57 protein-coding genes and 1 pseudogene (2 of these 58 running past the window's edge) are annotated in these 57,384 nt (G+C 50.7%); 15 read left to right on the plus strand and 43 right to left on the minus strand.

The window, feature by feature from the left end:
- The 14 genes from ACGG9R_RS08695 to ACGG9R_RS08760 all read right to left on the minus strand — a co-directional run.
- A protein-coding gene (locus tag ACGG9R_RS08695; protein WP_390154027.1) for an ssDNA-binding protein crosses the window boundary here: on the minus strand, positions 1-516 show its 5' portion. The gene continues 132 nt to the left of window position 1, outside the view; only the first 516 of its 648 coding nucleotides appear in the window; it begins with the start codon at positions 514-516; its stop codon lies off the left edge, out of view.
- Between the two features lie 12 nt (positions 517-528).
- Entirely contained in the window at positions 529-921 is a 393-nt protein-coding gene (locus ACGG9R_RS08700; RefSeq protein ID WP_390154030.1) for a hypothetical protein, read from the minus strand.
- Between the two features lie 2 nt (positions 922-923).
- Positions 924-1,526, minus strand: coding sequence for a hypothetical protein (locus tag ACGG9R_RS08705; RefSeq protein ID WP_390154033.1), 603 nt, complete (start codon positions 1,524-1,526; stop codon positions 924-926).
- Between the two features lie 23 nt (positions 1,527-1,549).
- Entirely contained in the window at positions 1,550-1,822 is a 273-nt protein-coding gene (locus ACGG9R_RS08710; RefSeq protein WP_390154035.1) for a hypothetical protein, read from the minus strand.
- The gene (locus ACGG9R_RS08715) at positions 1,819-2,511 is read right to left on the minus strand and encodes a DUF3310 domain-containing protein (RefSeq protein ID WP_390154038.1); all 693 of its coding nucleotides are present in this window, start codon (positions 2,509-2,511) and stop codon (positions 1,819-1,821) included. The genes ACGG9R_RS08710 and ACGG9R_RS08715 overlap by 4 nt, the downstream gene beginning before the upstream one ends.
- A 16-nt stretch (positions 2,512-2,527) precedes the next feature.
- Positions 2,528-3,208, minus strand: a complete 681-nt coding sequence (locus ACGG9R_RS08720; RefSeq protein ID WP_390154041.1) for a hypothetical protein — start codon at positions 3,206-3,208, stop codon at positions 2,528-2,530.
- A gap of 604 nt (positions 3,209-3,812) precedes the next feature.
- Positions 3,813-3,983 (minus strand): hypothetical protein, encoded by a 171-nt coding sequence (locus ACGG9R_RS08725; protein WP_390154044.1) that lies wholly within the window; start codon positions 3,981-3,983, stop codon positions 3,813-3,815.
- A 26-nt stretch (positions 3,984-4,009) separates the two neighbouring features.
- Positions 4,010-4,195, minus strand: coding sequence for a type II toxin-antitoxin system RelB/DinJ family antitoxin (locus ACGG9R_RS08730; protein ID WP_390154045.1), 186 nt, complete (start codon positions 4,193-4,195; stop codon positions 4,010-4,012).
- Between the two features lie 76 nt (positions 4,196-4,271).
- On the minus strand, positions 4,272-6,836 hold the full coding sequence (locus ACGG9R_RS08735; RefSeq protein ID WP_390154048.1) for a DNA-directed RNA polymerase: 2,565 nt from the start codon (positions 6,834-6,836) through the stop codon (positions 4,272-4,274).
- Between the two features lie 92 nt (positions 6,837-6,928).
- Positions 6,929-7,492, minus strand: coding sequence for a hypothetical protein (locus ACGG9R_RS08740; RefSeq protein ID WP_390154050.1), 564 nt, complete (start codon positions 7,490-7,492; stop codon positions 6,929-6,931).
- Positions 7,493-7,514: 22 nt separating this feature from the next.
- Positions 7,515-8,111 (minus strand): hypothetical protein, encoded by a 597-nt coding sequence (locus tag ACGG9R_RS08745; protein WP_390154053.1) that lies wholly within the window; start codon positions 8,109-8,111, stop codon positions 7,515-7,517.
- 77 nt (positions 8,112-8,188) lie between these two features.
- Positions 8,189-8,530 (minus strand): hypothetical protein, encoded by a 342-nt coding sequence (locus ACGG9R_RS08750; protein ID WP_390154056.1) that lies wholly within the window; start codon positions 8,528-8,530, stop codon positions 8,189-8,191.
- Between the two features lies 1 nt (position 8,531).
- On the minus strand, positions 8,532-8,774 hold the full coding sequence (locus tag ACGG9R_RS08755) for a hypothetical protein (protein ID WP_390154058.1): 243 nt from the start codon (positions 8,772-8,774) through the stop codon (positions 8,532-8,534).
- A gap of 110 nt (positions 8,775-8,884) precedes the next feature.
- A complete protein-coding gene (locus tag ACGG9R_RS08760) occupies positions 8,885-9,250 on the minus strand; it encodes a hypothetical protein (RefSeq protein ID WP_390154060.1) in 366 nt (121 codons plus the stop codon).
- Between the two features lie 1,074 nt (positions 9,251-10,324).
- Here ACGG9R_RS08760 and ACGG9R_RS08765 point away from each other — a divergent pair.
- The 3 genes from ACGG9R_RS08765 (at position 10,325) to ACGG9R_RS08775 (ending at position 13,957) form a co-directional block, all read left to right on the plus strand.
- Positions 10,325-11,479: a tyrosine-type recombinase/integrase gene (locus ACGG9R_RS08765; protein ID WP_390154062.1), complete on the plus strand. Its 1,155-nt coding sequence runs from the start codon at positions 10,325-10,327 to the stop codon at positions 11,477-11,479.
- A gap of 500 nt (positions 11,480-11,979) precedes the next feature.
- Entirely contained in the window at positions 11,980-13,305 is a 1,326-nt protein-coding gene (locus tag ACGG9R_RS08770) for an MATE family efflux transporter (RefSeq protein WP_390154065.1), read from the plus strand.
- Positions 13,306-13,447: 142 nt separating this feature from the next.
- On the plus strand, positions 13,448-13,957 hold the full coding sequence (locus tag ACGG9R_RS08775) for a hypothetical protein (RefSeq protein WP_022105484.1): 510 nt from the start codon (positions 13,448-13,450) through the stop codon (positions 13,955-13,957).
- A gap of 168 nt (positions 13,958-14,125) precedes the next feature.
- On the opposite strand, the gene ACGG9R_RS08780 is transcribed toward ACGG9R_RS08775, so the two are convergent.
- From ACGG9R_RS08780 to sucC, 7 genes are all read right to left on the minus strand, one after another.
- Positions 14,126-14,548 (minus strand): GerW family sporulation protein, encoded by a 423-nt coding sequence (locus tag ACGG9R_RS08780; RefSeq protein WP_390154068.1) that lies wholly within the window; start codon positions 14,546-14,548, stop codon positions 14,126-14,128.
- Positions 14,541-15,212 (minus strand): hypothetical protein, encoded by a 672-nt coding sequence (locus tag ACGG9R_RS08785; RefSeq protein WP_390154071.1) that lies wholly within the window; start codon positions 15,210-15,212, stop codon positions 14,541-14,543. The genes ACGG9R_RS08780 and ACGG9R_RS08785 overlap by 8 nt, the downstream gene beginning before the upstream one ends.
- Positions 15,209-16,243: a helix-turn-helix transcriptional regulator gene (locus ACGG9R_RS08790; RefSeq protein WP_390154073.1), complete on the minus strand. Its 1,035-nt coding sequence runs from the start codon at positions 16,241-16,243 to the stop codon at positions 15,209-15,211. Before ACGG9R_RS08790 ends, ACGG9R_RS08785 begins: the two co-directional genes overlap by 4 nt.
- Before the next feature lie 65 nt (positions 16,244-16,308).
- Complete coding sequence (locus ACGG9R_RS08795) at positions 16,309-16,887, minus strand: phosphatase PAP2 family protein (protein ID WP_390154076.1); 579 nt, start codon at positions 16,885-16,887, stop codon at positions 16,309-16,311.
- Positions 16,888-16,995: 108 nt separating this feature from the next.
- Positions 16,996-17,277: an RNA helicase gene (locus tag ACGG9R_RS08800; RefSeq protein WP_390154079.1), complete on the minus strand. Its 282-nt coding sequence runs from the start codon at positions 17,275-17,277 to the stop codon at positions 16,996-16,998.
- Between the two features lie 272 nt (positions 17,278-17,549).
- A complete protein-coding gene (sucD, locus tag ACGG9R_RS08805; RefSeq protein ID WP_390154082.1) occupies positions 17,550-18,452 on the minus strand; it encodes a succinate--CoA ligase subunit alpha in 903 nt (300 codons plus the stop codon).
- 407 nt (positions 18,453-18,859) lie between these two features.
- On the minus strand, positions 18,860-20,056 hold the full coding sequence (gene sucC / locus ACGG9R_RS08810) for an ADP-forming succinate--CoA ligase subunit beta (RefSeq protein WP_022105493.1): 1,197 nt from the start codon (positions 20,054-20,056) through the stop codon (positions 18,860-18,862).
- A gap of 266 nt (positions 20,057-20,322) precedes the next feature.
- On the opposite strand from sucC, the gene ACGG9R_RS08815 reads away from it, so the two are divergent.
- The 3 genes and pseudogenes from ACGG9R_RS08815 (at position 20,323) to ACGG9R_RS08825 (ending at position 24,407) form a co-directional block, all read left to right on the plus strand.
- Positions 20,323-21,366 (plus strand): threonine aldolase family protein, encoded by a 1,044-nt coding sequence (locus ACGG9R_RS08815; RefSeq protein ID WP_390154085.1) that lies wholly within the window; start codon positions 20,323-20,325, stop codon positions 21,364-21,366.
- Positions 21,367-21,872: 506 nt separating this feature from the next.
- Complete coding sequence (locus tag ACGG9R_RS08820) at positions 21,873-22,433, plus strand: TetR/AcrR family transcriptional regulator (protein WP_022105495.1); 561 nt, start codon at positions 21,873-21,875, stop codon at positions 22,431-22,433.
- Between the two features lie 468 nt (positions 22,434-22,901).
- Positions 22,902-24,407 (plus strand): annotated as a pseudogene (locus tag ACGG9R_RS08825) (IMP dehydrogenase).
- 39 nt (positions 24,408-24,446) lie between these two features.
- On the opposite strand, the gene ACGG9R_RS08830 reads toward ACGG9R_RS08825, so the two are convergent.
- Together ACGG9R_RS08830 and ACGG9R_RS08835 are read right to left on the minus strand one after the other, a co-directional pair.
- Complete coding sequence (locus tag ACGG9R_RS08830) at positions 24,447-24,725, minus strand: type II toxin-antitoxin system YafQ family toxin (RefSeq protein WP_022105497.1); 279 nt, start codon at positions 24,723-24,725, stop codon at positions 24,447-24,449.
- 1 nt (position 24,726) lies between these two features.
- Positions 24,727-25,002: a type II toxin-antitoxin system RelB/DinJ family antitoxin gene (locus ACGG9R_RS08835; RefSeq protein ID WP_022105498.1), complete on the minus strand. Its 276-nt coding sequence runs from the start codon at positions 25,000-25,002 to the stop codon at positions 24,727-24,729.
- 226 nt (positions 25,003-25,228) lie between these two features.
- On the opposite strand from ACGG9R_RS08835, the gene ACGG9R_RS08840 reads away from it, so the two are divergent.
- Entirely contained in the window at positions 25,229-25,612 is a 384-nt protein-coding gene (locus tag ACGG9R_RS08840; protein ID WP_022105499.1) for a hypothetical protein, read from the plus strand.
- Positions 25,612-26,892, plus strand: coding sequence for a M18 family aminopeptidase (locus ACGG9R_RS08845; protein WP_390154090.1), 1,281 nt, complete (start codon positions 25,612-25,614; stop codon positions 26,890-26,892). Before ACGG9R_RS08840 ends, ACGG9R_RS08845 begins: the two co-directional genes overlap by 1 nt.
- A 536-nt stretch (positions 26,893-27,428) precedes the next feature.
- On the opposite strand, the gene ACGG9R_RS08850 is transcribed toward ACGG9R_RS08845, so the two are convergent.
- Entirely contained in the window at positions 27,429-29,573 is a 2,145-nt protein-coding gene (locus ACGG9R_RS08850; RefSeq protein ID WP_390154093.1) for a TonB-dependent receptor, read from the minus strand.
- Positions 29,574-29,881: 308 nt separating this feature from the next.
- Positions 29,882-30,499 carry a Maf family protein gene (locus ACGG9R_RS08855; protein ID WP_390154096.1) on the minus strand — a complete coding sequence of 206 codons (618 nt, stop codon included), beginning with the start codon at positions 30,497-30,499 and terminating at the stop codon, positions 29,882-29,884.
- Positions 30,500-31,052: 553 nt separating this feature from the next.
- Here ACGG9R_RS08855 and ACGG9R_RS08860 point away from each other — a divergent pair.
- Positions 31,053-31,298, plus strand: coding sequence for a hypothetical protein (locus tag ACGG9R_RS08860; RefSeq protein ID WP_390154099.1), 246 nt, complete (start codon positions 31,053-31,055; stop codon positions 31,296-31,298).
- Positions 31,299-32,065: 767 nt separating this feature from the next.
- Here ACGG9R_RS08860 and ACGG9R_RS08865 read toward each other — a convergent pair.
- The 10 genes from ACGG9R_RS08865 to ACGG9R_RS08910 form a co-directional block, all read right to left on the minus strand.
- Positions 32,066-33,781, minus strand: a complete 1,716-nt coding sequence (locus ACGG9R_RS08865) for a Na/Pi cotransporter family protein (RefSeq protein ID WP_390154102.1) — start codon at positions 33,779-33,781, stop codon at positions 32,066-32,068.
- A gap of 249 nt (positions 33,782-34,030) precedes the next feature.
- On the minus strand, positions 34,031-34,525 hold the full coding sequence (locus ACGG9R_RS08870; RefSeq protein ID WP_390154105.1) for a hypothetical protein: 495 nt from the start codon (positions 34,523-34,525) through the stop codon (positions 34,031-34,033).
- 320 nt (positions 34,526-34,845) lie between these two features.
- Positions 34,846-36,099: an FtsW/RodA/SpoVE family cell cycle protein gene (locus ACGG9R_RS08875; protein ID WP_390154108.1), complete on the minus strand. Its 1,254-nt coding sequence runs from the start codon at positions 36,097-36,099 to the stop codon at positions 34,846-34,848.
- Positions 36,072-36,722: a tRNA (guanosine(46)-N7)-methyltransferase TrmB gene (gene trmB, locus ACGG9R_RS08880; protein ID WP_390154111.1), complete on the minus strand. Its 651-nt coding sequence runs from the start codon at positions 36,720-36,722 to the stop codon at positions 36,072-36,074. The genes ACGG9R_RS08875 and trmB overlap by 28 nt, the downstream gene beginning before the upstream one ends.
- Before the next feature lie 286 nt (positions 36,723-37,008).
- On the minus strand, positions 37,009-39,039 hold the full coding sequence (locus ACGG9R_RS08885) for a sulfatase-like hydrolase/transferase (RefSeq protein ID WP_390154114.1): 2,031 nt from the start codon (positions 39,037-39,039) through the stop codon (positions 37,009-37,011).
- A gap of 74 nt (positions 39,040-39,113) precedes the next feature.
- Positions 39,114-39,251, minus strand: a complete 138-nt coding sequence (locus ACGG9R_RS08890) for a hypothetical protein (RefSeq protein WP_390154117.1) — start codon at positions 39,249-39,251, stop codon at positions 39,114-39,116.
- 136 nt (positions 39,252-39,387) lie between these two features.
- Positions 39,388-40,215, minus strand: coding sequence for a metal ABC transporter permease (locus tag ACGG9R_RS08895; protein WP_390154120.1), 828 nt, complete (start codon positions 40,213-40,215; stop codon positions 39,388-39,390).
- Positions 40,215-40,922: a metal ABC transporter ATP-binding protein gene (locus ACGG9R_RS08900; protein ID WP_390154123.1), complete on the minus strand. Its 708-nt coding sequence runs from the start codon at positions 40,920-40,922 to the stop codon at positions 40,215-40,217. Before ACGG9R_RS08900 ends, ACGG9R_RS08895 begins: the two co-directional genes overlap by 1 nt.
- Positions 40,923-41,897, minus strand: coding sequence for a metal ABC transporter substrate-binding protein (locus ACGG9R_RS08905; RefSeq protein ID WP_390154125.1), 975 nt, complete (start codon positions 41,895-41,897; stop codon positions 40,923-40,925).
- Between the two features lie 308 nt (positions 41,898-42,205).
- Positions 42,206-42,604: a Fur family transcriptional regulator gene (locus ACGG9R_RS08910; RefSeq protein ID WP_390154128.1), complete on the minus strand. Its 399-nt coding sequence runs from the start codon at positions 42,602-42,604 to the stop codon at positions 42,206-42,208.
- Positions 42,605-42,781: 177 nt separating this feature from the next.
- Between ACGG9R_RS08910 and ACGG9R_RS08915 the strand changes: the two genes are divergently transcribed.
- The gene (locus ACGG9R_RS08915; RefSeq protein WP_390154131.1) at positions 42,782-44,131 is read left to right on the plus strand and encodes an MATE family efflux transporter; all 1,350 of its coding nucleotides are present in this window, start codon (positions 42,782-42,784) and stop codon (positions 44,129-44,131) included.
- A gap of 278 nt (positions 44,132-44,409) precedes the next feature.
- Here the strand turns inward: ACGG9R_RS08915 and ACGG9R_RS08920 are convergent, their stop codons facing one another.
- Together ACGG9R_RS08920 and ACGG9R_RS08925 are read right to left on the minus strand one after the other, a co-directional pair.
- On the minus strand, positions 44,410-45,768 hold the full coding sequence (locus ACGG9R_RS08920; protein WP_022105878.1) for a PFL family protein: 1,359 nt from the start codon (positions 45,766-45,768) through the stop codon (positions 44,410-44,412).
- A gap of 11 nt (positions 45,769-45,779) precedes the next feature.
- On the minus strand, positions 45,780-46,052 hold the full coding sequence (locus ACGG9R_RS08925) for an ACT domain-containing protein (protein WP_022105879.1): 273 nt from the start codon (positions 46,050-46,052) through the stop codon (positions 45,780-45,782).
- Between the two features lie 284 nt (positions 46,053-46,336).
- Between ACGG9R_RS08925 and ACGG9R_RS08930 the strand changes: the two genes are divergently transcribed.
- The 3 genes from ACGG9R_RS08930 to ACGG9R_RS08940 all read left to right on the plus strand — a co-directional run bounded on the left by ACGG9R_RS08930 (position 46,337) and on the right by ACGG9R_RS08940 (position 49,169).
- Positions 46,337-47,095: an exodeoxyribonuclease III gene (locus ACGG9R_RS08930; RefSeq protein ID WP_390155137.1), complete on the plus strand. Its 759-nt coding sequence runs from the start codon at positions 46,337-46,339 to the stop codon at positions 47,093-47,095.
- Between the two features lie 245 nt (positions 47,096-47,340).
- Entirely contained in the window at positions 47,341-48,468 is a 1,128-nt protein-coding gene (locus tag ACGG9R_RS08935; protein ID WP_390154134.1) for an ATP-binding protein, read from the plus strand.
- A complete protein-coding gene (locus tag ACGG9R_RS08940) occupies positions 48,465-49,169 on the plus strand; it encodes a response regulator transcription factor (protein WP_022105882.1) in 705 nt (234 codons plus the stop codon). The genes ACGG9R_RS08935 and ACGG9R_RS08940 overlap by 4 nt, the downstream gene beginning before the upstream one ends.
- 214 nt (positions 49,170-49,383) lie before the next feature.
- On the opposite strand, the gene ACGG9R_RS08945 is transcribed toward ACGG9R_RS08940, so the two are convergent.
- Positions 49,384-50,190 carry an HAD family hydrolase gene (locus ACGG9R_RS08945; protein WP_390154138.1) on the minus strand — a complete coding sequence of 269 codons (807 nt, stop codon included), beginning with the start codon at positions 50,188-50,190 and terminating at the stop codon, positions 49,384-49,386.
- Between the two features lie 352 nt (positions 50,191-50,542).
- On the opposite strand from ACGG9R_RS08945, the gene ACGG9R_RS08950 reads away from it, so the two are divergent.
- Both ACGG9R_RS08950 and ACGG9R_RS08955 read left to right on the plus strand, forming a co-directional pair.
- Positions 50,543-51,427 (plus strand): DMT family transporter, encoded by an 885-nt coding sequence (locus tag ACGG9R_RS08950; protein WP_390154141.1) that lies wholly within the window; start codon positions 50,543-50,545, stop codon positions 51,425-51,427.
- Positions 51,428-51,629: 202 nt separating this feature from the next.
- The gene (locus tag ACGG9R_RS08955; protein WP_390154144.1) at positions 51,630-52,574 is read left to right on the plus strand and encodes an NAD(P)-dependent oxidoreductase; all 945 of its coding nucleotides are present in this window, start codon (positions 51,630-51,632) and stop codon (positions 52,572-52,574) included.
- Between the two features lie 189 nt (positions 52,575-52,763).
- Here ACGG9R_RS08955 and ACGG9R_RS08960 read toward each other — a convergent pair whose 3' ends face one another.
- The 5 genes from ACGG9R_RS08960 to trpB form a co-directional block, all read right to left on the minus strand.
- Positions 52,764-53,654, minus strand: a complete 891-nt coding sequence (locus tag ACGG9R_RS08960; protein WP_390154147.1) for an AEC family transporter — start codon at positions 53,652-53,654, stop codon at positions 52,764-52,766.
- 490 nt (positions 53,655-54,144) lie between these two features.
- Positions 54,145-55,149, minus strand: coding sequence for an RluA family pseudouridine synthase (locus ACGG9R_RS08965; protein ID WP_390154150.1), 1,005 nt, complete (start codon positions 55,147-55,149; stop codon positions 54,145-54,147).
- Positions 55,150-55,233: 84 nt separating this feature from the next.
- Entirely contained in the window at positions 55,234-55,743 is a 510-nt protein-coding gene (locus ACGG9R_RS08970) for a 3H domain-containing protein (RefSeq protein ID WP_390154153.1), read from the minus strand.
- A 90-nt stretch (positions 55,744-55,833) separates the two neighbouring features.
- Positions 55,834-56,607, minus strand: a complete 774-nt coding sequence (trpA, locus tag ACGG9R_RS08975; protein ID WP_390154155.1) for a tryptophan synthase subunit alpha — start codon at positions 56,605-56,607, stop codon at positions 55,834-55,836.
- 351 nt (positions 56,608-56,958) lie between these two features.
- Positions 56,959-57,384 carry the 3' portion of a tryptophan synthase subunit beta gene (gene trpB / locus ACGG9R_RS08980; protein ID WP_390154158.1) on the minus strand. 756 nt of this gene lie beyond the right edge of the window, so the window shows 426 of its 1,182 coding nt (coding positions 757-1,182); its start codon lies beyond the right edge, outside the window — the gene reads right to left on this strand; the stop codon is at positions 56,959-56,961.

The following is a 57,384-nucleotide window of genomic DNA, read 5'->3' on the forward strand; positions in this document are numbered from 1 at the left end:
AGACGCTGCATCCGTTCCGCCATATGGAATATATTTAAGAACCTGTACTCCACGAAGATAGCATGCAAGCCCATTGTTATTGTTACTCATCCAATACGGAGATAACGAAAAGGCAACACGGATGACAGAGCCATTGCCCAGATTGGATGCTTTGATAGGATGTCCCTTTGCATCTACAACTGGAATAGTTCTAGTCATTTCTTCCCCTGCTTTTGTCTTGTAAGTCTTCTTCGCCTTGAACTTAAACGTGATAGTCCCATCAGTCAGTTCATGGATACCAAGAGACGGTTCAGAACTCCATTTCTTTCCTGGTTTCAGTTCATAAGATTCTTTGGCTTTTTCAAATTCCTGTTCCAGATATGCTTTGAACTCTTTCGTTGTCTTTGCATCAAATGTAATCTGGATAGAATAACCAAGCTCCTGTCCTTCATAGGTTTCTACTTTACGCAGAAAAGCATAACGTGCTTCTCCTTTCGGGGTAACACCATTTACAAACTGTCTTTTTACGTTAGCCATAATTTTTTCTCCTTAGTCAAATTTGTTTACAACAGCATTATCGGAAATTTTAATAAGTACTCCCATAGCGACTGCTTCCCCTGCATAAATTCTACGAAGCTCAGGGGAAGTATTTGTACAGAAGACACCAAGCTGTGCTGCCCCTACCACGGATGTAGGAGAGACAATCAGCAACTTCTTCTCCATCAGTCTTGCCCCATTCAGCATAAGAGCGTACCCAGACGGAACTCTAACTCTGCCAAAATGGACGTAAGCATTTGCATCAATCGTCATTGTCTGTGTTGCTTTGAAGATAAATGCACCGTTTACAAGTTCTACAACAACTTCTTTACCTACTTCAAGATGGGGAATGCGTGGTACTCTAGGTTTCTTTGTTACGACTTTCTTTTCTTTTGTCTCTGTCATAATCAACAGCTCCTTTCTCCATAGCTTGCCCCAATTAAAAATGACTTAGCGTTAGGGCACTGTGACAGGATTTCTTTACAAAATGCTCTCCACTCAGGCAACTTGTGATTGTGTCTCTGTTTAAGGATCGTTTTAAGCTGTCTATAGTTAGTAGTAACCCGTGCAGTCAATTCAAGACCGACAGGGCAGGAATAAACCAACTGCAAAAAGGCTGATTCACTCGAATCCTCTCTAAACTGCTTCTGCAATTCTTCCAGTCTCTTGATAATCTGCGGATCAGTGTAGGGTGTAAACGCCGTATCAAGCTGCATCTTAGACAACCTGTGCATAGTGGACTGACTAGACACAATCTGTGCAAAGTGATAACGTTCAAACTCCGTCCACATCTTAATCGTGCAGGTCAAATCAAAAGACACGATAATTCCGCTAAGGAAATTATCGTGTCCTTCACTGCTTTCTCTGCTTGCTAATGAAACAGCGCGCTTCCAGTCCAAGTCATCAATGTAGCGATGCTGCGAATTAAAGTCCAATCTTTCTTTCATGGGATAACCACTAGCACGAATAGAATTGTGCATATCGTACACTTGTAAATTTGTGATTCTCATTCTATTTTTCTCCTCTTCACATATCACTCAATTTCTATAATAATTTGGGGCTTTACGTACAGCGAGGGAATATCGTTATTAAACACATATTCTTCACTACACTGTACGCACGCACATGGATAAATACTGCTTACATCCATGTTTTTTACCTGATCTTCAGTGAGCTTATGCCGGAATGCAAAGCGTACAATAGCGCCATATTTATAATCGATAACTCCGTGTCGCTGCTCTCCGAACCTCGCAAGAACGATTTTACATTCATCAGGAATGTAGTTAAGTAAATCAATCAGCTTCATTCGCTTTCACACTCCTCAAGTTCTTTCAACTTAGTAGCATACCATGCGATTTTACCTGCTGTCTCTGCCTTGTCACCTTTACGCCCATATCTATAGGCATACTTAATGATATTGCCCCAATAGAACCCTTCAAGCTGCTCTCTACGCATCAAATGGTTCATAATCTCATGGGCTTCTGGAAGACCCTTGACCTTGTAATGCGGCGGGTTAATAACATTTGCAATCTGGTCCACTTCTTTTTCCTCCTCTTTTTTTACTATAGTGAGCTTATCATCATCATCTATCATACTTACTACCATAAGACCCTCTGGAGTAAAGCTGCTAATATCCTGACACAGTGGGTTATTGTCCCATTTGACTTCAATCGGATAGACACGCCCATCATTGTGATCTGCAATTACCGTCCCCAAGCCATGATGAGGAAATGAGACTCTATCACCTACATGAAATTTGCTGCCACCTTCAAGTGCTTTGCCTACCTGAGTGATTCTTGTCCAATCTCTCTTATCCCCATAAAATAAAAAACCATCTGGAGTAAAGGTGCTAATATCGTCACCAAACTTGTAACGACTTACTTCCCATTTCACTTCAATCGGATATGTGTCATCATTAGTGATCTTTGTCACAACACCACAATCATGAAAGGGTGCATATACCCTATCTCCTACTTTGAATTTAGATACAGTCATCTTCTATTAACTCCTTTCATCTATTTGCTTCAAAGAATGCTTTTGCAAATCCAGGGGGTGTCATTGCCCTAAATTCTGCATCTGTTTCAGGCTTATGGAATTGTAGCTGCGGAATCTTGTTCCATGCACTTTTGTGTAAATATGCAAAATTAGGCTTACTCCTGTTCCGTCTAGTGTATAAGTCAATCTTTGGAACATCATCCCAGCTTTCAAATTTCCTTTTGGGAATATTGAAATTCCCCCAAATATCCGTTGCTTTCGTACACGGATCACCATAAAACCACGGTTGAAAATTCAACTTTGGCATACCAAGATATTTCCTCAAATGCCCTCGTGGATTTTCCAATGCCCAAAAATGCGGATTGCACTGATTGATGATTTGCAAACAAGCGTTTACAATTTCCATCCCTGCTGCTTCATTGCGTTTTCGTGGTTCAGCTTTACAATTTAGAAGTGAAAATTCTGTACATGGTGGTGCTGCAAGGATCCCGTAAACATTGTCAGGTGGGATATAGGTTCTTACATCATAGTCTGGCAAAGTGATAATACGTACATCATACCCTGCTTCTTGATACGGTTTAGACCATGATCCAGTTCCTCCGCACAAGTCCAAAATAATACGTCTGTCTGTCATATCTTGCTTTCTCTTACCTTCTTTTTGTAAAATCTTCCATTTTTGAATTTCTCCTTTTGCCAATCAACTAGTTTGTAATTGATCTTCGTCACAATAGCAGTACAGTCAGAACAGCAGAGCTTGTAGACATTTCCGTATGTAGACACACTCGGTTTATATGTCTTGCTGCAATACCTACAGTGTCTTATTCCTTGTTTTTGCTCTCTGTCCCAGTATTTGTTTGAACAATCAACACAACAAAAATGGGAAGTTGATTCAAATCCTTTGTACGGATGAAACAGCTTCCCACATTCCCAGCACTTCCATAAGCATGTTTTGTTTCTGACTTGATTGGTGTATTTCTTCCACTCAAGTTCATTTGAAATTACAACTCTCAATAGACACCCCCTCCTTTTGTTGATAGACACAACCTTGTTTAGAAAAGACAAAACAGCAATGTGTCTTCTCCATAGCATGTCCCAATTAAAATCAGGAACCATATAAGGATGATTTTTAATAATAATCATTAAAAAAAAAAATAAAAAAATCCCACATAAGTAATATCTATAGAATATTCTATAGGTATTATTTATATGGGAACTATTAACAATTATCAATTTAAGTTTCATCACTAGGAATCTAAGAGAATACTTAAAGTATTCCTCCTCTTCTCCATAGCATACCACAATTACATTTTACTCAATTTGTCTTTATTCTTGATACAAAATGCATGAATCAAGTCACGAATTGCTTGCGATGGTTTTACACCTTTTCTAGCACAAGTAGAATAAAATCCTTCTTTTTCTTCTAATGATATTCTGAGCCTAAATTGTGCATCCTTAAATGAATCGTCTTCCATTCTTTTTTCTGTTCTCCTTCCTTTACTTACAAAAGATTCTTAGTATTTTCATTCTTTATGCAAAACTCTTCAATGAGTTTACGCACCACTTTAGATGGGGTCATGCCCATATTGGTGCATATAGTATAAAAAGCATCTTTTTCTGCTCCATTGATCCTGATTCTTAACGATACATCTTTGTTCTGCTGCTGTTCCTGCTGTTCTGTAGTCATATTTATATCCTCCTTTGACTGTCTACAGAATATCACAAAGATCCACATGTGTCAAGATGTGGATCTTTGTGTATCCTTAATGGAAAACATAAAGACTATCAAGTACCTGTCTAATGTCTAGTTTTCCTTCGGATGGGGGGCATGGCAGTGGTTTATCCTGTGTTCCTACTGCTGTTTTCATGTCTTCATAGAAATTTTGAAGTACATCATTCTCTTCATACATCTTCACGAATGCTTCTCTGACAGTGTGAAAGAGGGTGTCTGCCTGTGCAGGGGACGTAGCATAGGAATCATGGATCATGCTGAAATGGTGAATCCCCTTGTCAAGACACATGTTGATAGACAACTGCAAGTGTGCTGCATCCATTGAGTGAATAAAGTTTGGCGCAATCCCTTGTGTCTGTTTCTTTTTTGCAACATTCCCTGTTTCTTCTGGCACATAGAAGTTTTTAGTGAGATTTAAGAATCTCATTTTCACCTTCTTTACATGTGTCTCCATATAGTTCTGCTGAATAGGGAGCCCCATTGGTGTATTCCATGTAACGACATCCCCTGTCTTGCATACAATCGCGGAAATGTCTTGTAACCACTTCATTCCAATGAACGCCTTGACAACAGTTTGAGAAGCTGCTTGCCAAATTAGTTTAGCCATGTAAAGCGCTAAAGAGTTCTTGCTTGCAGTAAACATGCTTCCCTTGTCAGTTCCGTACACATCGTTTAGAGTATCTTCTAAAATCTGCTCTTTGAATCCAAACTGTTTGGCACCATATGCAAGGGTCATCACGCATCTTTTCGTGACTTTTCGATTTACGCCATATGCGAGCCACTGCTGTGCAAGAGTTCTCGTCCCCCATTTCATCGTTTTCTCACCAAATTTGTTGGTCATCCATGCATCAGCAGTACCACTTTTAGCGTTTTCTCGCAACATGACATTCACTTTTTCAGCAACTTCACCGTATATATCCCTAGGTTTATCGCCTGGAATCAGATTGACTGATTTTCCCCCAATCTCATCCCTAAGAGCTGCTGAAAAATGTTGTAATCCAGAGCAAGTTCCATCAAATGCTACAGGAACGCCGCAAGTCCACCCGATGACAGAGCCATTATGCTTGTCTTTGTAAGACAACATGCTCTTGTATTCAAAGCACCACCCAAGAAATTCTACAGGGCAATCAGAGTTAGCCCAAAATCCTTTGTCTTTCCCTAATGGGTCATTTGCTACTGATAAGATAGCTTCTTCATTGTCTTTCGTCCACTGAATCTGATCGTCAAAAGACACCTTATCATTGCCGTAAAATTCGCAACCTGCCACACGCATCCAGTATTCTGCCTTTTCGTCAGTAGCAGCAGGGGTGTCTGCAAGTAAAAGCAACCCTTTTGTCAAATCATCACCCTGAAAAGAGAATGCAGGAATTGGATAGACACGCCCTCTAAAGTCCATGTTGCAAGGAAAGAATATTCTCTTGTAGGGAGCGTATTCTTTAGCGATTGCAAGCATAGATAAACATCTAAGTGCCCTTCCCTTTCGTGCATTTTCACGATGAATCAGTTCAACTGCGAGCTTCTTATGTTCTTTCAATTCTTCTTCTGTATAATCTCCTTCTAATCTAGGGAGCTTATCGTAAGGTTGAAATTTGGGAATACCTGCAAGATCCCCACCATTCTTGACGATTTCTTCTACTACTTTCAGCACTCTAGTATTGATTTTCCATGGTGTAGACTGTACGGCATTGACTGCACGTAAGACACTGGTTAAATCTGTCTGTTTCAGCTTTTCCAAATACTGCGTAAAGAAGATAGTTTTATTCTTATGCAGTCTCATCAAAGGATATGATGTCCTTAATTCTCCATAGTAACCACCATTCGTGTAGCTTGTCCATTCTTTAGGGGGAATGATCGTAGGAATTGCCCTACAAGTATTCTGCAACAACGCTACTTCATTGATATTCCATAAATCAATAAAAAGCTGGCTAGGGTTAAGTTTATCCATGCTTGCTCTTCCAGTGCCATGATTGATATGCACAATTTCAAATAAGGTGGTGGAAGACACAAGGCATTCAATCAGTTTGCCCCCTAATTTTATTTTGGCGGCAGTATTCCATTCAATCCAGTTAAATCCTGCTTCTGTCATTGCTTTGTGCTGAATGTAATACTTCTTGAAATGTTCCCCTACACGTTTCTTTAATCCTGTATTTAATTCTTTCAGATTTTCAGGGTTAGAATTTTCAAAGGCTACAAGATTAACATCATCTTCAATGCTTTCCCCAATACGTTTAGCAATGGTGCTAAGTTCATTCTTTCTGATAAAAACATAGTCCATTGTACACGCCATTGTACTCAGAGCAAGAACGGCATAAAGGTGTGTCTTATCATCATAGATCTGTGCTAACTGTTCCAACATGTTATGATAGGCTGCTTGTACTCCACATTTGGGCTGCAATTCATATGTTACAAACTCACGAATACTTTTAATAAACTTATCATATGCATAGTCCATCATGCCTTTTCCGACTTGTGTTTCTGTAGCTCTTCCGTTACTACAACTGTTCTGTAAGACACGCCGTGCTGCTTCTTCTGCCAGTGTCTTTGCACGTCTTTCCAGTTCCAGTTCATCTTCAATCGTGATATTTTCATAGTCCATGATATTTTTCCTTTCCTTTCTCTAAAAAAAAAAAGACATAAGAAAAAGAGAGAACGAAAATGTTCTCTCCCTCTCTATGTGCCACAATTAGCTTACGTGTCTATTTTGTACAAAATCCTACTGCCATATTTATAATACCATCCACCATACTTATGGATATGTTCAGTAACCCCATCTACACCTGTCTCAAGCAAGTACAGTGTGTCTCCATCTATTAGCGTCTTTCCTAATTCTTCTTTGTCAACACAATTAAGGAACATACACGGTACATCTTTGAATGCGCCTTTTTTGATAAGGAATGCTGCTAATTCTGCGGGGTTTCTGATATAGGCGTAGCTCTCATTTCTTCCTCTCTGCACCCATCCGATCTTTCCTGCCTTTGCTAAGACAAGGGAATCAAAAATACCTGCTTCTACTATGTCATCATAAACAAATGCTGCTTCAATCTGCATTGCCGTCATATTCATAAGTTTATGCAGTAACTTGATAAGCATGTCTGCTTCCCAATCATCAATAGAGATGGTATAGGTAGAATCATCATTCATTCCGATACGTTCATGCGGAAGATAGACAGTTATATATTTCCCTTCCTTGTCCGTTCTTACCCTAGCTCCACTGAATGGGAGCGTAAAATCAAAGCTATCTGTATCTAACATGATTATCATCCTTTCTTGTGTCTTAAAAATCCGTTCCATCTGCCAGGAACTCATAATTCCCTTCTGTTAATTCTGTGCGAATGTAGTTATCGCACGTATAGTATTCATAAGCATCTTGTGCATCTTTATAAAGGTGCTGACATTCTTCTTTTCTCCATTCTTCAAGGGCGGTTATGAAATCGGCATACTTTTCATCTTCTTCCATGGGGATGCCATCAATTCGCAATTCAATGTAGGTATTCCACTCGCGTGGACTAGTGTTATTCCATGCATACAGTGCTACACGAACTTCCCCATACTTTCTGATTTCATCAAGTACATCATCGGAAATGTGATCCTCAGTATCAAAATGCTTTGCTATTTTAATTGCATACTCAATGATGTCGAATGTTCCAGTAAATCCTGCGCCTTCTTCAGCGTCATACAGAGAAAAAGACACACTATCTTCATCTACATTAAAAGCATATTCATGCAGCAGGGTGTACATGAAATCTTCACATGTGTAATTCCACCAATCACAAGAATCTACATACGTGTACCTATTTTTATCAACTACTTTTGTCTGTACTTCTGTAGACAGTTCTTCAAATTTGTAAACTCTCTGTGCTACTACTCTCATGATAATTCCTTCCTTTCTGTGCGAATGTATCCTTTTGTACATCCGCACTTATCAAAAAATTTAATACACACGCTTTCTTAATGTCCTTCTGCGATGATTTCCCCTGTTGTGATATCCCATACACAACCATGCATGATATCAAGGCGATAGTTCTTATGGGCTACCACCATCTTGACAAGTTCAAATGGAATGTTTTCCCTTGTGTCTGCATGTTCATCGACAAACCATCTAATGTGTCTGCGAGTAGTCATGCTGTACAGCCCCATGATTTCAAGACTATCCAGTGCCCCCTTAATTACAAGGGTATTGTAAGAGTACATTTCATATTCTGTAGGCATATTGTCTTTGTTTGTGTCTACCCATACCGTGTAATTCTTCGTGGTGTGCTTGCCTTTTTCGATGTTGAACCATTTAAGCATGTTACTCTTCCTCACTTTCTTCTTCTTCTTCTGCGATACCTAACGTCTCAAAAATCCAGTCAGAATCGAACCACATAATATCGTTCAGTTCAGTTCTATCAATTCCATCGGGATAGAGTTCTTCAATCATGTCACAAAATTCATCCCCTTTGCCCTCTCTTTCGATACGTTCCGCCGTATCTACAGCACCACTCCATGCCGTTCTTCTAATGTCATTAAAATTCATTTCATCAAATATCTTCATAATAATTCCATCCTTTCTTTTAATCATGTAGCTTGTCTCATCAGAACGTGGGCAGCTATCTCACGTTGACTAGATACACCCTCTCTTGTGTATCTAGTTTCGACTTACTTTTATTTGCTTTTCTTCACAAGCACCCGTTTCAATTTATAAGCGGTGTCCAAGTGGTGGATATGTGTAATATCATCAAAGCAATATGCAACTAAATTCCCTGCATAGTCACAACGTACCTTGAGTGTGCGTCCTGCATAAAAGCACACATCACCTTGTGCAATCTCAGGTGCATCGTAACTACTGAATTTTTCAAGAATTTTGATGTCAATACATTCCCATGCACCGTGTTCATAACCTTCTTGCATTGCTATGAAATTTGAAATGCTCCCTTTAATCCTGCCGATAGCAAATTCATCAAACATAATCAACCCATTGTCTTTAGTCCATGTGTTCATGCCCCATGCCGTGATTTCTTTTCTTTCCATGAGTGTTCCTCCCTTTCTAACATGTATCCTATTGTGTATCCATGCTTACCAAAAAAAAAATTTGAGTTACCATCTATTGATGGTTGGAATACCACTGATTAGTTCAATGGTTTAGAGACTAGATACAGCATGATTTCACTACCTTTCACCTACACCGCCCCATTTCATCATCTGTGCTTGCCACGTCATCACAAGATACCTTGCTAGACGTTGTAAGCACACACTCTATGGGACTGTCCACTACTCAGCCTTGCCGTATATCGCAAGCTACTTTCATGACTTTTCAGTGTGTATCTTCACTGGCATGTTGCCACCGCTTTTCCCGATGACTTTCTTTTTTTCGTATGGTGTGAATTGATACTACGCATACAGTAATTTCACCATTCGCATTTTTCAGCTATTCAGTTTTCAAAGAACCCTGATGATGTTTTGGGGTATCCCATCGCGTCATCGTCAATCTTGCATTCTCAGTGGTATCACTCCCTTTCGTTCGTTCGCTGTGCATATTGTAGCACGTTGTGTATCCATTGTCAAGAAGAGTTTTCTTCAGGTTCTCTCTTTCGTCTTACCACTCAGGCGTGAATCTGTTGCCAGTCGCGTTCTCAGTGTGCGGTGCTCTGAGTTCTTCCACCACGCTATCCGTACATGTTCTACAGATAGCACTTTCAGAATCAGGGCGGTGCTGCCTTGCGGCGTTCCGTCCGTGTCATCCTTGACTGTCCATATTGTATCACGACGTGTATCCAAAAACAACCCCAAATTTGCATTTCTTTTGGGAGAAATTTTGTTCGCATGGTATACCATACCCCCGTAGGATATCATGATTGTCAACCATGGCTCGCTGGTAGCACGTTAGTAGTAAGAGATTAAATCTTACAAGTACATATATAGGCAAACAGGGCTTGCCCTCCCTGTTCAGTATAAGTATAATAATATTATACTAATACATTCCACTGCTCCCCGGCGATAACGGCGAGCGCGCGGAGGGTACGGGGGAAAACAGCCAGGGCAATTTTAATGAATACCCTTTCACAATTTTTACAATTTTTTGTTTTAAGAAGGAGGAACATCATCATGAAAAGACAAAGGGCACCACGAGGGCAAGGAAGTATCACACCATACGGAGATGGAAAATTCAAAGGTATCATCACCATTGGATATAAACTAGATCCAGTGACGAAGAAGAATAAACGTCTCACAAAAACCTTTACAGGAAAGACAAGGAAAGAAGTCCAAGCGAAGATCACTGAGTATCAGTACAAAGTAAATGCAGGGAAGATCAATCCATTAGCAGCTCCCCTTACATTCAAACAGTACAGTGAACGATGGTTAATGATGAAAAAGACAACACTAAAACCACAGACATACAGGAACTATGAGAGTAATATGCAGTGTCTTGATTTTGACAACAAAGTGATGAAAGACATAACAGTTTCAGACGTCAACACATTGCTCCTAACATTGCTACAGACACTCTCCCCTGCCACTGTACGAGGAAGGCACGCCCTATTAAAAAGTGTCTTTGAAGGAGCAAGAAAGGAAAAACTCATTATAGAGAATCCTGTAGAAGACAGCATGCGTATCAAGGCACAGGTAGATCACACTGTGACAGAAATGCATGTCTTAACGAAAGAAGAGAGCACAAACGTTCTATTAAAAGCTAAGGAGATGAAAGCTCCCATATGGTTCTACCCTCTGATACGTACTGCCTTAGAGACAGGGATGAGAAAAGGAGAGCTACGTGCCTTACAGTACAAAGCACTGGGTAAAGACACCATCTATATAAAAGCCAGTGTAGAAGACAATGCAGGAAAAGGGGCAACTCTCACAACGCCTAAGACACGTGCCTCTGTAAGGAGAATACATGTGTCTACATCACTCATTGAGATACTACAGGCTCTTCCCCATAAAGATGAAAACAGTTTTGTCTTTCACACTAAGAATGAGACTTTAATTGCTAATAGTGATATACAGTACTACTTTAATGCACTAAAGAAATTAAGTAACATAGACAAACCACTTCACTTCCACGATCTAAGACACACCCATGCCACCCTTCTTATCATGGCAGGTGTGAACATCAAGACCGTCTCTACTCGCCTAGGTCACGCATCTGTATCCATAACGCTCAACAGGTACACACACGCCCTTCCGCAGCAAGATAAAGAAGCTAGTGAAATGATTTGTAGTATGCTACTATCGGATACTACGATGAAAGACAATCAGTAATAAATACCCTAGATACCCCTATAGAATGTAATTGGGGTACGTATATACATCTAAATACCGTATGGCATAATATCGTCCTTATTATAACATAGAGAAAAGGTTCGGGGTTCGCCCATGGAGCGTGCCGTCCCTTAATTACGACCGGAAAAGGTTCATCGGGTTCTATAGGTTCAAAGGGGAAGGTGCGGCGCATAACAATCAACAGTATCCTGCCCTCTTCCTCTTGCATTTCATCGCGGCACGCTCCATAATAGGGGCAATGCATGTATCATCTATTTCAAAAAGTTTGAAAACAGGGATGAGTGGCTAGTGGCTAGTGACTGGTGACTAGGAATTAGGTTTACGATATGAGAAAATCGCTCATTTCAAATCTCCGCGGCGCTTCTGATTTTTTTGCGCCGCACCACCATTTCTAATTTCTCATTCAAGAGAGGCTTTCATCCTCAATCCATGGGCGCCACGCCCCGGGCTAACCCTGAACCCTATCCTAAGGAGCCTTCATGACAAAAGATCTCGATTTTACCCAAGGCAGCATCTCGAAAAAGATACTGCTTTTTTCTCTGCCCCTCATGGCCGGCAATATTTTTCAGCAGCTCTACAATGTCGTCGATACATTGATCGTCGGACGATTCCTCGGAGAAGCCCCTCTCGCCGCTGTCGGGAGCGCCTACACGCTCATGATCTTCATCACCTCCATCCTGATCGGCCTCACGATGGGGAGCGGCGTCTACTTCTCCATCTGCCACGGACAAAAGAACACCGCACGCATGAAGCAGTCCATTTATATTTCCTTCCTTTCCATCGGCGCGCTCTCGCTCTTCCTGAATGCTATCTCCTATATATTTCTGGAAGAGATCATCCGCTTCATGCAGATCCCCGCAGACGTCGCTTCCTACTTTCGTGACTATCTCCTATGGATCTTCTCCGGCATCATCGCCGTCTTCCTCTACAACTACTTTGCCGCCCTCCTGCGCGCCGTGGGAAATTCACTCATCCCGCTCGTCTTCCTCATCGTCTCCGCCCTCCTGAATATCGCGCTCGACCTTCTCTTCATCCTGGTCTTCCAGCAAGGCGTCGCCGGCGCGGCCAAGGCGACCGTCATCGCTGAGTACGCTTCCGGTCTCGGCATCCTTTGCTACTGCCTTTTCTATCGAAAAGATCTTCTGGTAGAAAAGAAATACCGCCGCTGGGACCCATCCATCTTCCGCGACATCTCCCGACTCTCGCTTCTGACCAGCCTCCAGCAGTCCATCATGAATTTCGGCATCCTTCTCGTGCAGGGCCTTGTGAACAGCTTCGGCACCATCGTCATGGCCGCCTTCGCTGCCGGCGTCAAGATCGACACCCTGGCCTACTCCCCCCTCATGGACTTCGGGAATGCCTTCTCGACAGCCATCGCGCAGAACTATGGCGCCGGAGATCAAAAGCGCATCAGAGAGTGCGTCATCGCCTCAGCGAAAATGGTCGTCTCTTTCGCTCTCCTCACGAGCGTCATCATCTATGCCTTCGCTCCTGAGCTCATGGCCTTCTTCGTCCCGAGGACAGCGACAGAAACCATCGCGATCGGCGCAGGCTACCTCCGTATCGAAGGGGCCTGCTACATCGGCATCGGCATCCTCTCCATGCTGTATGCCTACTATCGCGCCATCAAAGAGCCCGGTATGAGCGTCATCCTGACCATCCTTTCCCTCGGAAGCCGCGTCATCCTTGCCTATGCCCTCTCCGCCCTCCCCCTCTTCGGCGTCACCGGCATCTGGCTCTCCATTCCTATCGGCTGGGCGATCGCAGATGTGTATGGGGTGTGGAAAGGGGTGCGGGGAAGATGACAGGCCCCGTCCGTATCTTCTGCCTGCTGACCTACCCATGCCTTCCCGATACGCTCCCCGTCCCCTTTCCCTCTAGCTATTTCCTATTCGCCTATAGTATAATAGAAAATATTTTGATGTAAGAGAACGGGGGAGCGCAGGAATGAAGAAATACGTGGTCATGATCCTGATCGCGATCGTGCTGATCATTGGCGGCGGTACATTTGCCTATTTCCACTTTGCCAATGGCGGACCATGGCAGGGGACATGGTGGGGCGTGCAGGACGCCGGCGTAAACTGGTCCGGCGATCATATACGAAATCTTGAGACCGTCACCTTCACCCAGAATGACGACAAGACCATCACCGTAGACCATAAGGTCCAGCAGGGCAGCCGTGAAGTACCGGGCAGCCTCACCGGCACCGGCCGCATTGATGGCGGCCGTCTGGTCATCACACCGAAAAACGGCGGCAAGGAACTGGCTCTCTCCTACAGCGCGGTCTCCAGATCCATGGATACCCCTTTCACGAATGCGGACAAGAGTACCGTCACACTGAAGGCACTCGCCCCGGAAAACAATGAGGAGATGGAATCCATACGAAGCGAGATCGTCCAGATCTCTCAAAAGCCGGAAAATAAAATCGATACGACTTTATCGAAAGCCAAAAGTTGAAAAGAAAAGCGTGCATGTCGTTCATCTGACAAACGACATGCACGCTTTTTATGTTGTCGGGTACGGCTTCCCATGGGATCGCGGCGATGGCAGCGGCTTTCCGCCGATCTATGCCCCGATATCCGAAGGTCGTCTTTCGACGTTTCATGAAACGGCAAGGGCTGCTCCCTACTCCTTGCTCTTCGCTTCGATCGCCGCCGTCTCTGCTTCTTCTTCCATGGCCTGCTTGGCTTCCTTGAGCGCCGCCTCTCTCACGGCCTCCTGCTTTTCCTTTTTCTTGGTGAAATGGGAGATGACCTCCGGGACCATGTTCAGCACCTTATCGATGGTACCATTCGGCCCTGCATTCTTGATAGAGAAAAGCTCGACGCGTTCCCCCTTCATGATGAGGACGGCGGTCGGTGTCACCTTGCCGCCGCCGGCGCCCCCTACGGCATTCGTGCCCTGACTGCCGGTGCCGAAGCCGAAGGAAATATCCACAAAGGGCACGATGGTCGCATCGCCCAGATAGATGGGCTGTCCCACCACGGATTCGGTGGTGATCATCTTCTTGAAATCTTCAAAGATCTGCTTTCTAACTTCATCATCCATGGTTCTTTTCCTCTTTTCTGAAATGCCAGAACTCTCTGGCGGGTCTCGACAGGAGAAGCCTGCCGGCTATATAGATCATAGTCAAAGGAATGATCCGCCCCTTTGCCTCCCCCGACAGGGTATTCACGGGCTCCAGATAATTCCATCGGATCTCTTTTGTCTCTTGGGCAAGGAACGCCATCGCCATACCGCAGGCAATGCCCGTCGTCATGGGATCGCCTGTCCCAAAGTCTCCCCGAATGCGGCACCTGCGTGGAAAGCTGTGCGACAGGAGATTTCCTGCCGCATGGAGGACACGCTCCGCTAGCCCATTTCCCATGGCGAAACGGATCTCTCGCCAAAGGGAGACCTCCTTCTTCTCCTCTGCCACACTCTCTGCTTGCCCCTCGGCAGCATCCGGCAGCCTCTCATGCACTTCTGCCTTCTCTTCTGCCTGTGCGAGCGCTTCTTCCATCCAGTCCGTTTCAGGCTCCTCTGCCATTTCCACTTGAGGCGAGGGCTCTTCCCTGGCAGGCGGAAGCTCGATCTCCTTCCGCCAAAGCCCCAAAAGCACGGAGACCGACAGGGTGAGCTTCCAGCGCACGAGCGTCACGGTATAACGGATGGGGATCAGGAGAAGTATAAGAACAGCGGCGAGGAGAAAGGCAAGCATGCCTATGATCATAGGCCGTAGAGGCGCGCCAGGCTCTGGGCTGCCTCCTTCACCTCCCGCACCAGGTACGACGGAGAGAGCACCTTGACAAGCGGTGCCTTCTTCAGAGCCCAGGCTTTCATGGCGGCTTGGGGAAGCGTCACTTCCATGGTCACCTTATCCGGGCTCGCAGAAATGAGACGGGCCCTCTTGCCGAAATCCGTCTGAATGTCTGTCAGAAGGCGCACATCTGCCTCAAAAGTGACCTCTACGGGATTTCCTGTATAAATATCCCGATCTGCCACCAGAAGCTCATCGAGCTTCGCAGAGGCATCGGCGCCTGCGAGACTTTTCTGCCCCCGCGCCGGCGCAGAAAGGAGCATGATGTCCGCCATACGGTCTACGAAAAAATAGGAAATATCCTCCCGTCCTTCCACATTGCAGAGAAGACAGTATCGATCATCCGATGCGATCACCTGAAAAGGATGTACGATATAGCAGCGCGCCTCTCCTGACGGGCTCATACCGTGATGCCGTTTGCCGTCCACTTCATAGTGGTCATAGTAAAAGGAGAGCTGCCTCTTTTCGCAAAGTGCCTGCGAGAGCAGGACAAGCGTCTCCCTCACGTCTGGGAGATTCTGCGGAAGCGGCAGATTCCGTATGCCTTCCTTCCCGTCCTCAAAAGAACGGCACTGCAGCCGCTTCAGCTTCTCTGCGAGCTGGCGGATCTGCATCGCCGGAAGATGCGAGAAATAGAGGAGATCGATCACCGTCTTCAAATCCTGTGGCGAGAGCACATGATCCCAGTACCAGTCAAGCGAAAGCGGCGCTTCCTTCCCATTCACCATGCGCGGCACCTCGCGGCACATCACAGGCAGCCCCGCCTCCTTCAGGCGGAGCAGATTTCTGGATATAGACTTGCGGCTCACGACCATCCCATACTTGCTCTCCATAAGACGAAGAATGTCCTGCTGAGACAAAGGGTGATCCTTGTCCGACTCGCGCAAAAGGACCTGCACGATGCGGATGATAGAGAGCTTGCTGCCCGTCTCACTGCTTGCCATAGGATCACCTCCTTAGGAAAATGAGGGATGCGGATACGAGGAAACTGCCGGTGACACATCCCCGCTCACTTCCTCGAGAATACCCAGTCACTCACCGTCGAGCCGAAATTCGCGAGCGCAGCGAGGGCTGCTGCGAAGGGCGCTGCGTGGATCAGCCGATGCACGAGCCCCGCGATGGCGACGCCGCCCAAAAGATCCGTCGGATAATGCACACCGGCGAAAATACGGGAAAATGCAAGAAGCCCGGCAAAAGCCGCCAACAGCTGCGCCCCCGGCATGTGCATGCGGAAAAGCTCCATGACGACGATGGCCCCATTCATCGTGTGATTGCTGGGAAACGATGCATTGGCCTTATGCCCGGTGAAATTCCAGATGCGCCAGTCGCATACAAAAGGCCTTCTCCGTCTCCACACCCTGCCGATGGCAAAGGAAAGGAGAGATGCGACCACGACTCCCGCGAAGGACAGCACGCAGCAGAGCCTGCGCGCCTTCCGTCCTTCCCCGGGTGCAAACCAGAGGAGAAGTCCGTAGATCACAAAAGCCCAGTGTCCGTAGCGTGTGACAAGGTCCATGAACAGACTCGCCTTGCGCGAGACGGATGTGGCTTCATTCACCTTTCTTACGATATAGAGATCCGGATTCATCAGCTTCCTCCTTTGCCGCTTGTTGCTTCTCATTTTAGCATAAGGAGGGGGATTTGACAAAAGCGGGGACGCGGGGAGGACAAGTAAAAAAGAGCCGCGCGGCCCTTTTTATACGTTCTTCTTTTTTTCTTCCGCTTCCTTCTTCTTTTTCTCTACCGTTTCCAGGTAGCCGCTCCGCCGAAGCACCATAGACAAAATGGCGACCAGCGAGCCTAGAAGGATGAAAATATTCATCGTCGTGAATCCCTCGCCCCAGCCGATACGAAAGATCGCATAAGCAAGCACGACAAAAAGCAGTGAATCTTGAAATTTACCAAACATCGCGTTCCCTCCCGTCTTTTCTCCTACAATAGCGGAAAGCAGTGTCCCCGTCAAGTAAAAACTTTTCATGTGCATGGAGGAGAGATGGAGGCTAGTGACTGGTGACTAGTAACTAGGGATTAGGAGCCTCAAGTGACTTGTGACTAGTGACTTGAAAGGTGCTTTCGAGCATCGCCCCATCCATACTCTGCGGCGCTTCTATATTTTTATGCGCCGCACCACCCCCGCTGAACCCTCTGAACCAGTAGAACCCGCTCCCCCTCTTTCGCAAACAATCAAGGGGGCAGGCAGCACGCCCACGGTCTAACCCAAAAAGCAGTCCCTCACGGGACCGCTTTTCATCAGCATGTATGGCATTCGTCATAGAGCCCTTCCTTTTTCAAGAGCTCGATGACCGTCTCACCGATATGCGCTACCGTTTCTGCGACAGGGATCCCTACCGCATTCAGTGCAGCGATCTTTTCTACCGCAGTCCCCTTGCCGCCGGAAATGATGGCGCCGGCATGACCCATGCGCTTTCCTGGAGGTGCCATGCGGCCGGCGATGAAGGCAGCGACAGGCTTCTTCATATTGTCATGGATCCATTTCGCAGCCTGTTCCTCCGCCGTACCACCGATCTCGCCGATCATGAGGACCGCCTTGGTATCCGGGTCGTCATTGAAAAGCTTCAGTGCATCGATGAAGTCTGTGCCTTTGATCGGGTCGCCGCCGATGCCGATCGCACTCGTCTGTCCGATGCCCGCATTGGTCAGCTGGAAGGTCGCTTCGTAAGTCAGCGTGCCGGAACGGGAAACCACGCCCACGTGGCCTTTTTTATAGATCTGTCCGGGGATGATGCCGATATTCGCTTCATCGACAGAAATGAGACCCGGGCAGTTCGGTCCGATGAGGCGGGTCTTCTTGCCCAGCATGTAGCGGTGCACCTTGACCATATCTTCGACCGGGATGTGTTCCGTGATGCAGACGACGAGCTCCAAGCCCGCTTCGACGGCTTCAAGGATGGCATCGGCTGCAAAGGCAGCCGGTACGAAAATGACCGAGGTCGTGGCTTTGGTGACAGCGACGGCATCTCTCACGGTATTGAAGACCGGTACGCCGCAGCAGACTTCACCGGCTCTTCCCGGTGCCGTGCCGCCTACTATATTTGTGCCATACTTCTGCATCTGTTCGGTATGGAAACGGGCTGCCTTGCCCGTGATGCCCTGCACAATGACTTTGGTATCTTTATGAATTAAAACGCTCATGGGTACATCCTCCTGAGGTTAAATGAGAGGTTAAATGATAAGTATTTGTTCGTAGTCAAACATAGCAGACCGAACCGTATTACAAGGGTTAGCCCATGGGGCGTGCTGCCCCTTGATTGCGTGCGAAAGCCTCGCTTGAATGAAAAATTAGAAATGAGAAATGTGAAATGATGGTGCGGCGCATAAAAATACAGAAGCGCCGCGGAAGTTTGAAACTAGCGGTTTTCTCGTATCGAAAACCTAATCCCTAGCCACCAATCCCTAGTCACCAGTCACTAGCCACCAGTCACTAGCCACTCATCCCTGTTTTCAAACTTCAGGTTGATAGGCTCTGGTAGCGGCGCACAATTCATAAAGCGCCGCCGCTTCTCGCAACGTCTGAAACCTTGAACCCGTCAACCTTTATTTTACTTCTTCTCTCTCGTTTCTTTTGCGAGACGAATGGCGAGTTTCGCACCTTCATCCATGGAAGAAGCCGGATACAGATTCTTGATATCCGCTTTGGCCAGGATCTCGCGTCCGCGCTCTACATTGCGTCCCTCGAGACGAACCACGACAGGGATCGGGAATTCCTCTTTACCGCCGGAAAGAAGCGCAGCCGCTTCGACAATGCCCGTCGCGATGACATCGCACTTATTGATGCCGCCGAAAATATTGATCAGAATACCGTCGACCTGATCGTCTTCAAGCATGATCCTGAAGGCTGCCACGATCTTTTCCGGCGTAGAATCACCGCCGACATCAAGGAAGTTGGCCGGTTCACCACCGTTTTCCTTGATGATATCGACAGTCGCCATTGCAAGACCTGCCCCGTTGACCATGCAGGCTACGTCGCCGCCGAGATTGACATAGTTCAATCCCTCCGCTGCGGCTTCTCTTTCCTTCTGGTCCTCTTCCGTGATGTCGCGCAGTGCTACGATCTCCGGATGACGGGAAAGCGTGCTGTCATCGAAGTTCAGCTTCGCATCGAGCGCCATGACGTCGCCTTCTTCGGTGACGACCAGCGGATTGACTTCCGCCAGCGAGCAGTCCTTATCCACAAAGACATTGTAGAGGTACTTCATGAAGGTCGCTGCTTTTCTGATGGTCGGCTTTTCGAAATGAAGCGCATACGCCATGCGCTGTGCCTGGAAATCGGCCAGACCGATGACTGGGTCGATGTACTCTTTGATGATCTTTTCCGGATTTTCTGCTGCCACATCCTCGATGGACATGCCGCCGGACTCCGAACCCATCATGACGACGCATTCCGCCTGACGATCCACGACAAAGGAGAGATAGTACTCTTTCTTGATATGGCAGCCGGCTTCGATCAGAAGACGATTCACCGTCTTGCCCTGCGGACCGGTCTGGCGGGTGACGAGCACCTTGCCAAGAAGCTCCTTCGCATATTTTCTGACTTCATCCAGAGAACGGGCGAGCTTGACACCGCCCGCCTCCCCGCGGCCGCCTGCATGGATCTGTGCCTTTACGACTACGACCGGCGTATCGAGGCGCTTCGCATTTTCCAGCGCATCTTCGACTGTGAATGCCGGATAGCCTTCCGGAACATGGATGCCATACTCACGCATGATCTGCTTACTCTGGTATTCATGGATATTCATACTTCATTCTCCCTTCCATGAGAAGATCACCCCTCATGAAAAAAATGAAAGCGCCTGGCGCTTTCGCTGTCATTTTCTTTTTTGGCTATCTTTTTACAGCCTTTTCTTGAAATCATGTACAAATTACAGAAATAATTGTATCACTATCAAACATTTTTGGAAAGAAGTATGCATAATTGGACACGAGAAAAGATAAGCTATGCATTTCAGTCATAGCTTTGCTATAATTTATGACATACATATCCCAATGAAAGGAAGCATTCATCATGAACCATACCCTCCCCTTCGCCTCCGACTACATGGAAGGCTGCCATCCGAATATTCTCCGTCGTCTTTCTGAAACAAACCACCAGCCCTCTGCCGGCTACGGGCTGGATGACATCTCTGACTCCGCCCGCAAACGCATCAGAAAAGCATGCGCCACGCCGCAGGCAGAGGTGAAATTCCTAGTCGGCGGTACCCAGACAAATGCCACCGTGATCGACTGCGTCCTCCGCCCTTATGAAGGCGTCATCGCCGCCGACAGCGGCCACGTGAATGTCCATGAAGCCGGCGCCATCGAGTGGGGTGGTCACAAAGTGCTCGCCCTTCCCTCCGAGGAAGGCAAGCTGACCGCCGACGCGATCGATCACTACGTCTCCGATTTCTTTGCCGACGACAACTGGGAACACATGGTACATCCCGGCATGGTCTACATTTCCCAGCCGACCGAATGGGGCACCCTCTATTCCAAGAAAGAGCTGACAGACATTTCTGCCGTCTGCCGCAGGCACCATCTTCCTCTCTTCATCGATGGAGCCCGCCTCGCCTACGCCCTCGGAAGCGCCGCAAATGACGTCACCCTCGAAGACCTTACTCGCCTCGCAGACGTCTTCTATATCGGCGGCACGAAATGCGGCGCACTCTTCGGCGAAGCCGTCGTGATCCCTGACCCGCGCCTCATCTTGCACTTCTTCCCCATGATCAAACAGCATGGCGCACTCCTCGCCAAAGGCTGGCTCCTCGGCATCCAGTTTGACGAGCTTTTCAAAGATGACCTCTATGTTCAGATGGGGCGCACCGCCGACCTCTATGCCGAAGAGATCAAAAAAGCACTCACCGCCAAAGGAATCCCCCTCTACTTCGACTCCCCCACGAACCAGATCTTCTTCACCATAGAAAACAGCCGGATGGAAAAGCTCAAAGAGACCGTTGCTTTCGGCTTTGGCTGCAAAGCCGACGACAGCCACAGCATCATCCGCCTCTGCACCAGCTGGGCGACAAAGGAAGAAGATGTGACAGCTCTCATCCATGTGATCGAAACTTTGTGACTGGTGACTAGTAGCTAGTGACTAGGGATTAGGGATTAGGGATTAGGAGACTGAGAGATATCAGACATCAGACTTCTGATGTCTGACTTCTGACTTCTGACCTCTGACCTGTAAAGTCTAAAGTCTCCTGGTCCCCTGGTCCCCTAGTCCCTAAGTCTCAAGCGGGCATCGCCCCGTTTCGTCATCCTGAGCGGCGAGAAGCGTCGTATGTGAGATAACGAATGCCAGAACAGCTGCGACCTGAGCCGAAGGATCTCGGCGAAGCCGCCACCTTCATTCCTAATTCCTAATTCCTCATTCCTAATTCGAGCAGAGCTTTCATCCGCAGTCAAAGGATGAAACGCCCTAAGAACTAGTCCCTTCCCCATTTTCCAAATGCCCGCTTGAAAAATTCAAGTACCCCTAAAAAATATGCTCGTGGATACTTGAATTTCTCCTTCCGATATTTTACAATAGCATATATCATACAAGTCGTATTGTATCAGCCATTGTGAAAGAGGAACCCCATGGATCGCAGACAGCAGAAGACCAGAGCCGCTATCTTCGAAGCATTCAGCGCTCTGTTATCAGAAAAGCCATATTCAAAAATCACCATCCAGAATATCATTGATCGTGCCAATATCGGCCGCAGCACATTCTATGCCCATTTCCAGACCAAGGACAGCCTCTTAGAGGACATGTGTCAGGAACTCTTCGAACACATCGTAGACGGTGTCATGAATGACAACCACCCCTCTGACGATCACCAGCATACCGGTCTTCCGGATCCTGTCTTCTGCCACCTCCTAGAGCATATCGCAGAGAATACGAACCACCTGCGCGACCTGCTCATCTCTGAAAGCTCCGACTTCTTCCTGCGCTACTTCAAGACGAGCCTCTCCCGCCTCATCGCCTCCTACCTCCTGAACCACCACAAGGAAATCCCTGTCCCCGAAGATTTCCTCCTGAATCACATCTCCGGCAGCTTCGTCGAAATGGTCCAGTGGTGGGTACGCAAAAACAAAATGCAGGCGACGCCCAAAGAGCTGAATGCCTACTTCCAGACCGTGATCGAGCCGCTGTTGTAACGAGCATGCAGGGATGAGACTAAGAGACTGGGAGACATCAGACTTTGGACTTTAGACTTTAAACTTTGGACTTCTAACCGCTGCCTTCCAAAGTCTCAAACGGACATCGCAGAGGCGCATCCTCTCGCCCCTTCCTCTGGAAGGGGCAGCCGAGCGGAGCGAGGCGGGGTTGGCCCCCACGTATGTTAGGCCGCAGGGATTAGAGCTCACGAGTGACTTGCATACCACATTCGGGTCGAGCTTTCGCAAACAATCAAAGGGCGATACGCCTCGTGGGCTCCCCCTGAACCTGACAACCCATCTCATAAAACTCTCACAAACTCCGCCTATCCAAGGCGGAGTTTTTACGCTATAATAGTACAAATACATAGGTCACGGGAAAAAACGCTTGACCGAATACGAGTAAAGAGGTATAGTAAGTTAATTTATTTTCATCTTTTTACTCTATTTTTATTTAAGGAGGAAATAATGGCAACCTACATCAATGAACCGGCTCATACCTTTAATGAATATCTGCTCATTCCCGGATATTCTGACTGCAGCTGCATCCCGGCGAACGTCTCTCTGAAGACCCCGCTGGTCAGATACAAAAAAGGGGAAACACCGGCCATCACATTAAACATTCCAATGGTTTCTGCTATCATGCAGGCCGTCTCCGGTGAAAAGCTCGCTGTCGAACTCGCAAGAAACGGCGGCGTTTCCTTCATCTACGGATCCCAGACCCCTGAAGAAGAAGCAGCCATGGTTGCCAGAGTCAAAGCACAGAAAGCAGGCTTTGTTCCTTCCGATTCGAACCTGTCGCCGGAAGCGACCTTAGCGGATGTCCTCGCCCTCAAGGCAAAGACAGGCCACTCCACCATCGCCATCACGGAAGACGGCACTTCCAACGGCAAAATGGTAGGTATCGTTTCCTCCAGAGACTACCGTGTAAGCCGCATGGACAAGAGCGAAAAGGTCAAGAACTTCATGACCCCTGTCGAAAAGCTTGTCAAAGCTGATTACGGCATCACCCTTTCCGAAGCCAATGACATCATCTGGGACAACAAGATCAATTCCCTGCCGGTCCTCTATGAAGATGGCCGTCTCTACGGCTTCGTATTCCGCAAGGACTACGACTCCCATCAGGAAAACCCGAATGAAATGCTCGATCAGCAGAAACGCTTCATCGTCGGTGCCGGCATCAATTCCCGAGACTACGCGGACCGCGTACCGCTCCTCGTAGACGCAGGTGCAGATGTCCTCTGCATCGACTCCTCGGAAGGCTTCTCCGAATGGCAGAAGATCACCATCAACTAGATCCGTGAACGCTACGGCGAAAAAGTCAAGGTCGGCGCAGGTAATGTCGTCGACAGAGAAGGCTTCCTCTTCCTCGCAGAAGCAGGCGCTGACTTCGTCAAGGTTGGCATCGGCGGCGGCTCCATCTGCATCACCCGTGAGACCAAGGGCATCGGCCGCGGCCAGGCAACGGCTCTCATCGAAGTATGCCAGGCCAGAGATGAATACTACAAGAGAACCGGCATCTACGTACCGGTCTGCTCTGACGGCGGCATCGTTTACGACCACCACATCACACTGGCTCTTGCCATGGGCGCTGACTTCGTCATGCTCGGCCGCTACTTTGCCCGCTTCGACGAATCCCCGACACAGAAGAGAACGGTCGGCGGCACCATCGTCAAGGAATACTGGGGCGAAGGTTCCAACCGTGCCAGAAACTGGGGCCGTTATGACCTCGATGGCTCCAAGAAGCTCGCTTTCGAAGAAGGCGTAGACTCCTATGTCCCATATGCCGGTCCGCTGAAAGAAAACGTCGAAAAGACCTGCGCTAAGATCAAAGCCACCATGTGCAACTGCGGCGCTATCACCATCCCGCAGCTTCAGGAAAAGGCGAAGCTGACTCTCGTCTCTGCGACCTCCATCGTAGAAGGCGGCGCTCACGACGTCATCCGCAAAGAAAAAGACGGCTCGGATAGATAAGCCGACAATAAAAAAGACTGCCCTTTCCGGCAGTCTTTTTTACATGCGGAAGATATCGGCATGAGAGCCTGTATCAATCAACGTCAGTGTGAGAATATCATCCTCAATCAAGTAAACCAGAAGCCAGTCCGGCTTCACATGACATTCCCGAAATCCTTGAAAACGTCCTGATAATCCATGGTCGCGATACCGAGACTCAAGTGCAGCCCCCTGCATCAAAGTTTCTACCACTTCATCCAAAAGTGAGACGTCGAACCCACGTTTTCGCATCAGCTTGTAGCTTTTCTTGTATGCTGAAGTGAATTTGACAAGGTACATGTTACTCCTGCTCCAATGCTTTTTTCAAATCAGCCATATTCGTATAGCCTTTAACACTCGGATCACGAGCAATTCGTCGTCCCTCCTCCATTGCGGCTAATGCTTCCTGATTATATCGCGGCATTTCCACTGCAAAAGGAAGTCCTCCACGAAGAACGCACTGACGAAGAAACAGGTTCACTGCGCCAGACATATCGAGTCCCAACTGACTGAAAAGTGCTGCCGCCTGTCGTTTCGTATCCGCATCAATTCGGATCTGTGTAGCTGCTGTTGCCATAAGACCACCGCCTTTCACCCTCATTCTATCTATTTCGGTACACAATGTCAAGCATTACGCATTCATACTCTTGACATAAAGAGCTTCGATAAAAAACATGGACCGCATCAACCTCGTTAAGGTTCTTGAACTTCAAGCTCACCATTCATTTTTATGCTATAATAAATCCAGCACTGCAAACAAAGAATGACTTCCAGTCATTCATTCACGAAAGAGAGTGATTGCTATGAAAAAAATGATGATCGCCCTGGCAGCTGCCGCTGCCATCGCTGCCGGCTCTATGTCCGTTTCCGCAGAAAGCCTCTGGAAATATAACGACACCATCACCATCGACATGCAGGAGACCAGTATCAAAAAGACCACAAACGGTCATGAGATCCTGAACTTCGTCGCCGTCGAAGCCATCGAAGGCGGCACCTGCACTTACACCTATGCTTACGACCGCACCGCCGGCACCATCCAGGTCGTCGAAATGGAAAAGGAAACAAAGAAGCTCCACTACAAGAGCAACTTCACTCCGACCTCCGTCAATTCTTCGAATCCGGTCATCCGTGCCCGTGCCCAGATGGCAGAGGATGTATATCAGAAAAAAGTAGGACATAAGAAATAATGGAACAGCCGATCACCGCAGATGATATCAGCCGCGACCTCATCCATTTCATCTCCAAGTCCCCCTCCACCTTCCATGCCGTCCGCGGCATCAAGGCGGCGCTCCTCTACGCAGGCTTCACAGAGATCCGCGAAGAAGACACCTGGCAGATCGAGAAGGGCGGCAAGTACGTCGTTACCAGGAATGGCAGCACCCTCATGGCCTTCACCGTGCCGAAAGAAGGTGCAGAAGCCTTCCACATCACTGCCTCGCACTGCGACTCTCCGACCTTCAAGATCAAAGAGAATCCGGAGCTCGCAGACGGGCCGTATGTGAAGCTCAATGTCGAGGGCTACGGCGGCATGATCATGTCGACCTGGCTCGACCGTCCCCTCTCCGTTGCAGGACGTCTCCTCGTCACGGAGAATGGCCACCTCGCAGAGAAGCTCGTCGCGATCGACGGCACCATGCTCGTCATCCCCTCCGTCGCGATCCATATGGACCGCAGCGTGAACCAGCATAAAGAGTGGAAAGTCCAGAAGGACATGCTCCCTCTCTATGGCATGACCGGTGCCAAGCCCCCTTTCATGGACGTCATCGCCGCCGCTGCCAAAGTGAAGGCCGAGGACATCCTTGCCCATGACCTCACCCTCTACAGCCGCGTCCCCGCCGCCATCTGGGGCGAAGAGAGAGAATTCATCTCCTCGCCGAAGCTCGACGACCTGCAGTGCGCCTTCGCCTGCTTCCGCGGCTTCACGCAGGGAGAGAAGGAGAAATACATCTCCGTCTACGCCCTTTTCGATAACGAAGAAGTCGGCAGCGCCACCTCACAGGGCGCCGGCTCCACCTTCCTTGCGAATACACTTGAGCGTCTCGCTCGCTCCCTCGGATACAGCTATGATGAGACCATGGCCATGATCGCGAGAAGCTTCATGATCTCCGCTGACAACGCCCACAGCGTCCACCCGAACCATCCGGAATATGCGGATCCTGTGAACCGCCCCGTCATCAATGGTGGCATCGTCATCAAGTACAGCGCCGCACAGAAATATGCGACCAATGCCTTCTCTGCCGCCTACTTCAAGAAGCTGTGCAAAGACCATGACATCCCCACACAGACCTTCACGAATCACAGTGACAACCCCGGCGGCTCCACGCTGGGCAATATTTCAAACACCGTCATCGCCATGCCGACCGTAGACATCGGTCTCCCCCAGCTCGCCATGCACTCCTCCTATGAGACTGCCGGCGTCAAGGATACCGCCTACCTCGTCGATGCCGTGACGAAGTTCTATGAATAACTGGTGACTGGTGGCTAGGGAGTAGAGATTAGGGCAATACACGAAATCGGACTCGTTCCTTCCTGACTCCCCCATGACGCTATGAAAAAGGAGCTGTGAAATAACGATCATCTCATTTTCGCGTTCAATCTGCCGCGGGGGACTTGCAGCTCTCATAGGAGTGACCGGGAAACCTTATCCCAGCTGTCTTTCATGCCATAGTCACCCTATCCGCCCCTGCGGGGCACCTTCCCCTAGAGGGGAAGGCTACGATACGAGGATACCATCTTTAAAAAAGGCGGCGAAGCCGCCACTTCACCACTGAACCTTGAACCTTGAACCAAATGAAAGCAAAGTAAAAAGTGGCTGTGAAGAAATGAGGATTCATTTCTTCACAGCCACTTTTTTATGTTGGGGTGCAGGTTCATCGTACGCTGCTCGCGTTTAGATTCTTCGGCTCATCCCCCATGCGTTCCGCGCACCAGCGGTCTCACATTCTCCGTTTTTCTCCGCTCAGAATGACGGTACGGGAAAATACCGCTATTTTGCATTTCTAATTAGAAAGCATATCGCGCAGACAGCGTGAAGGTGCGGCCATCACCGATGTAGTAGTGGCTCGTAGAAATATCTTCATCGAAATATTCGCGATCGAGGACATTCTCGATGGCAAACTGCATGGAGAAATTCTTGTTGAACTGGTAGTTTGTATTGAGATTCAAGAGGAAGTACGCATCGCGTGCTTTGAAGTGACCGCTCTTCATTCCCGCTTCCGTGCGGTCCGAGATGAACATGCCGTCGACGTTCACCGTCCATGGATCCTTGTGGAAGGTCGTGCCGAGATGGAGCAGATGACGCGGGATATCATAGTTCTTATCGCCATCGATCTTGCCCGTCTGCCAAGTGTAATTGATATAGGAAGTCCAGTTGTCGCTGTGCTTCTGGTTCACCGCGATCTCGAAGCCGTGCGTCTTGGCTTCGCCGACGTTCTGGTACTGCTTGCCACCCTGATAGGCGACCGCTTTAATGTAGTCATCCGTCTTGGCATGGAAGAGCGAAGCATTCACTTCCGTTTTTTCAGAAAGCTTTGTCTTTGCCCCCAGTTCCCATGTATCTGTGGTCTCCGGATCCAGCTCGGGGTTCTGATGATAAATGGTTCCCTTTTCCGTGTAACGGTAGACCTGATACAGGATCGGCGGGTTGAAGGATTTGCCATAGGATACATACAGATTCAGCGAATCATTGGCCGCATAATCGAGTGACAGCTTAGGAGAGAATTTATTGTAAGAAGCCGAGTCGAAGGTCTTTCTTTCCTGATCTACATACTGGCTATAGCCATCATACTTTTTATAGTGGTCGTAGCGGCCGCCGATATATGCATTCCACTTCGGGGCAAATGACCATTTGTCCTGCAGATACAGCGCCCAGTTCTTATCTTTACCGCCTAAGAATTGATCTTTCACATTCTTCTTATAAGCACTGTCCCAAGATTTCCAGTCGGAGATGTTATTGTAAACGGTCTGATCAAATCGATCCTGTCCATAGGATCCCCCCAGCAGAATGGTATGATCCCCAAGGTTCCAGCGTTTATTGATATCGAAATCCCATGACTTTGACGGATAAGAAGATCTCTTGCCGCTTCCATCGAAATTGCTGTTAAGAGTCCCCTTAGCAGAGCCCGGCTGCGTGTACCCATCCTTGGTATAATTCGTCATACCCAAGTGTGCATGCACTTTATTCTTCTGATCATTGTACGTCAGAGAATGCATATCGTAGGAACGCCAGCCCTTTGTGCCGTAGAAGCTCGACATGGAGGAATCCGCAAAATCAACGGCCGGCCAAAGCGTCTTTCCATCTTTCTTGACCCAAGAGATCGGGTCGTTGTATTTCCAGGTATAATTGGCATGCGTATACTTGTAGGTCAATTTCTGATCTTCATTGAAGGCATAGCCCAGATGGAAGCCATAATTTTCAGACATGACTTCTTTACTGCCGCGTTCCCCCATCAGCTTATTTCCTTTGGCATCCGTCAGATCTGAGGTGATCGTATGACCGGAAGAAGTCGCACCTTTCACTGCGGACGGCGTATAATCCCTCCATCCATTCGTGCTCTTGCTCTCATAGAATGTCCCCCATGACAGCTTGTCCTTCTTCCCATGCACGGCATACGCCTGCTTCACCGTAGCGTGGCTGCCGTAGCTGACGACCGCAGAGCCGTGGACACCGTCACGCTTCTCGCTCTTCGTCATGATATTGATGACACCGCCGACCGCACGACCGCCGTAAAGGGCAGACTGACCGCCGGAGACGACCTCGATCTTGCGGATATTCTCGACAGGGATCATGTTCCAGTCGACATCGCCGTTCCATGCGGTATTCATCTGCTGTCCGTCGACAAGGACGAGGATGTTCTTCGAGCTATAGCCGCGAAGGTTCACCGTGCCTTCGACAGAATTCGAAGCAGAGACGCCGGTCGCCATCGCAACGGCATCAGAGGCAGTCTGCACATTGCGCAGTTTGATGTCCTTCTCCGTGATGACTTGTACATTCGCCGGTACATCCTTGAGGCTTTCTGCCTGGCGGGTCGCAGTGACGGTGATGCCCTTCAGGGCATACATCGGAGCGGCCTCTGCCGCACTTGCGCTGCCCACGCCGAGAAGCGCCATAGCCGCCAGAAGAGCCGCTGTTTTTTTCATGTCTTTCATGTTCAATTCCCCTTTTCTGATTCTTTCCTCTCTCTAAAAGAAAAGATATCACTCATTACTTATTGGTAGAAAACAGATATTTCTATGGAAAGTCTGAGCCATATGTATGTATTACCATATCATATTTTAAGTCATTTGTTAAGGGAAGAAAGGCAAGGACGCATCTGGCAGCTCCGCCAAATGCGAAGGCGGATGGAGGGGCTTTGATGCAGGTGAAAAGCTATGCCACTCTCCCTCCCGGAAAAGCAGCCTCCGTGCGGCGTCCTGTCATGATGTACCCTGCTCGTCCTCGCCCTCCCGGATTGACTCTACTCTTCATCTCTCATCATCTCATAGAGCCGAGCGAGAGGAAGGCCGACGACATTGTCATAGGAACCTTCTATACGAGAAACCAGGATCGCGCCCTTGCCCTGAATGCCGTACGCGCCGGCTTTATCCATCGGTTCACCGGTGGCGACGTAGCGATCGATCTCCGAATCCGAGAGCTTTCTGAAATAGACGCGCGTCGTCTCGACATGAAGATGGACATGGCCCTTATGATAGACAGAAAGCCCAGTCTTGACTTCGTGCGCCCGTCCGGAGAGGCGGCGGAGCATGCGGCGCGCCTCCTCCTCATCTTTGGGCTTGCCAAGGATATCCTCATCAAGTACTACGACGGTATCGGCTGCAACGATCGCTGTCTCTACCCCCTTTGCCTCAAAGATGCTCTTTGCCTTCCCGCAGGCATTGAAAAGCGTCACAAGATCCGCTCCCTTTTTGCAGGAAAGGATCTGCTGTACGCTCTCGGGAAATTCAAAAATACGTGTCTTCGCCTCTTCCGGCGTTTCTGCTTCTGGAAAGGAGGAGGGCAGGACGTCTTCCGTCCAGCCGATCTGATGGATGAGCTCCCGCCGACGCGGCGAAGCAGAAGCTAAAATGATGTGCATGGTGAATGCTCCTTTTCTGAAAAATTCGTAGTCTAACGGTTCAGGGGATAAGAGTAACTGGTGACTGGGATTATCCCATATCGTCATCCCGAGCGTAGCCCTCGATCTTTATTGCACACCGGTAAGCAGTAATTACGAGATAACAGAAAAACGCAGTACCAAGACATCGTTTCTAGGGAAACACGGATAAATCGTTGTCAGATTTTACTCTTGAATTTTTATACATGACGAGGAATAGCCTGACGCGAATAGCAAGCTATTTAAGGAAGGCTATGACGAAGTCATGTATAAAAATTCTTGTGGAATCTGACTCTGCGATTTAATCAGCGTTTCCCTAGAATAGCGCATACGTGCTGATTTCCGTACTGCAATAGAGATTTCTCGACTTCGCTCGAAATGACAACGGCGCGAATCGCTATCAAAATTGCAGCGAAGCCGCCGCCCGCCTCCCGCCTCCCTCAATCCTCATTTTTCCCCCCTGGACCTTTACCTATCTTACCACACCTTGCCTAACGCTCTCCCCTTTGCTATGATACGGATAGAGGTGATGATCGTGAATAACAAGAATGGCATTTTCAAAATGATCCTGCTCGCACTTTTGGGCGCATTCCTTGCCAAGGGGCTGCATGCAAGGCAGGAGGCATATACACCGACAAAGAAAGAGGCAGAAGGCTGGCAGGCGCTGGCTCCCATCAAGAAGGCCTTCTGGCTCCTGCACCCCATGCGGGCTTTCCATTTCTTCCTGCTCCAGCAGTCGCTGGCTCTGACATGGAAGCTCGGGAAGAAATATCTGAAATAGACAGCGGATGCACGGCATGGCAGGAGGAGTCACTGACCCCTGCGACCGATAGGCGCTCCCCCTTCCACATCCCGGGCAATAAAAAAAGGGCTGTGAAGAAATGAATCCCCATTTCTTCACAGCCCCTTTTTACTTTGCTTTCATTTGGTTCAGGCTTCAAGGTTCAGGGTTCAGGTGGCGGCTTCGCCGCCTTTTTTGAAAGATGGTATTCTCGTATCGCAGCCTTCCCCTCTAGGGGAAGGTGCCCCGCAGAGGTAATGCTATTAAGTTAAGGAAATCGTTAGCTACGTAACGTCTTGCTTCCCCCTTCGGGGGAAGTGCCGAAGGCAATAGGGGCATGCCAGCGGTATAACATACTATGTTGAATAGTCCGATGCTATCGATATCCCAACACTTTCATTCAATACCGCTACGTAGCCCCCTCATCTCACTTCGTTCGAAATGGCGTCTCACTGGATTTTCGCGTCGCTTCACTCCTAAAAATCCAGTTCGCTTGCACAACCCCTTCGGGCAGCTCCCCCGATGGGGAGCCAAGAACGTTCTTCCGCTTAACTTAATAGCATTACCCGCAGGGGCGGATAGGGTGACTATGGCATGAAAGACAGCTGGGATAAGGTTTCCCGGTCACTCCTATGAGAGCTGCAAGTCCCCCGCGGCAGATGGAACGCGAAAATGAGATGATCGTTATTTCACATCGCCGTTTTTATTGCCCTTCGCCGGAAAATAAATGCGGTAAGCTCCGGAAGGCGCATCCCTTTTCATGACTCTCAGCTGCCCTCTACGAATCCCATTTTCTTCGCATTTTTGTGAAGCTCTGCAAATCCTGCACCAGTGTCTGCTTCTTCTGCGATGCTGACGCAGTTGTCCGCGATACGGCTCAGGTTGTAGAGAAGGTCGGAGAAGTATGGTGTCATATGGGCATGGCACTCGCCTGCTTTCACACGCTTCAGATGTGCCTTATTGCAGCGTCTCTCCGAGCGGCGCATCTGATCCGTGTCCCTGAATATATCGTTCACCATCTCTTTGGAGCCTGTTTTCACGGCTTCGACAGAGCGCGAGAGAAGCGACTGGGCAAGTGTGATGCACTTCACGATTTCTTCATTGGCTACCGAGGAGAACACACGATTCTGCGCGACCACCTGCCGGCAGATCTCATCCATATCCCTGCATCGCTCTCCCATGCGCTGGATATTATTCGTGACGAAGAGAAGCCTCGCCGTTTCCTCCGACTGCTGCTCGGTCAGATAGCCGCCGGAAAGCAGCTTGGTGATGTACTCGGTGACTCGTCCCTGCAGCTGTTCGAGGATCATCAGATCCTCTTGAAAGGCCTCATAATCCTTGGCGGTTCGCTGGCTGTCAAGGACGAGCTTCAGCTGATTCAGCGTCCGGTCAGCCAGTCCGACCAGGCGCTCAAGTTCCAAAGAGACAAGGTACATGGCAGCGGCCGGCTTATCGAGCAGATTGTTATCCAGATATTGCGGCTCATAGGCAGCCTTGAGGTTCTTGTCTTCCCCGCGGATGATGGCTTTGACGATCTTGACCATGACAGGGATGAATGGCAGCCATGCCAGCGTACATACGACATTGAAAGTCGTGTGTGCATTGGCGATCTGACGGGAAATGACATCGATCTCACGGCCGCTCGGCGAGATGTACTGCACGAACTGTGCAAAGAGCGGAATGATGCACAGGCAGACAAGACTGCCGCTGATATTGAAAATGCTGTGCGCGATCGCGGTGCGCTGCGCATTTTTCGTCTGTCCGATCGATGCCAGAATGGCTGTGATCGTCGTACCGATGTTATCTCCCAGAAGGATCGGGATCGCACCGGTAAGGCCGATGACACTGCTGACGCCATCAGCTGCCGGCTGGGCCGCAAAATTCTGCAGCACGGCGATCGTAGCCGAGCTGCTCTGTACCACCAGCGTCATCACGCCGCCGAGAAGTACGCCCAAGACCGGTGTCGAAGAGACTTCTGCCATCAGGTCGACAAAGACGCTGCTGCCTGCGAGCGGCTTCATCACATGTCCCATGATCTCGATCCCTTCAAAGAGCAGTCCGAAAGAGAAGATGACCATGCCGATATTCTTCAGCTTCTCTGTCTTGCCGACAAACTGCAGCATGAAACCGATGAAAATGATGGGATAAATGTAGTCGCTGAGCTTGAATGCCAGGAGCTGTGCTGTCATCGTGGTCCCGATGTTCGCACCGAAGATGACGGAGATCGCCTGCGGCAGTGTCATCAGTCCGGCACTGACGAAGCCGATCGCCATGACGGTGGTCGCCGAGCTGCTCTGCAGGACTGCCGTCACCAGCGCTCCGGCGAGCGCCCCCATGATCGGATTCTTTGTCAAAAAGCTGAGAATCTTTTTCATGCGTTCCCCGGCGGTTTTCTGCAGGGCATCACTCATCGTATTCATGCCGTACAGGAAAAGCGCCAGGCCGCCGATCAGGCCAAAGCAGATCTTTACTGTTTCATTCATTCCGTGCTCCTCCCAAGGAAACACGGACTCCATCGTCTTGCGCTGCAATCAGTGTTTCCCTTGATAGACATACGAACCCCTTGCAAAACGAGTCCTGTTTATAAATAAATTATATAAAAAAAGCGGGAATCCATCTATCATCGCACAGTAAAGTTTGTAAAGAGAATGTAAGCAAGCAAAAAGCCATGAGAATCGCCGCTTCTCATGGCTTTTTGCTTACTCTTTATTTTCACTCATTATCCAACAAAATCAAACCGTTTTATCCTTCAAAAGCTCTTTCGTCATGTGTCTTGCCCGGTCCATCGCGGGAAGGAGCGCCTCTTCCATCCCCGCCGCATAGAGCGTGATCCCCAGATAAAAAGACATCTCATGGTAGGGTGTCCATTCGTTCTCTTCGGGAAATGCAAGGTCAGACGGGGAAAGCCGCTCCGCGGAAAGCTTCCCGCCATGCACGGTCGCAAGAAAGCGCATCCCATCCTGCTTACAGATCGCTGCGCCTTCGAAGCCGCAAGCCCTGATGGCAAGTGCCATACGCCCCATAGCGACCATGTCCATGGTCAGTGCAAGGATCGTAAGAGGCTTCACGGTTCTCTTTCGGATCTCCTTTGCAGCCCGGCAAAGAGCTGTCACTCCCTCTCCCTTCACGGAGCCCACAGGAAGAAAACAGATCCCTTTCCCCTCAACAGCGGCCAAGGAAAGACGCCGGGTCAGCACATCGAGCGTGTCGTTTTCATTATACTTCATGCCAGCCTCCGGGAAATTCTGACTAGGGAAACACTGATTCAATCTTTGTCTGATTTTACTCTTGTATTTTCATGCAAGGCAAGGAGTATAAGGCGCGACTAGCGAGCGATGTAAGGATAAATGGCGTCAGGTGACTCGTGACTAGGGACTGGTAACAAGTGGCTAGGGATGAGGTATGCGATACGAGAAAACCGCTAGTTTCAAACCTCCGCGGCGCTTCTCTATTTTTATGCGCCGCACCACCATTTCTCATTTCTTATTTCTCATTTCTCATTTGGATCGAGCTTTCATCCACAATCAAGGGACAGCACGCCAGAGGCTCACCCGCGCCCTTCCATCTGTGCGATCCGGCGCTTTCGCTCCTCCAGATCTGTCTCACGAAGGCTCTGCACCGTGGTGCCGTAGATGAGTGCGACAGAGATGATATTCATGATGAGCGAGGACCCGCCATAAGAAATGAAGGGCAGCGGGATGCCGGTGACCGGAAAGCAGCCGATGACCATCGCGATATTGACGATGCCCTGCACGGAGATCAGCATGGTGAGTCCGTAGACGAGAAGAGCCGCATAGGTCTCCTTCAGCTTTCTGGCTGCGGAGAATCCTGCAAGAAGAAAAACGAGGTAAAGAAGAAGGACGAAAACAGAGCCTATGAAGCCAAATTCCTGACTGAAGACGGCGTAGGCAAAGTCGGTGTACTGCTCGGGCAGGTAGAGAAATTTCGACATGCCTTCGCCGACGCTTTGCCCGAAGAGTCCGCCGGAGCCGACCGCGATGAGGCTTTGTACCGTCTGGTAGCCGCGGTTCGCCGCATAGGAGAAGGGATCCCAGAGTACGACCACACGGTCCATGCGATAGGGGGCTGCAATGACGAGAAGGACAAAAGTGAATACAGCGACCCCCACGCCAAGGAAGATCTCAAAAATCGGCAGTCCCGCCACGACATAGAGAAGCACGGGAAAGAGCAGGATCATACCGGCCGTCCCCATATCCGGCTGTATCAAGACGAAGAGTGCCATCGCGAGCGGCCCATAGAGCGGCCAAAAATACGCAATCATGGAGCGAAAGGTGTTTTCCTTTTTCTTCCTGTCAAAAACATGGAAGAACGGACGGAGAAAACGCTTGATGAGCGTGATTTTCTCTCCTTTCTGGATCCGTTTCGAGAGGAAGGAGGCGGCCCAGATGAGGCCGGTCACTTTCGCGACTTCGGACGGCTGGAGAGAAAAGCCTGCGAGCATGATCCAGCGTGTCGCCCCATTCGCCCGATGCCCGGCTAAAAAAACGAGGAGGAGCAGCACCAGGGTGAATCCGACCCACATGACAGCCCCACCGCGGATGAATCCTTTCGGCAGCCAAGCCACGACGGCGCCGATGGCCAGACTGAGCGCCAAGACCCCGACATGCTTCAAAAAGTGGGTATACGGCCCATCGCCTGCCGCCATATTCATATAGTAGGTGGCATTATAGACATTCATCGCCCCGATGGCGATCAGTATGGCGGCCGCGATGAGCATCCATTTCAGACACTCGGGCACATACTTCGTATCCTTCAGGGACGTCTCGCTACGAGACGACATATGAGGTTCCCCTTTCTGGAAAACTTCTCTTCATATTCTGTCTCCACATCCCCGGGGACGGGAGCGGCATGAAGATCATAGGTCACGTCCGAAAGCTGCCAGCCCATGGCCTCAAATTCTTCGACGGAGAAATCAAAAAGATCCTTGTTATCCGTCTTGAAGCGGATCTCACCGCCCTCTTTTAAAATGACGGCGTAACGTTTCAGGAAATCACGATAGGTGAGGCGGCGCTTGGCATGGCGCTTCTTCGGCCAGGGGTCGCTGAAATTGAGGTAGATCACATCGACTTCGCCTTCGTCAAAAATATTCAGGATCTCGCTCACATCGCCTAAGATGAGACGGACATTGTCTACCGGCGGATCCTTCTCCGCAGTCTTTTGTGCGGCATAGTAGATGACGCCTTCCTGCACCTCCATGCCGATGTAATTCACATCAGGATGGAGCGCGGCCATACCGGAAATGAACTGCCCTTTGCCGGTGCCGAATTCTACATGGAGCGGCTGCTCCGGACGGGGAAACTGTGTCTCCCACTTGCCTTTCATGTCGGTCGGTTCCTCCAAAAAGAGGATGGAGGTGTAATTTTTGATGGCTTCTTCGATCCAGGGTTTACGTCTGAGACGCATGGGAGACTCCTTTCGGGAATAAAGTAAAGTAAAGTGACTAGGGATTAGGGATTAGGAGTGACTGGTGACTGGTGACTGGTGACTGGAGATTAGACTAAAAGAATGGGAGACATTAGACATCTGACGTCTGGCATCTGACATCTCCAGCGGGCATCGCCCTATTTATATTCTGCGGCGTTTCATTATTTTTTTGCGCCGCACCACCATTTCGCATTTCGCATTTCTAATTTCTCATTCAAGTGAAGCTTTCAAGCGGAATCAAAGGGCGAACCCTCAAAAACTATTTCTACTGCCCTGCTCCCGCATTCGGTACATCGGGGATCTCTTCTCCCGCGATCTTGACGGGCTGATACCGGCTCCAATCGAAAGACGGAGCGAAGAGGCGGCGGCGATGGATATCATTGTTCCAGCGCTCATCCTCTGCCTCCTTGCTGCTTCCGAGCTGCTCGGTATCGTTTCTGACCATGACATTGCCGTACATGGTCATGAGCGTCGTCACATCTTTATCAAAGTCAGGGGAAAGGATGTCGGACTTTTCATCGTAGCGAGTCGCCGTAAGTCCCATGAGACCCATGAAGGTATCGTAGAGCATGTCATTGGTGAATGGCATATTTCTTCTATCCCACATAGTCTTCATGGTGCGCGGGTGGCTCCTTTGGTAGTCATCCGAGGTGTAGATCCAGAAGGGAATGTGCACCATCGTGTAGTCGAACTGGTCTGCATTGTGCCCCGGACGCTCAGTGACCTGCTCCCCATGATCGGAGAAGTAGAGGACGCTGTCCGCCTTCATGTAGTTCACGGCTTCGTTCATGATGCTTTCGACGACGTAGTCGTTAAAGAGGACAGAGTTGTCATACTCATCATTCATGACGTCAGCCGTCGAACGTGCCTTTCCCATGCTCTCCGGCCAGTGATAGAACTCGGACGGGTAACGGTCCCAGTAGCTGACGTGGCTGCCCATGAGATGGACGACGACGAGCTGGCGACGGTTCTTCGGATCGACCTTCCGCAGATAGGGGATGAGGGCGGTATCGAAGTCCTTCGTCACGACATCTGTTCCGACATACTGGTTGATCCAGTACTGATCATCACAGGCGCTTCCAATCGCACCGATCGGCGTATCCCAGACACCATAGCGGGACTGGTTTGAGATCCATGTGGTATGGAAACCGGCCTGCCTTGCCATGTCAATGATGGAGTAGGCATCGACCAGCTCCATATCATTGTACTGGTTCTTCTCCGTCAGGGCTTCGGTCAGGACCTGAACGGTCTGTGTGTAGCAGGAATAGGCATGATTGAAGAAGGTATAGTGAGAGTCTGCAGCGGCCTCTGTCTGGAAAGGCGTGGTATTTCTGTGATAGCCATAGACACCCATGTGGTCGCGCGTCAGAGACTCGCCGATGATGAGGACGTAGACACCGTCCGGCGCCGCTTTGAGCCGCGCGGCAAGGATGCGATCCTTGATCGACATGTGGCGGCGCTTCTCCACCATCGTCTGGAAATCGGAGAAGCTGGAAAGCGTCTCGTAGGTCTCATAATACACATGCGCAAGTCGCGTCGCCCCGATGGACAGACAGCAGAGACCGACATTCACAAGGAAGAGCAGCGCCATCGCCCACCACGCCTTTCGGGACACGGGAAGGCGGCCATTGAAGGAGAAACGGCTGCTGTGGAAGATGAGCCACGCGAGGATGAGAATCGCAAGCGTCCCCAGGATAAGCTCGGCATACGGGATATTCACATCGATATACTCCTTCGTCTCGGCAAGATTCGTCTGCGCGAGCGCCAGCAGCATATTGATGGAGATCAGAGAATGCGTGATGAAGTAGTAGCCCACATACGTGAACTGGATGCCCACATAAAGGAGCATCAGGACGACACACGCAATGCGCGCGATCATGCGCCATTTACCCGGCAGGATCCATGCCGCAGAGAGGCAGGAGATGAACAGATAGAGCGGCGCAGAGAGCTCGCCTGACATATCCGACATGTCGAGCACCACATCCGTCTGCGTCGAAAGGTACGGCACGATGAGTGAGAGCAGCCATAGGAAGCCGATCGTGATCCACAGATGCACGGCTGCCCGCGTCAAGCGGTGCCGGATAAAATAGGCCGTCACAAAACCGACCTGCAGGAAGAGCAGGAAGACCTTCACCTGCGAAGAAAGCTCAAATCCGCCCGGCGCACCGAAATACCAGGAAAGAAAAAAGGAAAAGCCAAAAGGCACCAGCGTCGCGATCGCCCACCAGATCTTCCAGTGGCCAGGACTATCTGTCTGCTTTATGTCTTTGGATGATTTTGTATCTGTCTGTTTCATTCTGATGACCCTTGTAAAATATTCATGAACAAGAAAATAACTATATTATTTTATCATATATACGAGACTTTTTACTACACGTATTTCAAAAAAAGCCGCCGCCGGTAAGGCAGCAGCTTTTCTTGCAAGTGCCGATCGCTATTTCCGTGCATAGAGCCGTACTTTTCTCCATCAACGATGGTTGCCTTCCCGTTATAAGAGATCTTTTCCACTCGGGAATTGCATTCAAAATCCACATACCCGTCTGCACCGTTTTGTGCGTGAGTATCATATGGCCTGCTGCCTGTTTTACGCAGCAGCCTCCCGGTACAGGAAGCATGCCCAGCAGGATATATAAAGCCTATCCTTTCAATCCATGCGCCCGCTTTCTCTCCATTTTCGCAGGCCGATAGCCGCAAAGAGGGCGATCAGATTGATCAAGACAATGCAAGGCCCGGTGGGAATGGACAATGCATACGAAAGTGTGATCCCCACCAGAAAGCAGCCAAGTCCCACCAGCGTGGATGCCTCGATGGTGGTCAGATACCGATGGCAGATCTGCATCGCCGTGATGGCAGGAAATACGATCAGACTGGAAATCAAAAGCGCGCCCATCATACGCATGCCGAGCACGATCGTGACTGCCGTCATGAGTGCCAGGACCAGATGATAGAAATGGCTCCGCACCCCGGAAGCGGTGGCAAAGGATTCATCAAAAGTCACAACAAACAAGGGATGATAAAAGAGAATGTACAGGAGGATGATGATGCTGCCCGCTGTCAAGCTGAGCCAGACATCCGCGCTGCTCATTGCAAGGATGCTGCCAAACATGTAATTGGACACATCCGTATTCATCCCTCTGGTGAGAGAAATGGCAAGAACCCCCACGGCCAAAGCACTGCTGCAAAGAAGCGCCGTCGCCGCATCCCCTTTGATACGCATGCTTTCCTTCAATTCCAAAAGAAGAAAAGCCGCTGCCATCGTGACGGGGATGGAAATCACCAACGGATCCAGATAAAAGGCATAGGCCACTGCCAGCGCTGCAAAGCCCACATGGGACAAGCTGTCACCAATCATGGAGTACCGTTTGAGGACCAGGCTGGTCCCCAAAAGCGAAGCACAGATCGAGATCAAGATGCCCACCACCAGCGCACGCACCATAAAGGGATACTGCAGCAATTCCAGAATAAGAGACATCACAGGATCCCTCCTTGCCGTATGACTTCGGGATGCGCTTTGAGAAAGTCCTCCGTCTGACCGAAAAACATCTGCTTCCCTTTCGCCAGATACAAAACCTGATGAACCTCATGAAACACGCGGGGCAGATCGTGAGATACCATTATGATGGTCAGTCCCAACTCGTGAATGCATCGTTCCAGCATGGCATACATCTCTTCCGTGATGCGAGGATCCAGCCCGGTCACCGGTTCATCCAGCACCAGCACCTGACTGCCCGCCGCCAGTGCCCGCGCCAGAAGCACTCTCTGCTGCTGTCCGCCCGACAATTCGCGGAAAGCATGAACCTTCAAAGAGGAAAGGGATAGAAACTGCAGCATATGCTCTGCGTAATCCCGATCTACTTTTCTGTACCGATAAGGAAACGAAAGCTGACTCAGCCTGCCGGACAATACGACCTCCCACACACTGGCCGGAAAATCCTTTTTCATGGTCTGCTGCTGCGGCAGGTAGCCCATCCCCTTCTGCGCATCCGGCAAATGGAGACGGATCTCACCTGACGCCTGTTTTTTGAGCCCCAGGATCCCTTTGATGAGAGTACTTTTACCGGAGCCATTTTCACCGATGATGCCCAGATAGCTCCCTTTTTCTAAAGAAAAATTCACATGAGACAACACCGGTCTTCCTTCATATGCAAAAGAAAGATCCCGACAATCCAATACGCTCATTTAGTTCAATGCCTCCTTCAAGGTCTTGACATTCTGTCTCATCAGATCCACATAAGTGACGCCGGCGTCAAAATCCTTCTGCGTGACGTTATGAATGGAATTGAGCTGTCTCTCTTTGGCTCCTGTCGCCTCTGCAATGGAGCGGCTCATCTGCTGATTGGACAATTCGATATGGAAGATCACGGGAATCTGATCTGCCTTGACCTTATCGATCAAAAAGGCAATGGTCTTCGGATCGGCTTCCGTATCCTTGGCGCATCCCGGGAAAGCCGCATCATATGTCAAACCGTACTCCTTCACAAAGTACAGGAAGGGGAAGCGATCTCCCACGATGATCTCTTTTCTATCTGCATGATCGATCACATCACGGAAGCTCTGATCCAGATCGCTGAGCTCTTTCATATATGCCTCTGCATTCTTCTGATACTCCTCCGCATGCGCACCATCCAGCTTGGAAATAGAAGCATTCAATTTTTTGACGATTTCAATGGCATTGGCAGGAGCGGTCCATACATGCTCATCCATTTCTGGGCCCGCCTCTTTCTCTGCTTCCTCTTCAGGCTGCATGCCTTCCGGATGCTCTTCTTCTGACAGCTTCACGGCATCCATCATCCGAAATACACTCCCGGGCTTCTTGCCGGTCGCATCCAGTATCTTCTCTACCCATTCATCAGAGTCACCGCCCGTACAAATGAGAAAGTCACTGTCAGCCACCGCTTTCAGGTCCTTCGGCGAGGGAGAAAAGCTATGGACATCCGTACCGGGTTTCACCAGCATGGTGACTTCGCCATGATCCTTTACGATATGCCTTGCAAAATCATAACCGGGAAAATTGGTGCAGACGATCTGAATCTTCTTTTCCGGCGGCGCAGAAGCAGCTGACTTCTGCCCCGGCGTGCAGCCTGTCAATGCAACGCCGCCTATCAGGCAAGCGGCAAGCGTCGCTATGAAAAGACCTATTTTTTTCATTTTCATAGTAAGAACTCCTTTACGGTAGAAAGCAGGGATGACATGTAACCGGAGACGAAAAGGGTTCTTTCTCGCGTTGCCTGTGGACAGGCAATGCGCTCCGCCATGATCTTGCAGCATACTGCATCCGCAAAACCAATAGCAGCCCCTCCGGCCGCCCCTCTTTCGAAAGCAGAAACTATCGTGAAGATTTGCGACGCTTTCGCAAATCTGAGCCTCATTATAATCGCTTCCCGCCTTTCCGTCAATAGATTTGCGAAATTTTCTCAAATTTAAAAGGACCCGAATGGGTCCTTCTTTGTGTAAGAAACAAATTATTTCCCCTGGCATTTTTTGCATAAGCCGTAAATGGTGGTCTGCCCCAGATTCATCTGAAACTCATCATTGCCCGCCAAGGCCTGCGCGAGAGCACGCGCGGTCGCATGGTCTACATGGGTCGTCTGACCGCACGAAAGACAGGTCATATGAAGCTCATCCCGGCAGGCATCTGCCCCGACGAACCTATACAATGTTTCTTGTCCATCACTGGCCGCCGATTTCAAGATCAGCCCGGCCTCTGCCAAAGAAGCCAGATTGCGATACACCGCACTGAGACTGATCGCAGACGCTTCTGAGCGATTCAGCAGAGCCTGTATGTCTCTGGCGGAAAAGGAAGCATCCGGATGATCGTTGAAGAATTGAAAAAGACGCTTGCGCTGTGCTGTCATGTACATACCAATCACCTCATTTGTCCTTCATCTTATAGCAGAGAGGGGAAAAAAGCAAATGCAGGCAGAAGACCACCTGCAAAAGCCATATTTCGCAAGCGCCTCGCCTGTGATATGATTGTCTCCATAAAGCAGCAGCCTGCGTGAGTGGCGGCAGGCTATTCATTATACAAAGAGGATCCTATGACCGGAATCAATCTTACGCAAGGGCCTTTGCTCCCCAAAATGATGGCTTTCGCCATCCCTTACCTTCTCGCCTGTTTTCTGCAGACGTTCTACGGCATGGCCGACCTCTTCATCACAGGTCTCTTCAATGGCGCCGCACCGATCACGGCCGTCTCCATCGGAAGCCAGCTGATGCACATGCTGACCGTCATCATCGTCGGGCTCGCCATGGGGACGACCGTCTCCATCAGCCGCGCAGTGGGCGGCAGAGATATGAAGGAAGCCTCCTGCTGCATCGGAAGCTCGGTGCTGCTCTTTGCCCTCTTCAGCCTCGTTAGCACCGTGCTCCTCCTCCTTTCGAGCGATCTTATACTCTCTTGGCTGAAGACCCCGATGGAAGCATGGGAGGATACAAGGGCGTACCTTCTCATCTGCTTTGCAGGCATCCCCTTCATCGTCGCCTATAATGTCCTTGCCAGCATCTTCCGCGGACTTGGCGATACAAGGACGCCGATGTACTTTATCGCTCTCGCCGGTCTCATCAATCTCCTGCTTGACTATATCTTCATCGGCCCCATGGCGATGGGGGCCGCCGGAGCAGCCGCAGCCACCATTCTTTCCGAGGCCGTCTCCGTCCTCCTCTGCCTCTTGTACCTCGCCCGCGCCGACCTTGGTCTTGCCTTCCCGAAGAAGTCCTTCTCCTTCGATGCCCTCCGCATGAAGACGCTCCTTGCCATAGGTCTTCCCATCTCCTGTCAGGACGGGCTCATCCAGATCTCCTTTCTAATCATCACCGCCATCGCAAACAGCCGCGGCGTCGAAGTCGCCGCCGCAGTCGGCATCGTGGAGAAGATCATCAGCTTTCTCTTCCTCGTCCCCTCTGCCATGCTCTCGACCGTCGCCGCCTTCGCCGCACAGAATGCAGGCGCCGGAAATGATGAGCGCGGGCAGCAGGCGCTCCTGTGCGGCATCCGTGTATGCATCATCTTCGGCCTTCTTGCGACCCTGATCGTCCACTTTTGCGCCGAGTGGGTCATCTCACTCTTCGTCAGCCATGAGCCGGAAATCGTCCGCCTTGGCGGTGAATACTTCCGTACCTATGTCATCGACTGCATCTTTGCCGGTATCCACTTCTGCTACTCGGGATATTTCTCTGCCTATGGGAAATCGATCTACTCCTTCCTGCACAATATGATCTCGATCGTCACCGTCCGCGTCCCCGGCACCTACCTCGCCATTCTCCTCTTCCCCGAGACACTGTCTCCGATGGGTCTTGCTGCACCGATGGGCTCCCTTCTCTCCGCCATCATATGCATGGGGCTCTATCATTGGAAGTTCCAAAGATCCGCCGATCGGGGATCGGATTAGAGAGCGGGAGACCTCTTTTCTCGGAGAGCAGCCTTTCCCTCAATATCCCGCGTGGCCTTAAGTCCACCGCGCAAAAAAGCACCGACACTTGCCGGTGCTTTTTGCTTGCCATTTCTTAGGGAAACGCTGATTAAATCGCAGAATTCGATTTCACATGTATTTTCATGCAATGCTTCGTTATACTCCTCCTTAAATAGCTCGCTATTCGCGTCGGAGTATTCCTTGCATTGCATGAAAATATAAGAGTAAAATCGAATAACTATTTAATCAGTGTTTCCCTAGTTTGTCAGGCTGCGGAGCGGAGCGGGGATCTTGCCGCCTCTTGCTACGAATTCGTCTGCCTTGAACTTGCTGATCCCCATGACAGGTGCATAGCCCATGAGGCCGCCGAACTGGACCATATCGCCCGGCTTCTTGCCCGGTACCGGGATGAGGCGGGTAGCGGTGGTCTTGTTATTGATCATACCGATCGCTGCTTCATCGGCAAGGATCGCAGAGAGGGTGGATGCGCTGGTATCACCCGGAACGGCGATCATATCAAGGCCAACAGAGCAGACGCAGGTCATGGCTTCCAGCTTCTCCAGGCACAGGCTGCCTCTCTGAACGGCTTCGATCATTCCGAGGTCTTCACTGACCGGGATGAAAGCGCCAGAAAGTCCGCCGACACTCGAAGAGGCCATGAGGCCGCCCTTCTTGACAGCATCATTGAGGAGCGCGAGAGCCGCCGTGGTGCCTGGACCGCCGCAGCTCTCAAGGCCCATTTCTTCGAGGACTGCTGCGACACTGTCACCGACAGCCGAGGTCGGAGCCAGCGAAAGGTCGATGATTCCGAAAGGCGCATGGAGACGCTCTGTCGCTGCTTCTGCAACGAGCTGGCCAAGACGCGTGATCATGAATGCCGTATTCTTGATCGTTTTGGCCACGACTTCGAAGGGGGCGCCCTTCACATCCTCGAGCGCACGCTTCACGACGCCCGGGCCGGAGACGCCGACATGGATCGCAGTATCTCCCTGCGTCACACCGTGAAAAGCGCCGGCCATGAAGGGATTATCTTCGACCGCATTACAGAATTCGACGAGCTTCGTGCATCCATAGGCGTCCTGGTCCTTCGTGAGCTCTGCCGTTTCCTTCACGACCTCGCCCATGCGCTTGACCGCATCCATATTGATGCCAGCCTTGGTCGAACCGATAGCGACCGAGCTGCAGATGCTCTTTGTCGCAGCGAGTGCCTCCGGAATGGAGTCGATGAGCTTCTTGTCCGAAGCACTCATGCCGCGATCGACGAGTGCGGAGAAGCCGCCTAGGATGTCGACGCCGACAGTGTCAGCTGCGCGCTGCAGTGTCTCTGCGATCGGCACATAGCTGGCTGTCGTAAGCCCGCCCGCCACCAAAGAGATCGGCGTCACCGAGATGCGGCGGTTGATGATCGGCACACCGTATTCTCTGGAAATGTCATGGGTGACCTCGGTGAGATGCTCTGCCTTCCGGCAGATGGTATCGTAGATCTTGTCGCAAAGGGTCTTCTCATCATCGGATACGCAGGAAAGGAGAGAGATCCCCATGGTAACGGTACGCACATCAAGCTTGTTTTGGTCAAACATGCGTTCCGTTGCCAGAATGTCTTCTATATCAAGCATGGTGTCTCCTTTCAGATGCGGTGCATAGCATAGAAAATGTCAGCGAGCTGGACACGGATCTCTACCCCCAGCGCTTCGCCCTGTTTCCCCATATGATCCTGGATCTCCTTTAAGGAATATGCGGCGTTCTCCATATCGCACATCAGGATCATATCGAAGATCCCGTCCACGATGGTCTGGGAAATATCAAGAATATTCACGTTCTCTTCCGCCAGCTGTTTTGCTACACCGGCGACGATGCCGACACGGTCAGCACCAATAACAGTCACAACAATTTTCTTCATCAGGTTTCATCCTTTCCTTCTTTGCTTGCAACAGCTGCCCACGTGGCATTGCCTTTATTATAGCATAAAATGAAGGGGAGAGTGGCCGCCCCATGGTCCCCGGGAAGGCCTCCCCCCATGAGAAATGGCGGCGGATCTTCCATTTTCCTTCCATCCGCCGCCTCGCCCCCTATATCGACATCTATCCATACCATTGCCTCATGGTGTATAATATGATTTATATTATAATTATTTTATCATGATATTGGAATCATTCCCGAATAAGGAGAACACCCATGGGGACACTGAAATATATTTCCTGGAACGTCAATGGTCTCAGAGCCTGCATGAAGAAAGGTTTCATGGACGCTTTCACGGCACTCGATGCAGACTGCGTGTGCCTGCAGGAGACGAAGCTTCAGCCGCACCAGATCGAGATGGTGCTTCCCGGCTACCACCAGTACTGGAACAGTGCCGTGAAGAAGGGCTACAGTGGTACTGCACTCTTCACGAAGCGGGAACCGCTTTCCGTCACCTATGGTCTTGGCATCGAGGAGCATGATCAGGAGGGGCGTATCATCACCGCCGACTTCGGCAGTCACTATCTCATCGTCTGCTACACGCCGAACAGCCAGCGCGGCCTCACGCGTCTTTCCTACCGCATGACATGGGAGGATGCGATGGCAGACTATATGACAAGACTCTCGGAGGAAAAGCCGGTCATCCTCTGCGGCGACCTCAATGTCGCCCATGAAGACATCGACCTTGCCAATCCCGCTTCGAACCATAAGAATGCAGGCTTCACAGATGAAGAGCGCGGAAAAATGAATGCCCTTCTGGAGAAAGGCTTCACCGATTCCTTCCGTTTCCTCCATCCGGATGAAAAGGGAGCCTACTCATGGTGGAGCTACTTTGCAAAATCCCGCGAGCGGAACATAGGATGGAGGATCGACTACTTCATCGTCTCCGATGCCCTCCGTCCGGCCATCCAAAGCGCCTCTATCCACCCGGAGACCCACGGCAGTGACCACTGTCCCGTAGAACTCGTATTTGAGGATGAGTGACTAGGGACTAGGGATTAGTGACTAGGGATTAGACTAAAAGACTGGGAGACTCGGAAATAGACGTCAGATGTCTGATGTCTAACGTCTAAAGCGGGCATCGCCCTATTTATACTCCGCGGCGCTTCCATATTATTATGCGCCGCACCACCATTTCTCATTTCTCATTTCTCATTTCTAATTCAAGCGAGGCTTTCATTCGTAGCCAAGATTGCCCCCGCAGTCTCCCCTTCCCCATCGAGGCTTGTATGGAAAAGACCATCAAAGACGCCCTTCTTTTCGAGAAGACGAAGAACGGGCTGACGCAGCAGATGATGATACAGATCCTTCTCTTCATCTGCGTCCCTGTCTTCTCCGCACTGGTGCTGCTGCTTTTATCTGCGACCTACTTTGCCGCGAATGACCCGCATCACTCGGTCGAAGTCTACGGTGCCTTTGCTGCGATCATGCTCCTCATCATCGCGCTCTCCGCCCGGATGAATTACCATTTCTACAACATGACCAGAAACAAGATGCTGATCCCGCTCCAGCAGCTGTCGATGGCTGCGCGAGCGATCCAGCATGGCAATTTCAATGTCATCGTCGATCACTACAGCGATGACGAGCTCGGGCAGATGTGCGACACCTTCCGCACGATGCAGACCGATCTCAAAAGCAGTATCGCCGAGCGCGCGCATGCGAATACGAGCCGCAAGATCCTTTTCTCCGGCATCGCACATGACCTTCGGACCCCGCTCACAGCCATCATGGGCTACACCGAAGCTCTGCAGCTCGGGCTCGGGCGGACGAAGGAAAAGCAGATGCAGTACCTGAACTCGATCGCCTCCTGCGCAGATGACCTCTCGCGCCTCATCGAAGAGCTCTCGCTTTACAACAAGCTCTCCACGAGCCGCATCATCTGTCATCCGCAGCCCCTCCCTTTCAGCCAGGTCATCCGCAGCTTCATCGCAGAAGACCAGGACTACCTCGACTCCCGAAAGGTGCATGTGACCTATGACATGGATGACTCGCTCATCGCAATGGTGGATGAAAAAGAATTTCAAAGAATTATTTTCAATTTACTAACAAATACGATAAAATATAGAGATAAGGATATTTCCGAAGTACGTATATCCCTCCATGTCAAGGGGAAATACGCCGAATTCATGTATACCGATGATGGACCGGGCGTCCCGAAGGAGAAGCTGCCTCACATTTTCGAAGCCTTCTACCGCACGGACGAAGCCCGCAGCAAGACCAGCAACGGCAGCGGTCTGGGACTTGCCATCGTGGCTGAGATCATCACCGCACACAAAGGCCGCTACTCGGCGGTCAACAACAATGGCTTGCAATTAATTTTTGAGATCCCGCTGGCAGAAGGGAGTAACACACAATGATCAAAGTACTGGTTGTAGAAGATGAACCGAAAATCGCTGATATGGAGCGTGACTTTCTCGAAGGCTCCGGGTATCAGCCCTATGTCGCTTCCGATGGCAAAGAAGCCTTGAAAATCATGGATGAGGTCGAGATCGACGCCATCATCCTGGACGTCATGCTGCCGGGAGAAGATGGATTCTCTCTGTGCCGCAAAATGAGAGAACGCACGAATGCGCCCATCATTTTCGCCACCGCCCGCACTGAAGATGCTGACATCGTCCGTGGTCTCGGTCTCGGCGCGGATGACTACATCGTGAAACCGTTCCGCGGCACCGTGCTCATGGCGCACCTGCGCGCGCAGCTCGCCACCCACAAACGTCTCACCCAGACGGATACCATCCACCCGCAGGCAGAACAGGGCCTCTATGTCGGCGACCTCAATATCCGTCCGAAAGCCCGTCAGGTCTTCCTGAAGGGCAAGGAGGTGCCGCTCACCGGCAAAGAATTCGACCTGCTCTTCTTCCTCGTGCAGCATCCGAATGAAGTCTTTTCCAAAGAGCAGCTCTTTGAAAAGATCTGGAGCTTCGATCCCATCGGTGAACCCGCAACGGTCACCGTCCATATCAACCGTCTGCGTGACAAGCTGAAAAATGCCGCCGGTCATCCCTATGAACGCATCGAGACCGTCTGGGGCTCCGGCTACCGTTTCCATCTGGACTGAGGATCGTTTTGGTTGCTTGGTTATTTGAAATCAAAAAAGCTCGTTGAACATTTTCGTTCAACGAGCTTTTTTGGTGGGCAGGGTAGCGGGTGCAAAGGGTTCAACAGGTTCAACGGGTTCAGCGGGGAAGGTAGCGGCTTCGCCGCAAATATATATGGGGCAATGCCCTCAAGTCACTAGGGACCCCTAATCCCTAGCGACCAGTCACCAGTCACTAGTCACTAGCTACCAGCTCCTCTATGACCTTCGCGACGCCGTCCTCTTCATTTGAAGCGCAGATGTGACCGGCCGCTTCTTTCGCGACCCCATCCGCATTGGCGACGGCGTAGGATACGCCTGCGTAGCGCAGCATCGGCACATCATTTTCCGTATTGCCGAAGGCCATGATCTCCTCCCGCCGGATGCCTCTCCTCTCGGCCAGAAAGGAGAGAGCCGATGCTTTATCGATGCCCTTTTTATGCACATCGACGAAATCATCCCCCGGATAGACGACGGTGATCTCCTCTCCGAAACGGCTCTCCAGAAAGGCACGGATGCGGCCTCGCTCCTCCTCGGAAGGATCCGCAAAGACCACACGCGTCACCGTCATCGGCGGATAATAGAAGGCCTCCCCCAGGTACTGCGGCTTCTGCGTGCGATACTTCTGGTACTTCGCCTCGGTGCCGTTCGGTTTCTCCATATAAATATGATTGTTCCAGAAGGCCGTCGCGTCCCACCCCCGCTCCTTCGCCGCAAGCATCACACGGCTCGCCAGATCGGCTGAGAGCCCGTCCTGCAGGATCGGCTCACCCGTCTCGCTCCACATGATCCATGCGCCCGTGTAACAAATGACAGGGACATTGCCCAAGCGGAGCAGCGACACCTTCGATCTCGCCGAATCCCACATGCGTCCGGTGGCGACGACGATCTCATAGCCTTTTTGGATCGCCTTTTGGATCACCTCACGCGAATAGGCGGAAATCGTCATATCATCATGCAAGAGCGTGCCATCAAGATCGATGGCGATCATACGAATCGACATAGAAAATCTCCTTTTTATGGTGCAGGGTTAGCCTTGGGGCGTGTCGTCCCTTGATTACGCTGGAAAGCCTCGTTTGAATGAGAAATTAGAAATGAGAAATGCGAAATGGTGGTGCGGCGCATAAAAATCAGAAGCGCCGCGGAAGTTTGAAATTAGCGACTTTCTCGTATCGCAAACCTAATCCCTAGCTACTAATTCCTAGTCACAAGTCACCAGTCACTAGTCACTCCTTATCCCTGACCACTAGCCACAAATCACCGGCTACTTCTTTTTTGCAAGTCTGCGAAATCATCCGCAGCATTCACTTTCATCTGTTATAATAACTATTATACATCATCCAAAGGAGAATACCATGAAATACCGTTTACTGCTGCTCCTGGCAGCGCTCATCTGGGGCTTTGCCTTCGCCGCGCAGGTGGTCGGAATGGAGTCCGTCGGGCCATATACATTTAACGGCGTCCGTTTCCTCTTAGGCTCGCTTGCGCTCGTCCCCATCATCCTTACGACGAAGGAAGAGCCGCCGCCGCTTCCCCGAAATATGCCGCTCTCGGCCGCCTGCCTCATGGTAGGGCTTCCGCTCTTTGCCGGTGCGACGCTTCAGCAGGTGGGGCTTCAGTACACCACCGCCTCGAAAGCCAGCTTCCTCACTGCGACCTACATCCTCATGGTGCCGATCATGGGGATCTTCCTCAAGGAAACGCTCCGCATAACGCACATCGCAGGCGCTCTCCTCGCCATGGCCGGCGTGTACTTCATGTCGATCACCGAAGACTTCTCGATCAGCATCGGCGACCTCTTGATGCTGCTCTGTGCGCTGGGCTTCACCATCCAGATCCACGCCATGACCTACCTCACGCAGCGCTTCTCTCCCATCCTCCTCTCCTCGGGACAGTTCTTCGTCGCCAGCATCCTGAATTTCATTCTTGCCTTTCTTTTCGAAACGCCGACTCTCTCCGGCATCGAAGGTGCCCTGTGGCCGATCCTCTATACCGGTCTTCTCTCGACAGGCGTCGCCTACACGCTGCAGGCCGTCGGGCAGAAATATCTCCCACCCACCGAAGCCTCTATGATCCTCAGCATGGAAATGGTCTTTGGCGGTATGGCAGGTGTTTTCTTCCTCGATGAAAGTTTCACCGCCCGCCAGATGATCGGCGTCCTCTCCATGACCGCCGGTGTCTTCCTCTCCCAGCTGCCTGGGAGAGCGGTATTGTCTTTCAAAAAAGTGGCCAGGGATTAGGGATTAGGAGCTCAGAGTGACTCGTGACTGGTGACTAAAATGCCTGTTGCAGGCATCGCCCATTATATATTCTGCGGCGCTTCTCATTTTTATGCGCCGCGCCTTCCCCGTAGAACCCACAGAACCCGCTGAACCTCTTTCACACGCACTCAAGGGGGCGGCATGCCCCTTGGGCTATTCCTCAATGAAAGGAGTCCTTCTCATGAAACACATCGTCATCGCACAGCCACTCGCCATCAGCAGCGCCCTGCTTGATACATTGACGGCGGATCTCCAAAAAGACGGCTTCACCATCACCGCCTATGACAGCCCGCCGAAAAACCAGGATGAATTGGGCGATCGCCTTGCGGATGCTGACCTTGCCGTCATTGCCAATTATCCGCTTCGGAAGGAAGCGCTGGAAAAAGCCGCATCGCTCAAATACCTCTGCGTCGCATTCACCGGCGTCGACCATGTCGCCATTGATTACTGCAAAGAAAAGGGCATCGCCGTCTCGAACTGTGCCGGCTACTCGACCGAGTCCGTGGCCGAGCTTACGTTCTCGCTCATTCTTGCCCTCTACCGCAAGCTGTCCGAAGGCGGATGCGCTGCCAGAAATGGCAAGACCAGTGCAGGCCTCATGGGCATCGAGATCGGCCATCGGAAATTCGGCATCATCGGTACCGGTGCCATCGGACGACGTGTCGCAGACATCGCCTCCGCATTCGGCGCCGATGTCTATGGCTACAGCCGCTCCCGGAAGGCAGCGAGCATCACCTATACCGACCTGGACACCCTGCTTTCCACCTGCGACATCATCTCCGTCCACCTGCCTCTTACGGGCGAGACGCGCGGCCTCCTCTCCCGTGAAAAGCTCTCTCTCATGAAGCCGGGAGCGATCCTCATCAATACCGCCCGCGGCGGAGTCATTGACAATGCCGCCCTCGCTGACCTCCTCCGGGAAGGAAAGATCGCAGGCGCCGGCATCGATGTTTTCGACGGCGAACCTCCGCTCGCCAAGGACGATCCTCTCCTCTCTGCGCCAAACGCCGTCCTCACCCCGCACGTCGGCTTCTTCACCGAGGAAGCCATGGCCCGCCGTGCCGTCATCGTGATGGACAACCTCCGCGCATACCTGAAAGGGGAACAGGAGAATGTGATCTGTTAGCCTGCGCCACCCACATCTGCCTTTTCTTACTTGGTTTCCGTGGAGAGTGAATGTGAGGCGCACAAATTTCAGAAGCGCCGACTCTTATATCATAAAAAGCGTATCAGGTTCAGAAATTTGAACTTGATACGCTTTTTGCATACGATAAAAAAACGGTGCTCTATTATATATCACCACAAATCCTCATTCCTAATTCGTTTTCTCCCACCAATAGATCACCGGATACAGCACGAAGAGGAAAGCGAGCGTCGTCGTGAGGAAGGAGGACTCTGCGAGATTGACATTGAGTCCATAAAGCTGCGAAGACGCCACAGCGAAGATGGCTGTCGGCGCCGCGGCTGCGAGTACCACGCAGGTCAGGATGGTCGCATCCGAGACGAATACACTCGTCAGGAAATACATCACCGCCGGAAGCAGGATGAATTTCACCGGAAAGATCGGCCAAAGCCTTCCCCCATATTCCTTGACCGCCGAAAGGTTCAGATCATAGCCGACAGGCACCATCCCCATCCAAGCCCCCGCATGGATCAGGATCGTGAAAAGCGTCGTGACAGCCTGCGGTTTCTCCACCCCGAGCCCCGCAAGCGTCAGACCGATGACCACGCCGACGGCAGGGAGCTGATTCCACGTGCAGAGCAGACGCAAGAGGTGGATCTCCATCTTTTTCCCCTCGCCGTGATTCGCCCACTTGTCATAGTAGTACTGGCTCATCGGAAAGCAGAAGAGTACGATGATCAGGATCTGCGGCACTGCGATGAGCTGTACATAGGCAAAGCCGACCGCGCCAAAGAGGACATACGCACAGAGCCCCGCGAGCGTCCCGATATTTCCGAGCATCATGGAAATGAGGTAGCTCCCCTGCTCCCGCGCATCCGAGAAGCGGTGCTGCTCTAAGGCATAGAATACCGCGACAGGCAGGAAACAGATGGGCAGCGTAGAGATCGGAAGCCACAAAAGCTCCGCTGTCACCTGCACCGACCAGAAGGAAACAATGGAAAGAAACGTAGACACGCCCACCACATTCGCCTTGATGATCCAGTGAAGGATGTCCTTCGAAAGCCCCCACCGCCTAAGGCCCATGCCGCAGAGAAGAGGAAGCAGAATGTCTGCAAATACGATCAGAAATCTGGAGTCCGTAATTGATACACCTCGTGTTGTATGAAATATAAGGAAGCACTGATGAAATCGTTGCTAGGGAAACACTGATTAAATCGTTGTCAGATTTTACTCTTGAAGTTTTATGCATAGCGAGGAATAACCTGACGCGAATAGCGAGCTATTTAAGGAAGGCTATGACGAAGCTATGTATAAAAATTCTTGTAAAATCTGACTCTGCGATTTAATCAGCGTTTCCCTAGGGATTGGGGATTAGGAGTGACTAGTGACTGGTGACTAGTGACTAGGAATTAGTAGCTAGGGATTAGGTTTGCGATACGAGAAAGTCGCTAATTTCAAACTTCCGCGGCGCTTCTGTTTTTTATGCGCCGCACCTTCCCCACTGAACCCGTAGAACCCACAGAACCCGCTCCCCCTCTTTCTCAAAAAGTCAAAGGGCGGCACGCCCCACGGGCTAACCCTCACCGTTCCGTTTTCCGCTTTTCTCACCTGTCAAGCCATGCCGCCCCAAATGACAGACAGAGGCGAAATCGGCCGGCAAAGGCGCGGTGAACATCTTGCCGGACAGATAGGCGAAATCATCCGTAAGCGCAGGAAAGGTGAGCGAGGCCGCATGAAGGAGCTGGCGGCGGATGTGAAGCGCCTCTGATGCGGCAAGGCTCGCGCGGCTGCCATATTTCCGATCGCCCAAAAGCGGATGACCGATGGAGGAAAAATGCAGGCGGATCTGGTGCGAGCGTCCTGTCACGAGCCTGACACGGACGAGGGAAAAGGTACAGCCATGGGCCGTTGTCGTTACAAGCGTCTCATAGTGCGTCTCGATGGGAAGCGCGCCCGGTTCCGCGCACGGGGTATAGCGCACCTGATTCCTTTCGTGATCCTTGACGAGGTACCCTTTCAAGATCCCCGAAGGCGGCGTCTTCCCGTAAACGAGAGCCTGATACACCTTCGTGAGAGCGCGCGCCTTGATGAGCGCATTCATTTCCTGCAGTCCGCGCACAGTCTTACCTGCCATGACGAGGCCGCTGGTGTTCCTATCCAGCCGGTGGCAGATGGAGGGCTTGACGCTGCCTCCGCTCTCCCGCGCGGCAAGAAGGGCTTCATTCAGGGACGGAGCGCCGGAAGTGTCCCCCTGCGAGAGAAGGCCTGCCGGTTTATTGAGGATGACGATGTTTTCATCTTCATACAAGACCCATGCCTCAAAGTCAGGGTAGTCACGCTTTGGCGATTCTTCTTTCTTTTGGCGAAATTTTTCGATCGTCTCATCGGAGAACCAGACCTTCACGCTGTCACCTGCGGCGATCTTTTCTCTTCCTTCGATCTTCTTTCCGTTGAGGACGATATTCTTCTTGCGCATGCTCTTACGAAGAAGCCCCATGGACGCCTCCGGCAAGAGCCGCGCCAGATACTTCATCACCGTCTGCCCTGCTTCTTCCTTTTGTATGATAAATTCCTGCATCGTCAAAACTCCCTACTCTCTGTCACCGTCACTAAGCATCAGTCACCAGCCACCAGTCACTAGTCACTAGTCACTAGTCACTAGTCACTCATACAGCACGCCGATCTCCCTCAACGCATGGATCACCTGCGCCATCTCTTCTTCCGTCTTTGTCTCGACGAGATGGGTATGGATGCCACCGCTGATATCCGAGAGGAGAGGCGATCCGCTGTCCTGCATCGCGCGCACAAAGGATACTGCCTCCTCTTCACTCTTGATTTCCAGCTGTCCGTGCAATTCGCCGTAGATCTCATGCTCCACCCGCACGTCATGGATGATGCCGCCTGCTCTTACGATGGCAGTGAGCTCCTTTCCTGTCCCCTCCCGGTCGTGACGGCAGACGAGTATGCGAAGGCAGGCTTTTTTCTCTTTTTTCAGATAATACCCGCGTGGCGTAGAGATGATATCCATCCCTCTGGCGCGAAGGAGCGCCATGTCCCCCACGATGACCTGCCGGCTCACGCCGCACTCTTTCGCAAGATCCATCCCGCGCAGCCGGTGATCCGCCTGCTGCAGCTTTTCTTTGATATAGGCTCTGCGTCTTGTGTTATCCATTCTCATCCCTCCTTTTTTTCTATTGTAACAGATTCTCTCCAAAGAAAAAACGATAGAGCGCCTCTCTATCGTTTTCCTGTTTTATTGATCTTACTCTGCCATGCCTGCCTTCAGTCCGCGAATATATGCGGTGAGCTTCTCGGAGGCATCGCTGCCATTCTTATTGATGATATCCACGACACCACTGCCGGTGATGACACCGTCAGCCAGCTTGGCCATCCTTCCGGCCTGTTCCGGAGTGTGGATGCCGAAGCCGATAGCCAGCGGGGTATCCGTCGTTTCACGCGCGATGCGGATGATCTCACGAAGGTCAGTCTGGATATGGCCGCGCATGCCGGTGACGCCCATGGAGGAAACGACATATACAAAGCCGGTCGCATGCCGCAGGCTCTCACGGATACGCTCTTCCGAGGTCGGAGCGACCATCTGGATGATATCGACGCCATTCGCATCCGCGAGCGGACGGATCTCTCCCTGCTCTTCAAAAGGAAGATCCGGGATGATGACGCCGTCGATGCCGATCTCCTTCGCTTCCTCAAAGAAACGAGCCGATGGATAATTGAAGACCGGATTGTAATAGGTGAGGAGCACGATCGGGATTTGTGTCTTCGTGCAGAGCGTCTTCACCAGCTCCATGACCTGCGGCAGGTGGATATGGTTCTCCAGCGCCTTCACATCCGCTTCCATGATGACCGGCCCATCAGCGATGGGATCGGAGAACGGCACGCCGATCTCGATCAGGTCCACGCCTGCTTTTTCCAGATCAAGTACATATTTCACGGTATCTTCCATCGACGGGACACCTGCCGTCAGGAAAGCGATCATCGCCTTCCCCTTCTTGAATGCTTCACTTGTATGGCTCATAGATAGACTCCTTTTGCTGTATGTATAGGTTCGGGCTCAGCCCGTGGGCGTGCTGGCCTTTGATTACGTTTGAAAGAGGGGGAGCGGGTTCTATAGGTTCAAGGGGTTCAAAGGGGCTGGTGCGGCGCATAAAAATCAGAAGCGCCGCAAAGTATAAATAATGGCGATGCCCGAAGGTCTCTTGATGACAGGCTTCCCGTTTTGGAATTTCCATACATCGACCACTGAGCCGCGAATGACAAAGATTTCTCACTTCGCTCGAAATGACGATACGGGAGTCTGATGTCTCCTGGTCTCCTAGTCTCTCGAAACTCCTAATCCCTAGCCACTAGTCCCTAGCTACCAGTCCCCTCAATCATGAATATCCTCTCCGCGGTATCTGGCGATGGCGGCGACGTCCTTGTCTCCGCGGCCGGAAAGGGTGATGACGACGATGTCATTTTTATCCATCGTCCGGATCTCCTTCATCATGCCGGCGACGGCGTGAGCGGACTCGATGGCGCAGATGATGCCTTCCGTTTTGGCAAGGTATTCGAAGGCCTCAACGGCTTCTTCATCCGTGACAGCCACGTAGCGGGCGCGGCCGATGGAGTTCAGGTACGCATGCTCAGGGCTGACTCCCGGGTAGTCAAGACCGGCGGAAATGGAATAGACTTCCGTGATATTGCCGTCATCATCCTGACAGAAGAGGGACTTCATGCCATGGAAGACACCGATGCGGCCCCGATTCACAGTCGCTGCATGGTAGGGGGTATCGATGCCCTTGCCGCCTGCTTC

This window comes from Dialister sp. i34-0019-2H8 (genome assembly GCF_042846925.1).
Lineage (GTDB): Bacteria > Bacillota > Negativicutes > Veillonellales > Dialisteraceae > Dialister.

Excerpts from the sequence above, each read along its gene's own strand:
- ACGG9R_RS08700 (WP_390154030.1), bottom strand. The coding sequence starts at position 921 with ATGACAGAGACAAAAGAAAAGAAAGTCGTAACAAAGAAACCTAGAGTA.
- ACGG9R_RS08705 (WP_390154033.1), bottom strand. The coding sequence starts at position 1,526 with ATGAGAATCACAAATTTACAAGTGTACGATATGCACAATTCTATTCGT.
- ACGG9R_RS08710 (WP_390154035.1), bottom strand. The coding sequence starts at position 1,822 with ATGAAGCTGATTGATTTACTTAACTACATTCCTGATGAATGTAAAATC.
- ACGG9R_RS08715 (WP_390154038.1), bottom strand. The coding sequence starts at position 2,511 with ATGACTGTATCTAAATTCAAAGTAGGAGATAGGGTATATGCACCCTTT.
- ACGG9R_RS08725 (WP_390154044.1), bottom strand. The coding sequence starts at position 3,983 with ATGGAAGACGATTCATTTAAGGATGCACAATTTAGGCTCAGAATATCA.
- ACGG9R_RS08730 (WP_390154045.1), bottom strand. The coding sequence starts at position 4,195 with ATGACTACAGAACAGCAGGAACAGCAGCAGAACAAAGATGTATCGTTA.
- ACGG9R_RS08735 (WP_390154048.1), bottom strand. The coding sequence starts at position 6,836 with ATGGACTATGAAAATATCACGATTGAAGATGAACTGGAACTGGAAAGA.
- ACGG9R_RS08740 (WP_390154050.1), bottom strand. The coding sequence starts at position 7,492 with ATGTTAGATACAGATAGCTTTGATTTTACGCTCCCATTCAGTGGAGCT.
- ACGG9R_RS08745 (WP_390154053.1), bottom strand. The coding sequence starts at position 8,111 with ATGAGAGTAGTAGCACAGAGAGTTTACAAATTTGAAGAACTGTCTACA.
- ACGG9R_RS08750 (WP_390154056.1), bottom strand. The coding sequence starts at position 8,530 with ATGCTTAAATGGTTCAACATCGAAAAAGGCAAGCACACCACGAAGAAT.
- ACGG9R_RS08755 (WP_390154058.1), bottom strand. The coding sequence starts at position 8,774 with ATGAAGATATTTGATGAAATGAATTTTAATGACATTAGAAGAACGGCA.
- ACGG9R_RS08760 (WP_390154060.1), bottom strand. The coding sequence starts at position 9,250 with ATGGAAAGAAAAGAAATCACGGCATGGGGCATGAACACATGGACTAAA.
- ACGG9R_RS08765 (WP_390154062.1), top strand. The coding sequence starts at position 10,325 with ATGAAAAGACAAAGGGCACCACGAGGGCAAGGAAGTATCACACCATAC.
- ACGG9R_RS08770 (WP_390154065.1), top strand. The coding sequence starts at position 11,980 with ATGACAAAAGATCTCGATTTTACCCAAGGCAGCATCTCGAAAAAGATA.
- ACGG9R_RS08775 (WP_022105484.1), top strand. The coding sequence starts at position 13,448 with ATGAAGAAATACGTGGTCATGATCCTGATCGCGATCGTGCTGATCATT.
- ACGG9R_RS08780 (WP_390154068.1), bottom strand. The coding sequence starts at position 14,548 with ATGGATGATGAAGTTAGAAAGCAGATCTTTGAAGATTTCAAGAAGATG.
- ACGG9R_RS08785 (WP_390154071.1), bottom strand. The coding sequence starts at position 15,212 with ATGATCATAGGCATGCTTGCCTTTCTCCTCGCCGCTGTTCTTATACTT.
- ACGG9R_RS08790 (WP_390154073.1), bottom strand. The coding sequence starts at position 16,243 with ATGGCAAGCAGTGAGACGGGCAGCAAGCTCTCTATCATCCGCATCGTG.
- ACGG9R_RS08795 (WP_390154076.1), bottom strand. The coding sequence starts at position 16,887 with ATGAATCCGGATCTCTATATCGTAAGAAAGGTGAATGAAGCCACATCC.
- ACGG9R_RS08800 (WP_390154079.1), bottom strand. The coding sequence starts at position 17,277 with ATGAAAAGTTTTTACTTGACGGGGACACTGCTTTCCGCTATTGTAGGA.
- sucD (WP_390154082.1), bottom strand. The coding sequence starts at position 18,452 with ATGAGCGTTTTAATTCATAAAGATACCAAAGTCATTGTGCAGGGCATC.
- sucC (WP_022105493.1), bottom strand. The coding sequence starts at position 20,056 with ATGAATATCCATGAATACCAGAGTAAGCAGATCATGCGTGAGTATGGC.
- ACGG9R_RS08815 (WP_390154085.1), top strand. The coding sequence starts at position 20,323 with ATGAACCATACCCTCCCCTTCGCCTCCGACTACATGGAAGGCTGCCAT.
- ACGG9R_RS08820 (WP_022105495.1), top strand. The coding sequence starts at position 21,873 with ATGGATCGCAGACAGCAGAAGACCAGAGCCGCTATCTTCGAAGCATTC.
- ACGG9R_RS08830 (WP_022105497.1), bottom strand. The coding sequence starts at position 24,725 with ATGTACCTTGTCAAATTCACTTCAGCATACAAGAAAAGCTACAAGCTG.
- ACGG9R_RS08835 (WP_022105498.1), bottom strand. The coding sequence starts at position 25,002 with ATGGCAACAGCAGCTACACAGATCCGAATTGATGCGGATACGAAACGA.
- ACGG9R_RS08840 (WP_022105499.1), top strand. The coding sequence starts at position 25,229 with ATGAAAAAAATGATGATCGCCCTGGCAGCTGCCGCTGCCATCGCTGCC.
- ACGG9R_RS08845 (WP_390154090.1), top strand. The coding sequence starts at position 25,612 with ATGGAACAGCCGATCACCGCAGATGATATCAGCCGCGACCTCATCCAT.
- ACGG9R_RS08850 (WP_390154093.1), bottom strand. The coding sequence starts at position 29,573 with ATGAAAGACATGAAAAAAACAGCGGCTCTTCTGGCGGCTATGGCGCTT.
- ACGG9R_RS08855 (WP_390154096.1), bottom strand. The coding sequence starts at position 30,499 with ATGCACATCATTTTAGCTTCTGCTTCGCCGCGTCGGCGGGAGCTCATC.
- ACGG9R_RS08865 (WP_390154102.1), bottom strand. The coding sequence starts at position 33,781 with ATGAATGAAACAGTAAAGATCTGCTTTGGCCTGATCGGCGGCCTGGCG.
- ACGG9R_RS08870 (WP_390154105.1), bottom strand. The coding sequence starts at position 34,525 with ATGAAGTATAATGAAAACGACACGCTCGATGTGCTGACCCGGCGTCTT.
- ACGG9R_RS08875 (WP_390154108.1), bottom strand. The coding sequence starts at position 36,099 with ATGTCGTCTCGTAGCGAGACGTCCCTGAAGGATACGAAGTATGTGCCC.
- trmB (WP_390154111.1), bottom strand. The coding sequence starts at position 36,722 with ATGCGTCTCAGACGTAAACCCTGGATCGAAGAAGCCATCAAAAATTAC.
- ACGG9R_RS08885 (WP_390154114.1), bottom strand. The coding sequence starts at position 39,039 with ATGAAACAGACAGATACAAAATCATCCAAAGACATAAAGCAGACAGAT.
- ACGG9R_RS08895 (WP_390154120.1), bottom strand. The coding sequence starts at position 40,215 with ATGTCTCTTATTCTGGAATTGCTGCAGTATCCCTTTATGGTGCGTGCG.
- ACGG9R_RS08900 (WP_390154123.1), bottom strand. The coding sequence starts at position 40,922 with ATGAGCGTATTGGATTGTCGGGATCTTTCTTTTGCATATGAAGGAAGA.
- ACGG9R_RS08905 (WP_390154125.1), bottom strand. The coding sequence starts at position 41,897 with ATGAAAATGAAAAAAATAGGTCTTTTCATAGCGACGCTTGCCGCTTGC.
- ACGG9R_RS08910 (WP_390154128.1), bottom strand. The coding sequence starts at position 42,604 with ATGTACATGACAGCACAGCGCAAGCGTCTTTTTCAATTCTTCAACGAT.
- ACGG9R_RS08915 (WP_390154131.1), top strand. The coding sequence starts at position 42,782 with ATGACCGGAATCAATCTTACGCAAGGGCCTTTGCTCCCCAAAATGATG.
- ACGG9R_RS08920 (WP_022105878.1), bottom strand. The coding sequence starts at position 45,768 with ATGCTTGATATAGAAGACATTCTGGCAACGGAACGCATGTTTGACCAA.
- ACGG9R_RS08925 (WP_022105879.1), bottom strand. The coding sequence starts at position 46,052 with ATGAAGAAAATTGTTGTGACTGTTATTGGTGCTGACCGTGTCGGCATC.
- ACGG9R_RS08935 (WP_390154134.1), top strand. The coding sequence starts at position 47,341 with ATGGAAAAGACCATCAAAGACGCCCTTCTTTTCGAGAAGACGAAGAAC.
- ACGG9R_RS08940 (WP_022105882.1), top strand. The coding sequence starts at position 48,465 with ATGATCAAAGTACTGGTTGTAGAAGATGAACCGAAAATCGCTGATATG.
- ACGG9R_RS08945 (WP_390154138.1), bottom strand. The coding sequence starts at position 50,190 with ATGTCGATTCGTATGATCGCCATCGATCTTGATGGCACGCTCTTGCAT.
- ACGG9R_RS08950 (WP_390154141.1), top strand. The coding sequence starts at position 50,543 with ATGAAATACCGTTTACTGCTGCTCCTGGCAGCGCTCATCTGGGGCTTT.
- ACGG9R_RS08955 (WP_390154144.1), top strand. The coding sequence starts at position 51,630 with ATGAAACACATCGTCATCGCACAGCCACTCGCCATCAGCAGCGCCCTG.
- ACGG9R_RS08960 (WP_390154147.1), bottom strand. The coding sequence starts at position 53,654 with ATGGGCCTTAGGCGGTGGGGGCTTTCGAAGGACATCCTTCACTGGATC.
- ACGG9R_RS08965 (WP_390154150.1), bottom strand. The coding sequence starts at position 55,149 with ATGCAGGAATTTATCATACAAAAGGAAGAAGCAGGGCAGACGGTGATG.
- ACGG9R_RS08970 (WP_390154153.1), bottom strand. The coding sequence starts at position 55,743 with ATGGATAACACAAGACGCAGAGCCTATATCAAAGAAAAGCTGCAGCAG.
- trpA (WP_390154155.1), bottom strand. The coding sequence starts at position 56,607 with ATGAGCCATACAAGTGAAGCATTCAAGAAGGGGAAGGCGATGATCGCT.